We start from the raw sequence: 57671 nt of genomic DNA, 5'->3' as shown, positions 1-57671 counted from the left end.
GCCGACAATTTTCCAGTGCACCTTCCTGCCGTCGTCGCCTTCGATCGTGACGCCCATGCCGAAGCGCACCACGTCGCTGCCCGGCTCCGGTGCGGAGAGTTCGGCGCTTTCACGCCGGGCGGTCCAATAGCGCAGGTCGCGCGACACGACCGCGATGCGCTCGCGGTCGGCTTTGCGCTCGGCCTTCGCCAGTATGTCGCGCAGATCGGCAAGATTCTCGTCGATCATCGCCAGGCCGCGTTCCGTCACCAGATTGCGATGGTGGCTGACTGGCCGTTCACCTACACCGGCAATGGCATTTTCGCTGTCTTCCTCGCGGGTGAAAGCTCTGCTCATTTCCTGAACTTAGGCCCGCAGAGGCTGCTCGACAAGCCATTGTCGCGCGCTCGGCAGGAGAGACAGAACGGCTGGCACGATTCCTGCGATAAGCAGGCTTGAACGCTGGGATTCTGTGCCGATGTTGAACAGACGAACGCTGCTGACCGGGACCGCCGGCTTTGCCGTCATGGGGCTTGCGCTTGGCAAGGCGGTGGCCGCAAACCTGACTGGCATCGAGAAAGCCTCGATCCGCGGCTCGATCAATGCCACCGACCTCGGCGTGCAGCCCGGCACATCAGACGATCAGAGCAAGGCCTTCGCCAAACTCCTGCGTGACGCAAACAGCCGCGACATGCCGATATTCCTGCCGCCCGGCACCTATGTCGTCTCCAATCTTTCGCTGCCCGGCCGCGTGCGTCTTTCCGGCGTGCCGGGCGCGACGCGCATCGTTTACGGCGGTGACGGCCACCTGTTCATGGCCGAACAGGCCGACCATATCGAACTTAGCGGTCTGGTCTTCGATGGTTCGAACCGCACGATGGGCGATTACACGCAAGGGCTGCTCGATCTGCGCCGTATCGCGCACCTCGCCATCGACAATTGCCAGATCACCGGCAGCGGCAAGAACGGACTGGCGCTGGAACATGCGGCGGGCGGGGTCGAGCGCAGCGAGATATCGGGTGCCGCCGATGCCGGCATTTACTCGGTCGAGGCTGGCGGGCTGTCTATCACGGGCAACACCGTCTCCGATTGCGCCAATGGCGGCATCCTCGTGCACCGCTGGCAGGCGGCGGAAGACGGCACCATGGTCACCGGCAACCGCGTCCAACGGATCCAGGCACGCGGCGGCGGAACCGGGCAGAACGGCAACGGCATCAATGCCTTTCGCGCCGGCAATGTCGTCATCTCGGGCAACATCGTCTCGGACTGCGCCTTCTCGGCGATCCGGGCCAACAGCGCCAGCAACCTGCAGATATCGGGCAACACCTGCTCGCGCTCGGGCGAAACGGCGGTCTATTCCGAATTCTCGTTCGAAGGCGCCATCATCAGCAACAACATCGTCGACGGTGCCGCCAACGGCATCTCGATCGTCAATTTCAACGAAGGCGGCCGCATGGGCGTCTGCTCGGGCAACATTGTGCGCAATCTGTCGACCAGCGGCCCCTACCCCGCCGACTCGCCAGGGTTTGGCGTTGGCATCGGCGTCGAAGCCGACACAACCGTTTCCAACAACGTCATCGAGAACACGCCGCTCTATGGCATGCAGATCGGCTGGGGCCCGTACCTGCGCAATATCGTCGCCACCGGCAACATCATTCGCAAGGCCGGAACCGGGATCGTCGTATCCGTGGTCGAGGGCGCCGGTACGGCCATCATTTCAGACAATGTCATCGACGGTGCGCTGAACGGCGCCATTGTCGGCCAGCGCTGGGCCGAACCGGCGACTGGCGATCTCACGTCATCGGACAATACCGGCTATGCGCATCTGACCGTCGAGCGCAATCACGTCAGTTGAGGGCTGCTGTCGGCCTCAGCGCCCCGACCTTGGCACCGTTGCGGTTTTCGATGGGCGTGTTTGCCAATTCGCTCAGCTTGAACGCCAAGGCCTCGTCGGCGCGCAACAGTTTGGCAAGGACGGCGGCAGCCATGGCTTCACCGGCGCGGCCGGCGCCATCGTCGCATTTGAGCGCGATGCCGAGACCGAGCTCCGGAATTGCGGCACAATGGACGCCCTCGGCGCCGCCTTTGGTGAAAATCCGCCCTGGTGCGGCCTGCATCAGCGCGACGTCTTCGCGGCCGCTGCCGGCAACCAAGAAGGGCTCGGCCATGCAGGCGGAAAGCAGCCGCTTTGCAGCCTTGGCTCGCTCTGGGCCAAAACCTGATGTCGTGGCCATGCGGGCAAAGCCGAGCGCGAAGCTCCTGAGCGGCACCGCATAGGTTGGGATCGAACAGCCATCGATGGCCCGCTGGTCCTCACCATGGACAGCGCCCGTGACCGACTGCATGGCATCGCGCACCATCTCCTGCAGGCCGTGTCCCGGCTTGACATAGCCGCGATGTGCAATGCCGGCGTGGACGCAGGTGCAGAGGAAGCCGGAATGCTTGCCGGAACAATTGTTGTGCAATGCGTTCGGCGAGCCGCCGCCGCGGGCGAGTGCAATCTCAGCATCATGATTGGACGGCCAATGCGTGCCGCATTCGAGAGCCGAACCGTCCAGCCCGGCCTTGGCCAGCATGGATCGCGCCAGTTCGACATGGGCCGGCTCGCCCGAATGGGACGCACAGGCAAGCGCCAGTTCGCGGTTGCCGAAACCATAGGCATCGGCCGCCCCGCTTTCGACCAGCGGCAATGCCTGGATCGCCTTGACCGCCGAGCGCGGAAACACCGGCTTGGCCGTGTCGCCGATCTCCCAGACAGGCTTGCCGTCGCCATCGAAGACCGCGACTGAGCCGCGATGCGCGCTCTCGACGACCGCGCCGCGCAACACTTCGATCAGAACCGGATTTGTCATGAACCCTCCCGTAAATGCGGGCGGTTTATCTGATCCGGTCGAGAATGGAAACGTAGTTGGCCACCGCCGCACCCCCCATGTTGAAGATGCCGCCAAGTTTTGCGCCCGGCACCTGGATGCCGCCGGCCTCGCCGACAAGCTGCATGGCGGTCAAGACATGCATGGACACGCCCGTGGCGCCGATCGGATGGCCCTTGGCCTTCAGCCCGCCGGATGGATTGACCGGCAGGCGACCATCCCTAGCCGTTGTGCCGTCCAGCGCCAGCTTGGCCCCCTCTCCCGGCTTGGCAAGGCCCATCGCCTCATATTCAATCAGTTCGGCAATGGTGAAGCAGTCATGCGTTTCGACGAAGGAGAGATCGTCGAGCGTCACGCCGGCGTTCTTGAGCGCCCGGGTCCAGGCCTGTTCGCAGCCTTCGAAGGTCAGGATGTCGCGCTTCGACATCGGCAGGAAATCCTGCACATGCTCGTTGGCGCGGAAGGCAACGGCACGGCGCATCTTCAGTGCCGTCGCGGTGTCGGCGAGGATAAGGGCGGCAGCGCCATCGGAGACCAGCGAGCAATCGGTGCGCTTCAGCGGGCCGGCAACGAACGGGTTCTTCTCGCTCTCCTGGCGGCAGAACTCATAGCCGAAATCCTTGCGCATCTGCGCATAGGGATTATCGACGCCGTTCTTGTGGTTCTTGGCGGCAATCATGGCCAGCGCATCCGACTGGTCGCCGTAGCGCTGAAAATAGGCCTGCGCGATCTTGCCGAAGACGCCAGCGAAACCCGCCGGTGTCTCGCCGTCCTCGGGCAGATAGGACGCCTTGAGCAGGTTTTTGCCGATCTCCGGCCCCGGCGTTGTCGTCATCTGCTCCGCGCCGACCACCAGCACGATGCGAGCGGCATTCGCGTCGATGGCACGGATGCCCTGGCGGACCGCCGCCGATCCGGTGGCGCAAGCGTTCTCGACGCGCGTCGCCGGCTTGAAGCGCAGCCGGTCGTCGGCCTGCAGCACCAGGCTGGCGGTAAAATCCTGTGCCGAAAAGCCGGCATTGAAGTGGCCGAGCACGATCTCGTCGACCTCGTCGGGACCGATGCCGGCATGGTCGAGCGCGTCCGTAGCGACCTTGACGATGAGGTTCTCGAGCGTTTCGCCCTCGAGCTTGCCGAAGCGCGAATGCGCCCAGCCAGCGATGCATGCGGTCATGGCGGTCTCCATCCTTGGCGCCAGCCTAGCATGTGGGCCACGGCGCATTTCGCCTCTATTGTTCAAATATAAACAATCCTGCTCGCCTCGTGAAGGGCTGGGAGCAGACAATCGCTTGGTACAGGCGACGCCAGTGCTGATTTTTTTGTTGATTGACCCGTCAATAAAAAATAATCCTACTCGAAAGGGATCATTGCAAGATGCCGAAAATCGGAATGGAACCGCTGCGCCGCAAGGCGCTTATCGACGCGACGATCTCGGCGATCGGCGAGCGCGGCTCGCTCGACGTGACCATGTCCGAAATCGCCGGGCGCGCAGGGGTTTCGTCGGCCCTTGCCCATCACTATTTCGGCGCCAAGGACGAGCTGCTGCTGGCAACGATGCGCCACATCCTGGCCGAACTGACCGCCGACACGTTGCGCGCCCTTGGTTCGGCCAATACCGCGCGCGAGCGCGTCTCGGCGGTGGTCGCCGTCAACTTCTCCGACATCCAGTTCCAGCCGGAAACCATCGCCGCCTGGCTCGCCTTCTATGTCGAGGCGCAGAAATCATCGGCGTTGCGCCGACTGCTCAGGGTCTATGCGCGGCGACTGCATTCGAACCTGATGAGCGGGCTTGTCGGCATCTTGCCCAGAGCCGAAGCCGACCGCGCCGCCGAAGCGACAGCGGCGATGATCGACGGGCTCTACATCAGGCGGGCGCTGAAAGACGGCGTGCCCGATGCCGCGACCGCGATCGCGCTGGTCGAGGACTATCTCGAAACAAAACTCGGCGAGCGGCGCAAAAGTGACAATTAAGCGAAATTTTCTGATCGTCATGGTCGACCAGCTCAACGGAACCCTGTTTCCGGACGGCCCGGCGGAGTTTCTGCACACACCGCATCTGAAAGCGTTGGCCGCGCGTTCGGCGCGCTTTGCCAACAACTACACGGCCTCGCCGCTCTGCGCGCCAGGGCGTGCTTCGTTCATGAGCGGACAGTTGCCGTCGCGCACCGGCGTCTATGACAATGCGGCCGAATTCGCCTCATCGATCCCCACCTTTGCCCATCATCTGCGCGCCGCCGGCTACTACACCTGCCTGTCGGGCAAAATGCATTTCGTCGGGCCGGACCAGTTGCACGGTTTCGAGGAGCGGCTGACGACCGACATCTACCCTGCCGATTTCGGCTGGACGCCGGACTACCGCAAGCCCGGCGAGCGTATCGACTGGTGGTATCACAATCTGGGCTCGGTGACCGGCGCCGGCGTTGCCGAGATCACCAACCAGATGGAGTATGACGACGAGGTCGTGTTCCTGGCCACACAGAAGCTCTATCAGCTTTCGCGCGAACAGGACGATGCGAGCCATCGGCCCTGGTGCCTCACCGTCTCGCTGTCGCACCCGCACGATCCCTATGTCGCGCGCAAGCAATATTGGGATCTCTATGAGTATTGCCAGGCGCTGGATCCGGAAACCGGGTTCATCGCGCATGACGAGCAGGATGCGCATTCGCAGCGGCTGTACCACGCCAGCGACTATCCTTCTTTCGAGATCACGCCGGAACAGGTGCGTCGTTCGCGGCAGGGCTATTTCGCCAACATCTCCTATGTCGACGACAAGCTGGGCGAGATCCTGGATGTTCTCGAGCGCACCCGCATGGCCGACGACACAATCATCCTGTTCTGCTCGGACCACGGCGACATGCTCGGCGAGCGCGGCCTGTGGTTCAAGATGAGCTTCTTCGAGGGCTCGGCGCGGGTGCCGCTGATGATTGCGGGCAAGGGTGTGCCGGCCGGGCTGATCGAAACGCCGGTTTCCAATCTCGACGTGGCACCGACGCTTTGCGACCTCGCCGGCATCGACATCGCCGCGATCGCGCCGTGGACCGACGGCCAGTCGCTGCTGCCGCTCACCGAGGGCATTGAGCGCACCGCGCCGGTGTTGATGGAGTATGCCGCCGAAGGGTCCAACGCGCCTTTGGTGGCGATCCGCGACGGCAGATACAAATTCGTCCATTGCGAACTCGATCCGCCGCAACTGTTCGATCTCGAAGCCGATCCGCTCGAACGGGACAATCTGGCCGACGACGCGGCCAATGCGGACCTAGTGGCGGTATTCATGGACAAGGTCCAGGCGCGCTGGGACATGGCCGGCTTCGACGCCGCTGTCCGCGAAAGCCAGGCGCGCCGCTGGGTCGTCTATCCGGCGCTGCGCAACGGCGCCTATTACCCCTGGGATTTCCAGCCGCTGCAAAAAGCGTCCGAGCGTTACATGCGCAATCACATGAACCTAGACAATCTCGAAGAGAGCAAAAGGTATCCGCGAGGCGAATGATGTCAGACCTTCTCGTCCCCTCCCTCGACCATCTCAAGCAGGCCTATGCCGTCACATCCCGGGCGACGCAGATCACGCCGCTGCTGGAATCGACGGCACTGGCCCGCGAGACGGGTGCGGCCCGCGTCTTCATCAAGCCGGAATCGCTGCAATGGGCCGGCTCGTTCAAGGTGCGCGGTGCCTATTGGCGGCTGAAGCAGCTTTCAGCTGACGAAGCGAAGAAGGGCGTCGTCGCCTACTCCTCCGGCAATTTCGCGCAAGGGCTGGCGGCCGCCGGCCAAGCGCTTGCCATTCCGGTCACCATCGTCATGCCGATCGACGCACCGGCCGCCAAGCGCGACGCCACGGCAGGCTATGGCGCTCGTGTCGTGCTGACCGACCACGGCGAGCGCGCACGTGAGGAAGTCGCGGCCGCCAAGGCACGCGAGATCGCCGAGACCGAGGGGCTGGCGCTGCTGCATCCATTCGACGATCCGGAGATCGTCGCCGGCCAGGCGGGCGCCGGCCTCGAAGCGCTCGACCAACTCGAAGCCAAAGGTGCCAGCGCTGATCTTTTGTTCTGCTCGGTCGGCGGCGGCGGACTGATCGGCGGCGTTTCGCTTGCCTTCCACTATCTGTCGCCCGCCACTGAGATCATCGGCGTCGAACCGGAAGGTTTCAACGGCATGGGCTCGTCGCTGGCGCATGGCGCCATCGAGACGATGCCAATCGGGCCGAAATCGATCTGCGACGGACTGATGTCGCGACGGCCAGGCGACGCGCCGTTTGCCGCGGTCAAGACCGCGGGTGTTCGCGGCATCACCGTCGACGACGCGTCTGTCCGCCGGGCGATGCGGATCGCGTTCGAGCGCATGAAGCTGGTGCTCGAACCGTCCGGCGCCGCCTCGCTGGCGGCACTGCTCGGCGGCGAGGTGGATGTGGCGGGCAAAACCGTCCTGGTTGTGGCTACCGGCGGCAATGTCTCGCTCGCCGATTTTATGGCGCATATGAACCATGCTTGAAGCGGATTTCGTCATCATCGGCTCCGGCTCGGCCGGCTCGGCCATGGCCTACCGCCTGTCGGAGGACGGCAAGCATTCGGTCATCGTCATCGAATTCGGCGGGACCGATATCGGGCCGCTGATCCAGATGCCGTCGGCACTGTCGATCCCGCTCAACATGAGCCTCTACGACTGGGGCTTTGCCAGCGAGCCGGAGCCGCATCTCGGCGGCCGCGTGCTGGCGACGCCGCGCGGCAAGGTCATCGGCGGCTCGTCTTCGATCAACGGCATGGTCTATGTGCGCGGCCATGCCCGCGACTTCGACCATTGGGCCGAAGAGGGTGCGGCCGGCTGGAGCTTCGCCGACGTGCTCCCCTATTTCAAGCGCATGGAGGACTCGGATGGCGGCGAGGATGGCTGGCGGGGTCACGGCGGTCCGCTGCATGTGCAGCGCGGCTCGCGCCGCAATCCGCTCTACGGCGCCTTCGTCGAGGCCGGACGCCAGGCCGGGTTCGAGCTGACCGACGACTACAATGGTTCCAAGCAGGAAGGGTTTGGGCCGATGGAGCAGACCATCAGCGGCGGCCGCCGCTGGTCGGCGGCATCAGCCTATCTGAAGCCGGCGCTGAAGCGCAAAAATGTGAGTCTGGTCAAGGGCTTTGCGCGGCGGGTGATCATCGAGAATCAACGCGCCATCGGCGTCGAGATCGAAGCTCACAAAAAGATTCAGGTCGTTAAGGCGCGACGTGAGGTGATCGTCGCCGCCTCGTCGATCAATTCGCCCAAGATCCTGATGCTGTCCGGCATCGGCCCGGCCGAGCATTTGCGCGAAAACGGCATTGCCGTGGTGGCCGACAGACCCGGCGTCGGCCGCAACCTGCAGGACCATATGGAGCTCTACATCCAGCAGGAATCATTGCTGCCGATCACGCTCAATTCGGTGCTGAATCCGTTCTCGAAAGCGCTCATCGGCGCGCAGTGGCTGTTCCTCAAGACCGGGCTTGGCGCCACCAACCATTTCGAAGCGGCGGCCTTCGTGCGCTCGCGCGCCGGCGTCGACTACCCCGATATCCAGTACCATTTCATCCCTGCGGCTGTCCGTTATGACGGCAAGGCGGCGGCCAAGTCGCACGGCTTCCAGGCGCATGTCGGGCCGATGCGCTCGAAGTCGCGCGGCTCTGTGACGCTGCGCTCGCCGGACCCGAAATCGAAGCCGGTGATCCACTTCAACTACATGTCGCATCCCGACGACTGGGCGGAGTTCCGCCACTGCATCCGGCTGACGCGCGAGATCTTCGGCCAGTCGGCGTTCGACCCCTATCGGGGCAAGGAAATATCGCCTGGCAGCCACGTGCAGTCGGACGACGATCTCGACATCTTCATCAGGGATCACGCAGAGAGCGCCTACCATCCTTGCGGCACCTGCAAGATGGGCCGCGCCGACGACATGATGAGTGTCGTCGATCCGGAGTGCCGGGTCATCGGCGTCGAAGGATTGCGGGTCGCCGATTCCTCGATCTTCCCGCGCGTCACCAACGGCAATCTCAATGCACCCTCGATCATGACCGGCGAAAAGGCTTCCGACCACATCCTTGGCCGCACGCCGCTGGCGCCGTCCAACCAGGAACCATGGATCAATCCGCGCTGGCAGGTCGCGGATCGATAGGGCATTGTCGAACGGACTTGGTAGCGAATACATCTGGAGAAAACCATGCGCGCCCAGCCCACGGCATCGCACTATGTCAATGGACGCTACATCGAGGACGAAGGCGGCGCGCCGCTGCCGGTCATCTATCCGGCAACCGGTGAGACCATCGCCATGCTACGTTCGGCGACGCCGAACGTGCTGGAGCTCGCCGTCGAGGCAGCGCGGGCGGCGCAGCCCGCTTGGGCGCGGCTGAAACCGGTCGAGCGCGGGCGCATCCTGCGCCGCGCCGCCGACATATTGCGCGCCCGAAATGCCGACCTCGCCCGCATCGAGACGTTGGACACCGGCAAGGCGGTCCAGGAAACGCTGGTGGCGGACGCGCCTTCCGCCGCGGACTGCCTTGAATATTTCGGCGGCGCCGTCGCCGCCTACAATGGCGAGTCGGTCGATCTCGGCGGACCCTTCGCCTACACAAGGCGCGAAGCGCTCGGCGTCTGTGTCGGCATCGGCGCCTGGAACTATCCGATCCAGATCGCCGGCTGGAAATCGGCACCGGCACTCGCCATGGGCAATGCCATGGTGTTCAAGCCATCGGAAAACACGCCGCTTTCAGCACTCGCACTGGCGGAGATCTACAGCGAGGCCGGGCTGCCCGACGGCTTGTTCAACGTCGTGCAGGGCTATGGCGATGTCGGCGCCGGGCTTGTCGGCCACGATGTCGTCGCCAAGGTGTCGGTGACCGGTTCGGTGCTGACCGGCCGCAAGGTGCTGTCGCTGGCCGGCTCAAAAATGAAGCACGCGACGATGGAGCTCGGCGGCAAGTCGCCGCTGATCGTGTTCGACGATGCCGACATCGAGAACGCCATTGGCGGCGCCATGCTCGGCAATTTCTATTCGACCGGCCAGATCTGCTCCAACGGCACGCGGGTCTTCGTGCAAAACGGCATTCACGACCGCTTCGTCGAACGCCTTGTCGAGCGGACCAAAAAAATCCGCATCGGCGACCCGCTCGACCCCGAAACCCAGATGGGTCCGCTGGTCTCCAAGGCGCAGCATGACAAGGTGGTCGGCTATATCGAAATCGGCAAGCAGGACGGAGCAACGCTTGCCTGCGGCGGCAACGTGCCGTCGCTGCAGGGTTTCCAAGGCGGATTCTTTGTCGAGCCGACGGTGTTCACCGGCGTCGCCGACACAATGCGCATCGCCCGCGAAGAGATTTTCGGGCCTGTCATGAGCGTGCTGAAGTTCGACGATGAGGACGAGGTGATCGACCGCGCCAACGACACCGAATTCGGCCTTGCCGCCGGCGTCTTCACGCGCGACCTGCCGCGCGCCCACCGCGTCATCGCCGAGTTGCAGGCTGGCACCTGCTGGATCAACGCCTACAATCTGACGCCGGTGGAAATCCCGTTCGGCGGCTTCAAGCAGTCAGGCATCGGACGTGAGAATTCACTGGCGGCACTGGCACTCTATTCGCAGCTGAAGTCGGTGTATGTCGAGACTGGGGATGTAGCGAGCCCGTATTGAGAGGCCGGCCTCTCAATACGGGCTCATCCCTTCTCCACCGTCCCATCAAGATACTGCGTCAGCGCGCAGACCAGATGATAGAAGATGCTGGCAGGAACGTCCGATGCCAGCGAGCGGCCGCGCTCGTCGATGCGATCGATCCACAGGCCGAGCGGCGCCGGGTCGATGTGCCAGCGGAACAGCCGGCCGACGCGCGCTTCGATTTCCGGCTTGAGATCGGGGCCGCCAGAGCCATCCAGCGCGATCGCCGCCTTCACGGCTTCGGCCTGCGGCCAACTGCGGGATATCAGGTCGAGCGGCAGGCCTTGCCTGGAGACGGCGCCATAGGCAAGCCCGGTGGCGCGGTTGAGGCCATTGGCAGTGGCCGACGCGTAAAGTTTTCGGGCAAAGCCGCTCAACTCGGCCTGGCCGCTACGCCCGGCGAAATCTACCAGCAAAGAGGCCCATTCGAAATGGTGGCCGGGCTCGGTCCATGACCCTTTCTCGCCGGTGGAGGGTTTCCATTCGGCATCGAAATACTCGCCAAGCGTCCAGCTTTCCGGATCGAAGAAATGACTGCGGAAGAGGTCGATGATACGTGCCGCGCGCCGCAGATGGGCGCGCTCGCCGGTCGCCTGGTGCCAGGCGAGAAAGGCCTCGAGCAGGTGCATATGCGGGTTGGAGCGGCGCTCGCCTTTGCCGTCCGATGTCTCAAGAAAGCCGGTCATGCGGCTGTCTTCGAGATGCGCATCGAGAAAGGCGAAGGTTTCCTCGCCGAGGCGCAAGGCGTCGGGATTGCCTGACATATGCGCATGCGCCAGTGCCAGGAGCACGCAGGAATGATCGTAGGCATCCTCGGTGGCGTCGGCGACCGAACCGTCGACATTCAGCGTGCGAACCCAGCCGCCTTTGTCGGTGCGGCCCTTGCCGGCCATGAAGGCGATGCCGTGGCTGATCAACCGATCGGCCGGGCCGTCCCAGCCGCGCGCCCGGGCGACGGCGAAAGCATAGACCTGTCTTGCCATGGTGCGCATGCGCTTGGGCTTCATCAACGGCGAGGCGTCCAGGCCGAGCGCTTCGTGAAAGCCGCCATGGCGTTCGTCGACCCCCGATGTCGACCACAGCGGCAAGGTCTCCTGAAACAGCCAGTGATGCACGCGCCGGCGCCAGGCGCCGCTTTCGATGACGCGGTCATGCGCCGGCGTGAACCTGGTTTCCAGGCGACCCGATTTTTCGAGCTGCTCGACGATCTTCTTGGCGTGTTGGCTGTGGCTGACCGGGGCGACGAAGGTGGCATCCGATGTCGAAACGATGGCGATATCCTTCATGCCGATCGCCGACAGCAGGCGGCCGTCGCTGCGAATGTAGGAATTCTCGCAATCGATGGCGACGACATCGCCGATGATGACATTGCCCCGGTCGTCTGCGGGGCCGACATCGAGCAGCGACTGCCACGAGCCGAGATCGTTCCAGCGGAAGCCCGCCGGAACCATGGCGATGTCTTTTGCCCGCTCCATGATGGCGTAGTCGATCGAGTTCGACGGAATGGCGGCGTAGAGTTCCAGCGGCATGTAAAGGCCCGACAGATCCGATGTCGCCGCCTTGTAGGCTGCTTCGGTGGCCTGCCAGATATCCGGCTGGAACGCTATGAAGGCGTCACGCATGGTGCTGGCGCGAAACAGGAAGATGCCGGTGTTCCAGTAGAAATTTCCGGCCTTGAGATAGCTCTGCGCAGTCGCAATATCCGGCTTTTCGACGAAGCGCGACACGTCGAAGGTGCCGCCGCTTTCGGCCGCGACCTCGATATAGCCATAGCCGGTCTCTGGTTGCGTCGGCTTGATGCCGAACACCACCAGCCTGCCGACGCGCGCAGCCTCGGTGCCGGCTTCGACGCTCTGCCAAAACTGGCGCGGGGTCGATATCTCATGGTCAGACGGCACCACCAGCACCAGGCTGTCGCCGAACTCGGACAGTGTGCGCAGCGTCGCCAGTGCGACGGCGGCGGCTGTGTTGCGCCCGGTCGGCTCGAACAGCGGACCGCCGCCGGCGAGGTCGAGACCAGCAAGATCGGCGTGAACGCGATCAGCATGGCGCTCCGCGGCGATCAGGAAGATCGGCGTTCCGCCTTCCAGCCGGGCGGTCAGCCGACGCAAGGTCTTGGCCAGCATCGAGCCGTCGCCGGACAGATCGTGGAACTGCTTGGGGTTGTCCTCGCGCGACAGCGGCCACAGCCGCGAGCCGACGCCACCGCTCATGACAAAACTGACGATCCGCTCGGTCATTCAACTACCATTCAAAAGGTCTGGTTGTAGGCGCCCACCTCGGAGCTGCGGCGCAGCACGGCGTCGACAGCCTCGAACATCTCCCGTCGACGCTGCGACGACACCGGGCTTTCGACCACCACGACCAGTTCCGGTTTGTTCGACGAGGCGCGCACCAGCCCCCAGGTGCCGTCATCGGCGACGACGCGCACGCCGTTGACGGTGATGAGGTCTGCGATCTTCTGCCCAGCGAAAACCCTTCCATCCCGCTTCATGGCCTGAAAGTCGGCAACCACCCGTTCGACCACACCATACTTCACCTCGTCCGCGCAGTGCGGCGACATGGTCGGCGTGCCAAAGGTCAGCGGCAGCGCGCGATAAAGATCGGCCATCGAACTGCCCGGGCTGCGATCCAGCATCTGGCAGATGGCGATGGCGGTGACCAGGCCGTCGTCATATCCGCGCCCGATCGGCGGATTGAAAAAGAAATGACCCGACTTTTCGAAACCGGCGACAGCACCGAGTTCGGCGACGCGGCGCTTGATGTAGGAATGGCCGGTTTTCCAATAGTCAGTGACGGCGCCATTGGCGCGCAGCATTGCGTCGGTATGGAACAGGCCGGTCGATTTGACGTCGACGACGAAGGTCGAGTTGGGATGCTGGCTGGAAATATCCCTTGCCAGCATCACACCGACCTTGTCGGCAAAAATTTCATTGCCTTCATTGTCGACGACACCGCAGCGGTCGCCATCGCCGTCGAAGCCAAGGCCCATGTCGGCGCCTGATGCCAGCACCTTGTCCCGGATGGCATGCAGCATCCGCATGTCCTCGGGATTGGGATTGTAGCGCGGAAATGTATGGTCGAGCTCGACGTCGAGCGCGATGACCTCGCAGCCGATGCGCTGCAACGCTTGCGGCGCGAAGGCGCCGGCGGTGCCATTGCCGCAGGCTGCGACCACTTTCAGTTTTCGGGCGATGCGCTTGTCGCGGGTCAGATCGTCGAGATAGGTCGCGCGAAAGTCACGGATGAAATCGTAGGAGCCGCCGCCGATAAGGTCAAAATCGCCGGACAGCACGATTGCTTTCAGCGCGCTCATCTCACCCGGGCCGAAGGTCAGCGGCCGCGCCGCACCCATCTTGACGCCGGTCCAGCCATTTTCGTTGTGCGAAGCGGTGACCATGGCGACCGAGGGCGTATCCAAAGCGAACTGAGCGAAATACGCCATCGGCGACAACGCCAGTCCGATGTCCCTCACCCGTGCGCCTGCAGCCATCAAACCGGACACCAGGGCCAGTTTGATCGACAGCGAATAGGAGCGGAAATCATGCCCGGTAATGATATCGGGACCGGCGCCGAGACGGCGGATCAGCGTACCAAGCCCCATGCCGAGCGCCTGGACGCCGATCAGATTGAGTTCCGGTCGTTGCGCGGAGCCGGGATGGCCGAACCACCAGCGCGCATCATATTCGCGAAAGCCGGATGGCTTGATCAGCGCTGTGGTTTCGAATTCGAAACTGTTGGGCCGGGCGTCGCCAACGATGCTGAAGGACAAGACTGGAAACTCCGAATGGCCGAAATTACGAATTGTCGAGGGCTGCGGCTTAGCACACAAGGCTTTAAGCCATGTTTATTCCGGAAGGGAATCCGGGCCTTTCGGGCAATGCTCGACGAAAGCCGACGAAATGCGACAGAAGTGCCGCCGTGCCGCTTGCAGGAACCAAGTGTGGCGGCTATAAGCCCGCGGTCTGGTCACGGAGTGTAGCGCAGCCTGGTAGCGCACCTCGTTCGGGACGAGGGGGTCGCAGGTTCAAATCCTGCCACTCCGACCAGAGAAAACAAACAGTTAGCGCATCCCGACTTCGGCGCTCCGCCTGCCCCTCAAGCGAGATTACTCGCGTCCCCCGCCAGTCGGATGGGCGAATTTCTATTCGCCGTGCCTCTGTGACCCGGCCGACAGCGATGCCCGTTGCACTGGACAGTAACCAGTCAACCGGCCGCCTGATGCCTTCATGCGTGCGCTCGCGGACAGTTTCGGGTAAACATCCCGACTGGTACGCGCGTCCCCCTCAGCGGAGGCCAAAAAAGCTCAAGATCGCTATCACGATGACCACAGCTCCAACGAGCCAAATGATATTGTTCATTATCTCTCTCCTGTTGCCTGGGAAGCCCGCGCCTCTGGCAGAGAACGCGGGCCGACCAGCCTTTGCCGACTGATCCGCAGCAGACACCAAATCGTGATTCCGGCTGCGGGAAATAAACCATCAGGCACGCCTAATGTTCCGCCGTTTGACGAGATCCAGCGATGACCAGTGAACGTTCGGGTCGATGCCGGACGACCGGAACCAAAGCGATCAGGGGCAGTTTATCCAATGAAGGGCTAATTAAGAAAATGGAGAAACTGCAATGAAAACAATGATCATGTGCGCGTTGGCGCTTTCCCTTGGACTGCCCGTTGTGGCTTCGGCAGCCGAAGCCGATGTGGTTGTTAGAACCCATCATCGACATCACGAAAGCGTCAAGATCATCAACGAAGACGGTCAGCGCTTGCACCACCGCCGCCATGGTACCGTAGCGTTCTATGACCATGGGCGCCGGCATCATCACCGCGATACTGTTGTCGTGACAGGTTCCGTCTCCACCCATCGTCACCACCATCGGCACCATCCCGTTGTGATCGAAAACGACGGGTACTGATCGCAGATCTCCGGCCCGATTCTTGATGAGTCGGGCCACGAAAGGCCTTTTGGCACGCATTCCGGGGTCATGCTTTGGCGGCGCCGTCGGCAAGACCATTGCGGCCCACGACCAGACTTAGGTCCGACCCCTCCCCGACCGAAGTCCAGGGTTGGAAACGTTTGCCCTTGCCCCAAATTCGAGTGGCGGGCAAAAAATGATCAATGAACTATGAGCAGCAGCATGTCGAACCGTGAGACCAAGAAATCCTATGCCCTGAGCATGCGCATGACAGAGATCAAAGCCAGGATGCAGGAAGCCCAGATTACCGAAGACGAGATGAAGACCTTCCAGAAGGTCGCAGCCATCATGGAGGGCGGCGAGGGCCCAATCGAGGTTGACGATCTGATTGCCGCGTCATTCCTCACCGAGACGACGCTGAACAGCCAGAAGCGTTAAGCGACCATGCCGACGATTTGCAGACTTTTTGATTCCCCCGTCGATGCGGCGCGGGTCGCCAGCGACTTGGTGGCAGCCGGAATTCCTCGCGTACAGATCGCGATCATCGGGCCTTACAATGACGAGGCGGGATCTCTTCGGGTTTCCGCTTTGGGATCGTTATTTGGCGCTGCCGCCGGCGGGTTGGTCTGCCTGAGTGCCGTTGCGGCCTATGGCATCAATCCTGTTGCTGCGGGCGTATTGCCAACAGCGGTGGCTGGCGCGGTCTGTGGCGGCGTTGCCGGTCTGTTTGGAACATTCGCCACGGCCGCCATAAAGGCGGATGATCAGGAGGTTGCCGAAGGGGTCGTTCTGGTGACGGCGCATGTCGATGAAAATGACGCCGACATCGCTCAGACAGTGCTCGGCGGTTGCCCCCCGTCGAGGTTCGTGGCCGAGGCAGCGTAGGAAAGGCCGCCCCGACGTCGCCGGAACCGGTACTCTCCGTTTGCCAGCGATTGAGCCCAACACTCGGCAGATAGCAATTCCAGTGACTGAGATGTTCCTGCGTCGGCCGCAAAGGCCGGGCCCAGTGGGAGGTTTCTTCGAGGCCGCATATTTTGACGAAAAGGTCTGTCGGTCTTAGGGTCGTGAACTTGATGGAGTCAGTGAACGGCGGGCCGAGTGCGACATGAATTTGAATTCAACCACAGCCTCGCCCTTGATTCTCGTGATGACGCTGGTTCTCGTCGCTGGCTGTTCATCGCTCGGCAGAACCGTCGATCCAGCGAAATACGATTCGATGACGTGCACCGACCTCAACAGGGCGATGGGAGACGTCGCCCGTGACATCTCGCAAACGGCAATCACGCGCGGCAAGGTCGCCAACACCAATGTTCCACGCTGGCTGCTCGGCGGCTCACGCGTGAAGACCGCGGTGGCCAACCGTGAAACAGCCAGGATCGACCGGCTCAAGCAGCAACAGGATGCCATTGCCGCTGTGCGAGCACGCAAGTGCCCGAGCTCCACAAATTGAGCGGACAGCCAGTGTATCGGTGCGAAGCCTGGTTCAGGCGCTCAGGCGAAATCGCGTCATGTCGATCGCGGCGGCCATCAGCGTCTGTGTGTAAGCGTGCCGCGGATCGCTGAAGATCGCCTCGGTCGGCCCCTCCTCGACGATCTTGCCCTGTTTCATGACGATGATGTAGTCGGCCATGGCGCGCACGACCGACAGATCGTGGCTGATGAAGAGATAGGACAATTCGTGGTCCGCCTGCAGCTTGCGCAACAGTTCGACGATCTGTTTCTGCACAGAGCGATCGAGCGCCGAGGTCGGCTCATCCAATACCACCAGCCTGGGCTTCAGGATCATGGCGCGAGCAATGGCGATGCGCTGCCGCTGGCCGCCGGAGAATTCGTGCGGGTAGCGATTGCGTGCGTTGGGGTCGAGGCCGACCTCGCGCAAGGCGTCGACCGCGCGTTGATCACGCTGCTTGCCCGAGAGATCAGGCTCATGCACCAGAAGTCCTTCGGTGATGACCTGGCCGACGGTCATGCGCGGCGACAGCGAGCCGAACGGGTCCTGGAAGACAAGCTGCATCTGGCGCCGCAGCGGCCGCATCGCCTGCCTGTCGGCTTGGGAAATGTCGCGATCGCCGAAACGGATAAGCCCGTCGCTCGGCAACAGCCGCAGCAAGGCGCGGCCGAGCGTCGACTTGCCCGAGCCGGATTCACCAACGATGCCGATGGTCTGGTTGCGCTGCAGCCGGATCGAGATGTGATCGACGGCACGCAGCATCAGCGGTTCACCAGCAAGAAACCCGCCGCCAATCCTGAACGTCACTTCGACATTTCTGCCTTCAAGCAGCACCGGAGCATTGGCGGGCGGCGGCGCCTTGCTGCCGGTCGGCTCGGACGCCAGCAGCATTTTCGTGTAGGCATGCTGGGGATTGACGAAGATGGCCTCCGCCTCCCCCTCCTCGACAACCTCGCCCTGGCGCATGACATAGACCCGGTCGGCAAAGCGGCGGACGATGCCAAGATCGTGGGTGATGAAGACGATCGCCATGCCGAGCTTGCGCTGCAATTCGGCCAGAAGCATCAGGATCTGCGCCTGGATGGTCACGTCGAGCGCCGTCGTCGGCTCGTCGGCGATCAATATGTCAGGGTCGTTGGCGAGCGCCATCGCGATCATCACACGCTGGCGCTGGCCACCGGACATTTCATGCGGATAGGATTTCATCCGCCGCTCGGGATCGGGAATATGCACCAGCCGCAGCAGCTTGAGCGCCTCTTCCCGCGCGTCGGGGGCATTCAGGCCCCGGTGCCGGCGGATCGGCTCGATCAACTGATTGCCAATCGAATAGAGCGGATCGAGCGAAGTCATCGGCTCCTGAAAGATCATGCTGATCTTGCGGCCACGAACCTGGTTGAGCTCGGATTTGCTAAGCGTCAGAAGATTGCGGCCGCGATAATCGACGCTGCCTGTCGCTTCCCCATTCGATGCCAGCAGGCTCATCGCCGCCATCATCGTCTGGCTTTTGCCGGACCCGGATTCGCCAACCACGGCAACGGTCTCGCCAGATTTGACATGGATGTTGATGCCCTTGACTGCTTCGACGGCGCCGTCAAGCGTGCGGAAGCGGACACGCAGATCCTTGACGCTGAGGATCGTTTCGGAAGCAGCCATCTCGGCGATCCCCATCTTAGCGATCCCTTGGGTCAAGTGCGTCGCGCAGGCCGTCGCCGACGAAATTCAGCGCGAACAGCGTCGAGACGAGGAAGAAGGCGGGGAACAGGAGCAGCCAGTTGGCGGTGCCGATGTTCTTGGCGCCGACCGAGATCAGCACGCCCCAGCTGGTCATCGGCTCCTGCACGCCGAGCCCCAGGAATGACAGGAAACTCTCCAGGATGATGACCTGCGGCACCAGCAGCGTCATGTAGATGACCACCGGGCCGAGCAGATTGGGAATGACGTGGCGCAGCAGGATACCGCGCTGGCCGACACCCATGGCTTCCGCCGCCTGGACATACTCCTGCCGGCGGATCGACAGCGCCTGGCCGCGCACGATCCGCGCCATGTCGAGCCACAGCACGGCGCCGACCGCCAGGAACATCAGCACGAAGTTGCGGCCGAAGAACACCACCAGCATGATGACGAAGAAGATGAAGGGCAAGGAATAGAGCACGTCGACGATGCGCATCATCACCTCGTCGATTTTGCCGCCGGCAAAGCCGGCAGCGGCCCCGTAGACCACGCCGATGACCACCGCCACGACACCCGCGAGCAGGCCGATGGCCAGCGATATGCGCCCGGCCATCAGCGTGCGCGACAATAGGTCCCGGCCGGTGTTGTCGGTGCCGAACAGGAAATATTGCTGCTTGATCGAGGCGCTCATCGTCGCTTCAAGACCGTCGGGCGACTTGCTCTCGATCTTGGTGCCGTCAAAGGCATCGGAACGGTCGAGATAACGGATGTTGCGATCGTCGATCGGCCTGGTCGACTTGACGGTGACGAAGACCTGGTTGCCTTCCTGCCGCCACTCCTTGATCTCGACCCGCATGCGCTTGATCGCTTCGGTAAGCGCCGTCTCGACCATGTCGGCCTTCGGATAGGCTGACAGGCTTGGCGGCATGCGCACATAGTCGGCATAGATGGTAGTGTATTGATGTGGCACGAACCACGGCCCGAATACGCTGACGACACCGATCAGGGCAAGGTAGTACAGGCTGAACATGGCGGCGCGATTGGCCTTGAGACGCGCCCAGGCATCCCCCCAGAGTGAACGGCCGATGACGGCGGGGGCGGCTGTGGCTGCGATGTCAGTCATAGCGCACCCTCGGATCGACGACCGCGTACATGACGTCGACGATCAGGTTGAAGACAATGGTAAAGATGGCGATCACCACCACCGTTCCCATCACCAGCGTGTAGTCACGATTGAGCGCGGCATCGACGAAATAGCGGCCAACGCCTGGAATGGAGAAGATCGTCTCGACAATGACCGAGCCGGTCAGCAATGCCGCCGCCGCCGGACCGGTGAAGGAGACGATCGGCAGGATGGCGCCGCGCAGCGCGTGCTTGACCACCACCGACCAATCGGACAGGCCGAGCGCGCGCGCCGTGCGGATGTGATGGGACCGCAAGGATTCGATCATCGAGCCACGCATCAGCCGGGCGACGATGGCGATCTGCGGCAGAGCGAGCGTCAACACCGGACCGACCTTGTTGATGAAAGCGCCATCGCCCCACCCACCGATCGGCAGCAGCCTCCAGGTCAGCCCGAACAGGAGTTGGATCACCGGCGCGATGACGAAGGTTGGGATGGTGCTGCCGGCCGTCGCCAGCGCGATCACCGTATAGTCGCCAAGCTTGTTCTGGTTAAGCGCCGCAATGGTGCCGAGCACACAACCGAGCAGCAGCGCCAGGACGAGCGCCGAGGCGCCGAGCTGAACCGATATAGGCAGGCCCTTGGCGAAGAGTTCGGTGACGGTGAAGTCCGGCATGTTGTAGCTCGGGCCGAAATTGCCGCGCAGCAGATTGCCGAGATAATGGACGAATTGCAGCCAGAGCGGGTCGTTGAGGCCGAACTGGGCTTCGAGATTGGCCTTGATCTCGGGGCTCAGCCCCCGCTCTTGGTTGAATGGGCCGCCCGGCGCGACGCGCATCAGGAAAAACGCCATGGTCACGATGACGAACAGCGTCGGGATGGCGGTCAGAAGCCGCCGTAATACGTATCGCAGCATCGGTGCCCCGCTTGATCCAGAGCAACGCGCGTCCAGCCGGACGGTTGCGCTCTAGCCTTCAAATCTTCGCACCGACATACCGAAAATCGATTCCGGTTTCCGGACCGATGCGATGGCCAACCAGCACCGCCGCGCATTGAGTTGCGCGGCGGCCCGGCTAAGGATCAGTCCTTACTGATGAAGCGGGACGGATGGATATCCATCACATTGTCGTCGAAGCCATGCAGCTTCGAGGAAACGATGTCGTGGAAGCTGTAGTAGAGAAGCGGAATGTTACCGACGTCATCGACAAGGATGCGCTCGGCCTCAGCGAGGTCCTTCATGCGCTCTTCCGGCTTACCGCCGGCAGCCGCCGCCTTGTCCATGGCCGCTTCATATGCCGGGCTGACATAGCTCGAATAGTTGTTACCGCTGGCCTTGCGGGTGATGCCGAGGAAGGTCTCCGGATCCTTGTAGTCGGCGATCCAGGCGGCACGCGCCACGTCGTAGTCGCCCTTCTGCTCGAGGAAGGAGTAGTGGGTCTTGGTGTCGGTGTTGACGAGCGAGACGTCGACGCCGAGCGGCTTCAACTGTTCCTGGATGGCGACGGCCGTGTTCTTGTGGTTTTCCGACGTGTTGTAGCGGATCTCCATCTTCAAGGGATGCTCGGGCGTATAGCCGAGTTTCTCGAGGGTCTTCTTGGCAGCGTCCTCGCGGTCGATCTGCGACATGTCGGCGTATTTGGCCGTTGCCGGCGAGTAGCCCGCGATGCCCGGAGGCACCATCGAATAGCCAGGCAGCATCGAGTTCTGCCAGACCTTCTCGGCGAGGAAGTCGCGGTCGATCGCCATCGAGATGGCGTTGCGCAGTTCGACATTGTCCCACGGCGCCTTGTCGGTCTTGATCGCATAATAATAGGTGCCGAGATAAGGTCCGACGCGGACCTGGTCGCCGAACTTGGTCTTGAGGTCAGCGAGCTGTTCGGTCGGCAGGTCGCCGTAGCTGTCGAGTTCGCCGGCCTCGAAGCGCTTCATCGCCGATGAGCGGTCTTCGGTCGGGATATAGTTGACGACGTCCATCTTGACGGTCGCGGCGTCCCAGAATTTCGGATTCTTGACCAGCTTCATGTGGTCGTTGGGAATCCACTCGGCCAGCGTATAGGCGCCGTTCGAAACGAGATTACCCGCCTTGATCCAGTCGGCGCCGAGCTTGTCGATCGAAGCCTTGTTGACCGGATAGGTGGCCTGATGGGTCAGCATCTCCAGGAAGTAAGGCGTCGGCGCCTTCAGCGTGACTTCGAGGGTATTTGCATCAATCGCTTTGACACCCATATCCTCCGGCTTGCCCTTCTTGGTGTTGACGTCCTCCGCACCCTTCACCGGGTACAGCATCGAGGCGTATTCGGCAGCGGTGGCCGGGTCTTCCAGCCGACGAAACGAATAGACGAAGTCGTCCGCCGTCACCGGGCTGCCATCCGACCAGAGGCCATCCTTGCGCAGCTTGAAGGTGTAGACAGTGCCGTCGTCGGACACTGTCCAGCTTTCGGCCGCGCCCGGAATGAGGTTCGTCTTCTGGTCATGCATGACCAGGCCCTGGAACAGGTCGCGTATGATATCGGCTTCGTAGACTGTCGAGGTCTTGTGCGGATCGACCGTCTCCGCTTCGGCGGCGCTGCCTCTGTTATAGACGGTCTCGGCGAAAGCCGGCGTGTAGAACGTGCCGGCGGCCAGCGCCATGGTCGTGGCGAGCACCGTCGCCTTCAGCATGTTTTTCAGCATGAAGTTCTCCCTGTCGGCGCTGCCGTTGGCGCGCCTATTAAGTGTTGACGCCCTGGAGCCGATATCTGACCCCTTTGAGCGCGCCGCTGGTTCCCATCCTGCGGCTCGTGCCCAGACACTAACGCGGAGAATTTTTATTTCAACAGACTCTCTGGGTCACCCAAAGTAAGGCGGACGAAAGCTATGGCGTGGCCGCTGAAACACCAGCCGAAACCAGAAGCTTGACTTGGTTTCTTCACCTCGACGTCATTTTTCACCGCGAATCGGAGCCACGCCAGTTTGCCGGAATGTCTTAATGCGTTCTTAAGCAACCACAGGTTACATTATGATTGCCTTCTATACAGTTCGATCTCAGACGCGTGGCGGCTATGAGCAACGGAGCAAGTAAATTGCCCAAGGTCTTTCAATTGGTGCGAAAATTTCAAGAGGAACGTGGAACTTCTGCGGTCGAATTTGCCTTACTTTCACCGATTTTCATTCTTCTTCTACTCGGAATGGTTGCATATGGTATATACTTCGGCGCCGCCAACTCGATCCAGCAGATCGCAGCGGATGCCGCCCGCACGGCAATTGCCGGGCTGAACCAGACCGAGCGCCAGACGCTCGTGGCCAGCTTCGTCACCAACAATGCCGGCGGATATCCCTTCGTGGATGTCAGCAAGTTGACCTACCAGGCCAACGACAGCGCGGCCGATGGAAGCCAGTTCGTGGTGGCCATCCAGTACGATGCCCGCAACCTGCCGATCTGGAACCTTTTCCCGGGCATAGCCATGCCCGGGACCACCATCAAGCGCCAGTCAACGATCAGGGTCGGGGGCATTTAAATGCTGCTGCATGCGTGCAATGGGATCGGTCGGCTTGCCCGGTTGATGCTGGGTGACAGGAAAGCGAACTTCACCGTCATGGCGGCATTGAGCGCGCCGGTGGCGCTGGCCCTGGCCGCGGTGGCCATCGACGAAGCCTCGATCTACACCGAGCGCCGCGAAGCACAGGCAATGGTGGATCTGGCGGCGATCACCGCCGCCTCGAACATGACCAAAGTCAACACAGCGGTTGTCACCACGCTGACCGACAACGGCATGCCAGGGGTTGTCGTTCAAAGCTCGGGACAGACGATCGAGCCGGCGGCCGGCAAAACCGTCGTGACGGTCACGCCCGGGAGATATGTGGCATCCGGGGCCAATGTGGGCCAGCGTTTCCAGGCCAGCATAACACCCTACAATGCCGTCCGCGTCACCCTGAAGAAGATCCCTGCCCGCTATTTCGCGAGTTCGCTGATCCCCACTCCCGTCATCGGCACCCAAGCCACCGCCAGCATGACGCCGCAGGCGACGTTCTCGGTCGGATCGAGGCTCGCCAGCCTCAATGGCGGCATCCTCAACGCGCTTCTCGGCGGACTTCTCGGCAGCAACATCTCGCTCAGCGTCATGGACTACAACGCGCTGATCTCGGCGGATGTGAGCGTGCTCTCCTTCGTCGACGGCGTTGCCACACAGCTGAACCTGACCGGCGTGTCGTATTCGGATGTGCTGGCATCGAAGGCGACCGTCGGCCAGATCGCCACGGCCATGGCCAATGTGCCCGGGCTTGGCAACACGGCCAAGGTCGCCCTGCAGACGATCGCGTCCAAGTCGACCAGCACGGTAAAGATCCCGCTCAGTCATCTGGTCGATCTCGGCTCCGTCGGCAAATTGGGCCTCGGGCAAAGGCCCGCCGGCCTCGGCGTCGATGCCAGCGCCTTGGGAATGCTGACGGCCGCTGCCGGACTGGCAAACGGTTCGAAGCAGGTCGACGTCGCCCTCGGCGCCACCATTCCCGGGGTGCTGTCGACCACGCTCGCCATCGCCATCGGCGAACCGCCGCAATCCTCGCCATGGCTGGCGGTTGGAGAAGCCGGCACCGTGGTGCGCACCGCGCAAACGCGCATCAAGCTGCTGGTCACGGTCGGCGTCGGCAATCCAAACCTGGGCGGCGGCATCAGCCTGCTGTCGGTCAAGCTGCCGCTGAATGTCGAAGTGGCCTACGCCGAGGCCAAGCTGACCGACATCAGCTGCCCGACCGGCCCCGACAGCCTGAAGGTTACCATTGCCGCGAAGCCCGGCGTCGCCGCGGTGAACCTTGCCGCCAGCGACGCCGATAACAGCCCCACCGCTTTCGCCGATTTCAGCAACCCGCAGTCGTTCTCCGACGCCAACATAGCGGATGTCAGCCTCAATCTGTTGCTGCTAAAAATCCCGCTAATACTGGTGAAGGGGTCGGCGGGTGCCGATATCACCAACGTCAGCCCGACCAACCTGGTCTTCAACAAAACCGAGATCGCCGCCAAAACCATCAAGACGACGCCGACACGGGACCTGACTCAGACGCTGACAACATCACTGGTCGACAAGTTGTCACTCTCCGTCAACGCGCTGGGTATCCTCGGGCTTGACGTAACCGCCCTGCTCGGCGCAGTGAAACCTGCGGTGACGACGCTCTTGAAAACCGTGACCGCACCAGTCGACACATTGCTTTACAATCTGCTCGATACGCTCGGCGTGCATCTCGGCGAAGCCGATGTCCGGGTCACCGGCGCGACATGCGGACGTGCGGTGCTGGTGCAGTAACGGTCCGGGTATCAGTCGAGCCTGCCAACAAAGGCTCCGAGCGCTGGCAGCAAAAGCTCGGTCTCGACGACCGCGGCATTGCCATCCAGCTGTACAACCGCTCCGATGTCCCCCCGCAACTGCCAATTGGCCGATCCCTCGGCGAAATTAAAGACACAGAGCAGTCTTTCGCCGCCGCCCTCGCGAATGAAAGCGAGCACGTCACCCTCGGCGTCGAGAAAGCGGATCGAGCCTGATACCAGCGCCTCATGCTCTCCGCGCAAGGCCAGCGTGGTCCGATAGGACTTCAGCACCGAGGCCGTGTCGGCATTCTGGACGTCGACCGCGTGGGTGCGATGGCTGGCCGGTATCGGCAGCCACGGCTTGGCCGTGGAGAAGCCTGCATTGTCGGCGCCGGCCTCCCAGACCATCGGCGTGCGACACCCATCCCTGCCCTTGACGCCTGGCCAGAAGCGGATGCCGACGGGATCGCGCAGATCCTCATAGGCCAGTTCCGCCTCCTCCAGGCCCAGTTCCTCGCCCTCATAGAGGCAGATCGAGCCGCGCAGGCAGGCGAGCAGCATGATCGAGAATCTTGCGACCGCGTCGGGATCGCTATCCGGCCTTGTCCAGCGGCTGACATGGCGCACGACGTCATGGTTGGAGAATGCCCAGCAGACCCAGCCGTCGGAGACGGCCGCCTCGAAGGCTGCGACGCAGCCACGCACATGCGCGGCCGAGAACTGCGGACCGAGCAGGTCGAAGGTGTAACACATATGCAGCTTGTCGCCGCCGGAGGTGTAGGCGGCGAGCGTCTGCAGCGAACGGCCTTCATCGCCGATTTCGCCGACCGCGGCGCGGTTGTCGTATTCGTTGAGCAGCGCCCTCAAGCGGCGCAGGAACGCCAGGTTTTCCGGCTGCGTCTTGTCGAACAGATGCTCCTGGTAGAGGTAGGTGTTGGTCTCGCCGTTGGTGCCGGCGACGCTCGACGCCAGCGGCGGATTGCTGCGCAGCCAGCGGTCGTGGACATAGTAATTGACCGTATCGAGCCGGAAGCCGTCGACGCCGCGCTCCAGCCAGAACCGCACCGTGTCGAGAAGCGCGTCCTGGACCTCCGGGTTGTGGAAATTCAGGTCGGGCTGCGAGGCAAGGAAATTGTGCATGTAATACTGCCGGCGGGTCGAATCCCATTCCCAGGCCGGGCCACCGAACACGGAGAGCCAGTTGTTGGGCGCCCCGCCATCGGGCTTGGTATCGGCCCAGACATACCAGTCCGACTTGGGGTTATCGCGGCTGGCGCGGCTTTCGGCAAACCAGTCGTGCTTGTCGGACGAATGCGACAGCACCTGGTCGATGACGATCTTCAGGCCGAGGCGATGCGCCTCGGCGACCAGCGCATCGAAGTCCTCAAGCGTGCCGAACATCGGATCGACATCGCAGTAATCCGACACGTCGTAGCCCATATCGGCCATGGGCGACTTGAAGAAAGGCGACAGCCAGACTGCGTCGACACCAAGCGAAGCGACATGAGCGAGCCTCGACGTAATGCCGGCGAGATCGCCGCTGCCGTTGCCGGTCGTGTCCTGGAAGGAGCGCGGATATATCTGGTAGATGACGCAACCGCGCCACCATCCGGTCTTGTCACCTGCCGCCATTGCGCTTCTCCCCTGTGCCGGCTTGCGCTCGTTCGATCATGAAGATCACCGCCCGTCCCGATATCGGTCGCGAGCTGTCCGCTGGCTCGGCGGTTTCGAGGGTTGGCACCCAGCAAAATCCTTCACGCTCAGGCAAGGTGAACATGCAGGCCCGACGATCGCCGTTGACGAGCACCGCAAGACGGCGCTCGTCGTCGCTGGCGCCACCCAGGATCATGACAAGACGGTGCTGCTGCGGATCTTGCCAGCCTTGTCCATCGAGCGGCGTGCCCGTTTCGGTCAGCCATGCGACGTCCGGCGTCCCCGAACCTGCCTGCGGCTGGCCAGTTAGGAAGCTTGTATCGAAGAGCGCCGGCATCGACCGGCGCAGCCTCGAGAGTTCCACCGTGTAGCGCTCCAGCGCCTGGTCACGGCCGGCCCAGACGAGCCAGGTGATCTCGTTGTCCTGCGCATAGGCGTTGTTGTTGCCTTGCTGGGTGCGGCCGAATTCGTCGCCCGCGGTCAGCATGATGGTGCCGCGTGAGGCAAACAGCGTGGCGAGCAGCGCGCGCTGATCGTTCAGGCGAGCAGTTGGTACGGCCGGATCGTCCGCATCCCCTTCGACGCCGTTGTTCCAGGACAGGTTTTCATTGTGGCCGTCGCGGTTCTGCTCGCCATTGGCTTCGTTGTGCTTGCGCTCGTAGCGCACGATATCGGCGAGCGTCATGCCGTCATGGGCGGCGATGAAATTGACGGTCCGACTGGCGTTTTGCCTGTTCGTTGCGAACACATCGGACGAGCCGGCAAGCCGGGTCGCCAGCGCACCGACCATGCCGGCGTCGCCGCGCCAGAAGCGTCTGACATCGTCGCGATACTTGTCGTTCCATTCGAGGAAGGGCGGCGGGAAATTACCGAGCTGATAGCCGTCGGAACCGATGTCCCACGGCTCGGCGATCAACACCCGATCGGCCAGCAGCGGGTCGTCGCGCATCGCTCTCAGCAACGACGCCTCGGCATCGAATGTTCCTTCGACCCTGCCCAAAATGGGCGCCAGGTCGAAGCGGAAGCCGTCGACGCCGGCATCCCTGACGAAATGGCGAAGCGTGTCGAGGACCATCTCCTGGACGACAGGATGGTCGCAAGCGACCGTGTTGCCGGTGCCGGTATCGTTGGCCAGCCCGCCGTCTGATGAGTGCCGGTAGTAGGCCTGGTTGTCCAGACCGCGCAGCGACAACGTCGGGCCAAGCCAGTCGCTCTCGCCGGTGTGGTTGAAGACGAGGTCGAGGATGACGCCGATGCCAGCCTCGCGCAGCACGGCGACCGTGTTTCGCAACTCCATGACGCCGCCCGGCGCCAAACGCGGATCGAGGGCCATGAAAGTCACGGGATTGTAGCCCCAGGCATTGCGCAGCCCGAGCGGCGGCAAATGTCGCTCATCCATCGACGCGGTCACCGGCATCAGTTCGACCGCGCCAACCCCCAGTTTTTTCAGATGCTCGATAACCGCCGGGTGAGCAAGTGCGGCGACTGTTCCGCGCAATTTTTCGGGAATGTCCGGATGCAGCATGGTGAAGGCGCGCACCGGCACTTCGTAAATAAGGCCGCCCGGCTGGAATAGCGGCGGGGCAGCCTGCACCGGCTTCGGCAGCGCAGCGGCAATCGCCTTCGGCATCAGCGGTGCGGTATCGGCGCCCTCGCCCCGGCGCTGGGCCAGCCGCCAGTCATAGACATAGGACCTGTCGATCTCGACGGCGTAAGGATCGGTCAGGAGCTTGGCAGGGTCGAACCACAGCCCGCGCTCCGGCGCGTAGTCGCCATCGGCGCGAAAGCCGTAGCGGATGCCCTGGCCAAGGCCCGCAACGAACAGCGCATGGACGCCCTCACCTTCCGGCTGCAGTTCGAGCCGTTCGATCTCCCGGCCGCCCCGCTCGTCGAAAATCGAGACCCAAAGCCGACGGGCGGCCTGCGACCAAGCGGCAAAGCGGATGCCTTCGCGGGTGACGGTGGCGCCGAGCTGGGTCACTGGAAAATACCGCCAAGGTTAGCGCGAGGCACCCCCCTCTGCCCTGCCGGGCATCTCCCCCTCAAGGGGGGAGATCGGACCGTCGCATCGCTTTCGCCAACGGCCAACGCAGCATGAGGAACGAGGCGCTGAAACTGCCGATCTCCCCCCTTGAGGGGGAGATGGCCGGCAGGCCAGAGGGGGGTGCAGCGCCATACGCCCGTCATTATCTAACCTGGCGCTCTGCGAGAGCTATGGGCGCGTGCAGCGCCATCCTCAAGTAATCACACTTGGCTCGGCGCGGCCGGTATGGCTGTGAATCCCGGCAATATCATCGGCCGCGGCTATCAGATCGGCAAGGGCGGCCTGGGTGTCGAGGTCGTGCCTCGACTTGTCCGACTCGTAGCGCTCGATATAGACGCGCAGCGTGGCACCTGACGTGCCGGTGCCGGACAGCCGAAAGACCACCCGCGAACCACCTTCAAACAGCACCCTGATGCCCTGATGCTCGCTGATCGAACCGTCGACGGGATCGTGATAGGCAAAGTCGTCGGCGCTGGCGATTGTCATGCCGCGCACGCTGGCACCCGGCAGCGCGCCGAGCTTGGCGCGCAGTTCGTCGACCAATGCGGTGGCGCGGTCGCTCTCAACCTCTTCATAATCGTGCCGCGAATAGTAGTTGCGACCGTAGGTCGCCCAGTGCTCGGCGACGATCTGCTTGCAGCTTTCGCCCCGCGCGGCAAGGATGTTGAGCCACAAAAGCACCGCCCAAAGGCCGTCCTTTTCGCGGACGTGGTTGGAACCGGTGCCGGCACTTTCCTCGCCGCAGATCGTCGCCATGTCGGCGTCGAGCAGATTGCCGAAGAACTTCCAGCCTGTCGGCGTCTCATAGAGGGCGATGCCGAGTTTTTCGGCGACGCGGTCGGCAGCGCCACTGGTCGGCATCGAGCGGGCGATGCCCTTCAGCCCGCCCTTGTAGCCGGGCGCCAGGCGGGCGTTGGCGGCAAGCATGGCAACCGAGTCCGACGGGGTGACGAAAATGCCCTTGCCGATGATCAGATTGCGGTCGCCGTCGCCATCCGAGGCAGCGCCGAAATCCGGCGCGTCTGGTCCCATCATCTCGTCATAGAGGTGCTTGGCATGGACGAGGTTCGGGTCCGGGTGATGGCCGCCGAAATCCGGCAGCGGCTTGAAATTGCGGCAGGTGCCGATGGGCGCGCCGAGCCGGTTTTCCAGGATCTCCTTGGCGTAGGGGCCGGTCACCGCGTGCATGGCGTCGAAGCGCATGCGGAAGCCGGATTTGAACAGTTTGCGCAAGGCATCGAAATCGAACAGGCTTTCCATCAGTTCGGCATAGTCGGCGACCGGGTCGATGATCTCGACCGTCATGCCGGCGGCCTTGACCGTGCCTGTTGTGTCGATGTCGATCGGATCGATGTCCGCGATCTTGAAGCTCGAAATCGCCCTGGTCTTTTCGAACATCGCGTCGGTCAGCTTTTCCGGCGCCGGGCCGCCATTGCCGGCATTGTACTTGATGCCGAAATCCTCATGCGGGCCGCCAGGATTGTGGCTGGCCGACAGGATGATGCCGCCAAAGGTCTTGTATTTGCGGATGACATGCGAGGCGGCCGGCGTCGACAGGATACCGCCCTGCCCGACCATCACCTTGCCGAAGCCGTTGGCGGCTGCCATGGCGATGGCCTTCTGGATGACCTCGCGGTTGTAGAAGCGGCCATCGCCGCCGATCACCAGGGTCTTGCCCTTGAAACCGTCGAGCGCGTCGAAGATCGACTGGATGAAATTCTCGGCATAGTGCTCCTGCTGAAAGACAGGCACCTTCTTGCGCAGGCCCGACGTGCCGGGCTTCTGGTCGGAATAAGGCTTGGTGGGGACGGTGCGTATCATGCTTCAGGCAACCCTTTTCGAAAGCAGAGAGCGATAGAGTTCGACATATTTTTCCGCGCTCTTGTCCCATGACACATCGGCCTTCATGCCCTGGCGCTGCAACGATTCCCAGACCGCCGGACTGGCATGTGCGTCGACGAGGCGGCGGATGGCGTGCAGCAAGGCACCGCCATTGTTGGGCGCGAACTGGAAGCCGGTGGCGACGCCGGCCGAAACGGCAGCCTCATTGGCGTCGATTACCGTGTCGGCAAGGCCGCCAGTGCGGGCAACCACGGGTACGCAGCCATAGCGCAGGCCGTAAAGCTGCGTCAGCCCGCACGGTTCGAAGCGCGAGGGAATGACGATGGCGTCGCAGCCGCCTTGCATGATGTGCGACAGCCCCTCGTCGTAGCCGACGACGACCCCAATGCGGCCGCGATGCCGGGCGGCGGCGGCGAGCAGCGCGCCTTCGAGGCCGGCATCGCCCGAGCCGAGGATGGCCAGGCGCGCGCCGGTCGCAACAATGCCGTCGACCGCTGTCGCCAAGGTATCCATGCCCTTTTGCCAGGTTAGGCGGCTGACGACGCAGACGATCGGGCTGTCGTCGCGCTCAAGGCTGAAGCGGTCTTCCACGGCAACCCTGTTGGGCGCGCGCGCCTTCAGCGTGCTAGCCGTATAGGTGGACACCAGGTGCTTGTCGGTTTCCGGATCCCAGATGTCGGTGTCGATGCCGTTGACTATGCCATAGAGATCGCTGGAGCGCATGTTGATGAGGCCGTCGAGGCCCATGCCGAATTCCGCCGAGCGGATCTCCTGCGCGTAGGTCGGACTGACCGTGGTGATCGCCCAGGCGGCCTGCAGGCCGGCCTTGAGGAAGCCGACACCGCCATAATATTCGACGCCGTCGAGCGCCATCGCCGCTGCCGGCAGGCCGAGTTCGCCAAAGATGGCGGCGCCGAACTGGCCTTGGAAAGCGAGGTTGTGGACAGTCATCATCGATGGCACGCCGACCGCCTTGCCGTAGCGCATATAGGCCAGGGTCATCGCCGACTGCCAGTCATGGGCATGGACGATGTCGGGTTGGTAGCCAGAGATGGCGCCACCGGCGATGTCGCCGCCGACCTGGCTCAACGCCGCGAAACGCCGCCAATTGTCTGGCCAGTCCACGCCGGTGGCGTTGCCGTAGGGACCGCCGGGACGGTCGAACAGATGCGGCGCATCGAGCACGAACAGTTCGAGCCCGGCGAGTTGGACTGAATGGACGGAGGCCTTGCCGCCCTGCAGCAAGGGATATTGCAGAACCGCCCGCTTCTTCTTGAAGGCGGCCATGACGGTCGGAAACCCTGGGATGAGCGTGCGCACGGTCACGCCCTTGCCCGCCAAGGCAATGGGCAGCGCGCCGGTCACGTCGGCAAGCCCTCCGGTCTTGATCAGCGGAAAGATCTCGGGCGTGACCGACAGAACCTGCATGCGTTAGAGCCCTAACTTGTCGATCATGTCCTGGGTGACCAGGCAGATGCCTTTCTCCGAGACCCGAAAGCGCTTGGCGTCGAGGACGGGATCTTCGCCGACCACCAGGCCTTCCGGTATCCTAACACCATGGTCGATGACCACGCGCTTCAACTTTGCGTTCCGGCCGACATGAACGTCGGGCAGCATGACGACTTCTTCCAGCGTCGAAAAGGAATTGATGCGCGCGCCGGTGAAGATCAGGCTTCTTTTGAGCGACGCACCGGAGACGATGCAGTCGCCCGAGACAAGCGAGGACACGGCCGAACCGCGGCGGCCATCCTCGTCATGCACGAACTTTGCCGGCGGCTTCAATTCGGCATAGGTCCAGATCGGCCAGTCGCGGTCGTAGAGGTCGAGTTCAGGCGTGATGTCGGTCAGGTCGATATTGGCTTCCCAATAGGCGTCGACCGTTCCGACGTCGCGCCAGTAGGCCTCGTTCTCGGCGGTCGAGCGGACGCAGGATTTGGCGAAGCGATGCGCGATCGCCTTACCGTGCTGGACGATATAGGGGATGATGTCCTTGCCGAAGTCGCGGCTTGAGCCCGGCTCGGCCGCATCGCGGCGCAATTGCTCCATCAGGAATTTGGTCTTGAACACGTAGATGCCCATCGAAGCCAGCGCGAATTCCGGCTTATCGGGAATGCCGGGCGGATCGGCGGGTTTTTCGACGAAGGCGATGATGTTGTCCTTGGCATCGACATGCATGACGCCGAAGCCGGTGGCTTCCATGCGCGGCACTTCGAGGCAGCCGACGGTGACATCGGCATTGGCGTCGACGTGCTGGCGAAGCATCATCTCGTAGTCCATCTTGTAGATGTGGTCGCCGGCCAAGATCACCATGTATTCGGGCCCGTAGGCCTCGATGATGTCGATGTTCTGATAAACGGCGTCGGCGGTGCCTTCATACCACTGCGTTTCCGAGACGCGCTGGCTGGCCGGCAGGATGTCGAAACTCTCGTTTCGCTCGGGCCGCAGGAAGTTCCAGCCGCGCTGCAGATGACGGATCAGCGAATGCGCCTTGTACTGGGTGGCAACGCCAAGGCGGCGAATGCCGGAATTCAGAGCATTGGAGAGCGCGAAGTCGATAATGCGCGTCTTGCCGCCGAAATATACGGCCGGCTTGGCACGCCGGTCGGTCAGTTCCCTGAGGCGGCTCCCACGGCCGCCGGCCAATACATAGGCCATGGCATCGCGCGCCAGCGGCTGGGTCCGTTTCAAGTCTGCCATTTCTACCCTCCCAAGTTACTCGATATCGACATGGCTCAGTCGGCAACGAGTTCAAGCATGATCGTCGACAGCGGCGGCAAAAGCATCGTCGCGGAGATGCTTCCTCCCTCCGCCCGTGCCTCGACCATGCCGCCATTGCCCTTGCCGGACCCGCCATATTCGGAAGCGTCGGTGTTGATGATTTCGCGCCATTTGCCTGATATCGGCAACGGCACGCGATAATTGTCACGCGGCACCGGCGTGAAATTGGAAATGACGGCCACCGGGCTGCCGCCCGGTGCACTGCGCAGCCAGGCAAAAACCGAATTCTGGCTGTCATCGACGATCAGCCAGGAAAACCCTTCCGGCTCACAATCACGGCCATGCAGTGCCGGGCGCGAACGGTAGAGATAGTTGAGATCGCGCACCGTCTGCCAGACGCCGCGATGCGGCCGGAATTCAAGCAGGTTCCAGTCGAGCGCGCGCGCCTCGCTCCATTCGCGGCGCTGCGCGAACTCCTGCCCCATGAAAAGCAGCTTCTTGCCGGGATAGCCCCACATGAAAGCGTAGTAGGCGCGCAGCGTCGCAAACTTCTGCCAATCGTCGCCGGCCATCTTGCCAAGCAACGTGCCTTTGCCGTGCACGACCTCGTCATGCGAGAGCGGCAGCACGAAATTCTCGGAGAAGGCGTAGGTCAGGCCGAAGGTGAGGTCGTTGTGGTGGTGCTTTCGGAAGATCGGTTCCTTGGAGAAATACTCCAGCGTGTCGTGCATGAAGCCCATATTCCACTTGAAGCCGAAGCCCAGCCCGCCTTCATGCACCGGTGCCGAGACCTTCGGCCAAGAGGTCGATTCCTCGGCGATGGTCATCACGCCCGGATGGTGGCCGTAGACCTCCTTGTTCATCTTCTGCAGGAAGCTGACCGCCTCAAGGTTCTCGCGGCCGCCTTTCTCGTTGGGGATCCATTCGCCGGCCTTGCGCGAATAGTCGAGGTACAGCATCGAGGCGACCGCATCGACGCGAAGTCCGTCGACATGGTATTTCTCGGCCCAGAACAACGCATTGTTGACCAGGAACGACACCACCTCGCGGCGGCCGAAATTGTAGATCGCGGTGTTCCAGTCGGGATGAAACCCCTTGCGCGGATCGGCATGTTCATAGAGCGCGGTGCCATCGAAATTGGCCAGGCCGTGCTCATCGACCGGGAAATGCGCCGGCACCCAGTCGAGAATAACGCCGACGCCGGCACGGTGGGCGCCGTCGACGAAGCGGGCAAAGCCGTCCGGATCGCCAAAGCGGGCCGATGGCGCGTAGAGCCCGGTCGTCTGGTAGCCCCAGGACGGGTCATAGGGATGTTCAGAGATCGGCATGAATTCGATATGGGTGAAGCCGGTCTCGACCACATAGGGGATGAGCCGGTCGGCCAGTTCGTCCCATGACAGGAACGTACCGTCGTCGCGAAGCTGCCAGGAGCCGGCATGAACCTCGTAGATCGAAATGGCTTCGCGCCGGTGATCGGCATTGCGCCAGAAATTGCGATGCGCCTCATCGCCCCACTCATGCGCCGGCGGCACAGCAACGACCGAAGCGGTGGCCGGACGCAGTTCGGATTTGAAGGCGAACGGATCGGCCTTCAGCGGCAGCCTGACGCCGTCGGGGCCGATGATCTCGTATTTGTAGGGCCGGCCAGCACCGATATCGGGAATGAACACCTCCCAGATGCCGGTGTCGCGGCGGTCGCGCATCGAGTGCCGGCGGCCGTCCCATTCGTTGAAATCGCCGACCACAGAGACACGCCGCGCATTGGGAGCCCAGACGGCGAAATGCACGCCCGTGGCGCCTTCGTGCTCGATGACATGGGCGCCGAGCTTGTCGAACAGCCTGAGATGCGATCCCTCGGCGATGTAGTAGTCGTCCATCGGCCCGAGCACCGGACCGAACGAATAGGGATCGGTCAGCCACCAGTCGCCGCCGGCGTTGCGCGCGTGATAGCGAAGCGGTTGCCGCTTCTTGATCGAGAGCTTGCCTTCGAAAAAGCCGCCATCGTCGCGCCTGGACAATTCACCCGCGATGGTGCCGGTCAGCGTATAAGCGGTGACGAATTCGGCATTCGGAACAAAGCAGCGGGCCACAAAACCCTTCCCAGCCTCCTGAACACCGAGAACGGCAAACGGATCGCCATGCGTGCCGGCAACAATCGCCGCAACATCGCTGGCTGCCGCCAGTCCGTCCGGCCCGCTTGTCGCAGCGGTCGCGCGCAGCTTCTTCATCAGGCAGTGTCCCTCCCCGGCACCGAGTGTTTGTTTCTAGTGGTGTGATCCGACTTTCAAGTTCACACCACCGGGACCACATTGTTTGCGGCCTCATGCAATCACATCAGGCAGGCACGTTCCAGATTTCTTTCGCATATTGGCGGATCGTGCGATCGGAGGAGAACCAGCCGACACGCGCCACATTGCGGATTGCCCTGGCGTACCAGTCGGGACTGTTGCGCCAGACCGCATCGACCTCGCGCTGGGCGGTGGCATAGGCATCGAAATCGGCGGCGACCATGAACCAGTCGCTGTTGTAGAGACCGTTGACGAGGTCGCGGTAACGCTCCGGATCGTCCGGCGAGAAGACGCCTGACGAAACAGCCGCGACCGCTTGCGCCAGCTCGGGCGATCCTTCGATGACGGCGCGCGGATCGTAGCCGTTGTTGCGCCGCTCGGCGACCTCGGCGGTGGTCAGGCCGAAGATGAAGATGTTGTCGTCGCCGACGCATTCCTTGATCTCGACATTGGCGCCGTCGAGCGTGCCGATGGTCAGCGCGCCGTTCAGTGCGAACTTCATGTTGCCGGTGCCCGACGCTTCCATGCCGGCGGTCGAGATCTGCTCGGACAAGTCAGCGGCCGGCATCATGATCTCGGCAAGGCTGACATTGTAATTCGGCACGAACACTACCTTCAGCAGACCGCGCACGGCCGGATCGCGGTTGATGACTTTTGCGACATCGTTGGCGAGTTTGATGATCAGCTTGGCATTGTGGTAGCTGGGCGCCGCTTTGCCGCCGAAGAATTTCACGCGCGGCATCCAGTCGCGCTCGGGGTGCGAGCGGATCTGGTCATAGAGGGCGATCGCCTCGAGGATGTTCAGAAGCTGGCGCTTGTATTCGTGGATGCGTTTGATCTGGATGTCGAAAAGCGCCGAAGGATCGACCTTGATGCCGAGCCGGTCGGCGACGAGGTTGGCCAATCGCGCCTTGTTGGCGCGCTTGACGGCGGCGAACTTGTCGCGAAAGACGGCATCGCCGGCGAAACCGTCGAGATCCTTAATGGCGTCGATGTCATCGAGAAAACGGTCGCCGATCGCCTCGCGGGCGAGCGACGTCAGTCCGGGATTGCATTGGATCAGCCAGCGCCGCGGCGTGATGCCGTTGGTCTTGTTGTTGATACGATTGGGGTAGAGCTTGTGCAGGTCGGCGAACACCGTCTCCTTCATCAGGTCGGTGTGAAGAGCCGAAACGCCGTTGATGGAATGCGAGCCGACAAAGGCCAGATTGCCCATGCGCACCCGGCGGTCGCCATTTTCCTGGATCAGCGAGATGCGGCCAATCTGCTCGTCCGAGAACTGGTTGGAAGCACGCGCCTCCAGAAGCACTTCAGCGTTGATGGCATAGACGATCTGCATGTGGCGCGGCAAAAGCCGCTCGAACAGCGGCACCGGCCAGCTTTCCAGCGCCTCGGGCAGCAGTGTGTGGTTGGTGTAGCCGAAGGTGCGCTGGGTGATATCCCAGGCCTGGTCGAAGTCCATGCCGTGGACGTCCATCAACAGGCGCATCAACTCCGGCACGGCGATGGCGGGATGGGTGTCGTTCAAGTGGATCGCAGCCTTGTCGGGCAGCGACTTCAGGTCGCCATATTGGCTCAGATGGCGCTGCACGATGTCCTGCAGCGAGGCGGTGGAGAAGAAATACTCCTGCCGAAGCCGCAGTTCCTGCCCGGCCTTGTGGGAATCGGCGGGATAGAGCACGCGCGACAAGGCATCGGCCTTGTTGCTTTCGGCTAGCGCGCCGATGTGGTCACCGGCATTGAATTTGTCTAGCAGGATCGGATCGACCGGCATCCCCGACCAGAGCCGCAGCGTGTTGACGCGGTTGGCCCGCCAGCCGACGACGGGCGTGTCATAGGCGACGGCCAGCACATGCTCGGTCGGTTTCCAGACATGGCGTTCGAGGCGCCCGTCCTTGGAGGTGATCGATTCCACCGAACCGCCGAAACCAACCTCGAAGGAGCGTTCGCGACGTTCGAATTCCCACGGGTTACCGTGATCAAGCCAGGTCTCTGGCAGTTCGACCTGCCAGCCGTCGTGAATCTCCTGCCGGAACATGCCATTGGCATAGCGGATGCCGTAGCCATGCGCCGGAATGTCGACGGTCGCCATGCTTTCCATGAAGCAGGCCGCGAGCCGGCCGAGGCCGCCATTGCCGAGCGCCGCATCGGGCTCGAGTGCTGCAATCAAGTCGAGGTCGACACCCAGCGACGACAGCGCCTCGCGCATGTTGTCCATCAGGCCCAGATTGGAGAAGGCATCACGCATCAGGCGGCCGATGAGGAATTCCAGCGACAGATAATAGACGCGCTTTTCCTTCTGGTCGTAAGCCTCTCTCGTCGCCTGCATCCAGTGATCGACGATCCGGTCGCGCACGACCTTGATCGAGGCGGTCAGCCAGTCGTACTGGGTCGCAACGGTGGTGTCCTTGCCGACCCTGTATTTGAGGGCCACCAAGACTTCACGTGCGAGTGTCTTTGGATCAGGATTTTCGAGCAGTGGCGGAAGGGGTTCGGATGTCATCGCGCTCGTCATGATGCCTCTCGTGCGGTTGCCATGATCATACCGGCTTTCATCGCTCCTCCCAGCCCATGCTAGCTGATACCGCCATATATTCAATCGATTTAAACAGGTTCGATCCGGCTTGCCCCCTGCGGCAATTTGGCAATTCTGAAGTGTGACGCGTCAAGACGGCCCGCGCGACGCGCTTCAAATTCCTGTTCCGTGCTTGCCGCTGTTGCCAAGCACCAGCCACTTTGGGCGACATGTATCAAGCCGCCAGCGCCGCCTCCGGCGGGGCCTTGGCTCCTGTCATGAAGGCGACGGCATCGGACATCGTATATTGCTTGGGGTCGATGACGGCGAGGCGACGGCCCAGCCGATGGATGTGAATGCGATCGGCCACTTCGAAGACATGCGGCATGTTGTGCGAGATCAGCACGATCGGGAGGCCGCGCTTCTTGACGTCGAGGATCAATTCGAGCACGCGGCGGCTTTCCTTGACGCCAAGCGCGGCCGTCGGTTCGTCCATGATCACCACCCGACTGCCGAAGGCGGCCGCACGTGCCACGGCAACGCCCTGTCTTTGGCCGCCCGAGAGCGTCTCCACAGCCTGGCTGATGTTCTGGATGGTCATCAGGCCAAGTTCGGTAAGTTTGTCGCGGGCGCGCTTTTCCATCGCCGGGCGATCGAGCATGCGAAGCCAATCGCCCAGAAAACCCGGTTTACGGATTTCGCGGCCAAGGAACATGTTGTCGGCGATCGACAGCGCGGGCGACAGCGCCAGGTTCTGGTAGACGGTCTCGATGCCGGCTTCGCGGGCCTCCATCGGCGATTTGAAGGAGACGGGTTTTCCTTCAAGCCGGATCTCGCCTTCATCGGGCACGGCAGCGCCGGAAATCGCCTTGATGAGCGACGATTTGCCGGCGCCATTGTCACCGATGACCGCAAGGATTTCGCCGGGGTAAAGGTCGAAGTCGGCGTTGTCGAGGGCGGTGACGCGGCCGTAGCGCTTGACCAGGCCACGCGCGGTGAGAATGGGTTCCTGGGTCGTGGTCATGCCGAAACCTTTCTGATCCATTGGTCGACTGCCACGGCGCCGATGATCAGCACACCGGTGAGCAGCACCTTCCATTGCGGATCGGCGCCCAGCATGTTGAGGCCCATGGAGACGACGCCGACGATCATCGCGCCGAACAGCGTGCCCAGGATCGAGCCACGTCCGCCGAACAGGGAAATACCGCCGATCACCGTCGCGGTGATCGCCTGGAGATTGTAGTCGGTGACGGCGGCCGACGGCGAGATCGAGCCGTTGCGGCCGATGGAGACCCAGGCAGCGAAAGCGGCGATCAGCCCGGCAAGGGTGTAGACCGTCATCAGCACCTTCTTGGTCTGGATGCCCGACAACTTCGCCGCCTCCTGATCATCGCCAACGGCGTAGACATGGCGGCCCCATGCCGTGTGATTGAGCACGTACCAGAGGATCATCACGAGCACGACCGTGGCAATGACGCCGAGCGTCAGCACCGCCGTGCCGACCTTGAAGCTGATGGCAAAGAGATGCAGCAGCGGCGCCTGGGTGTCGACATCGGTGTCGCGGATCGTCTCGTTGGCCGAATAGATGAAGTTAGTGGCCATGACGATGTTCCAGGTGCCAAGCGTCACGATGAAGGGCGGCAGCTTCATGTAGGCGACAAGCACCCCGTTGAGCAGCCCGCAGGCCGCGCCGGCGGCAAGCCCGATCGCCACGGCGAGCGCGCTCGGCATGCCATAGCTGACCGCGCAATTGCCCATGATCACCGCTGAAATCACCATGATCACGCCAATCGACAGGTCGATGCCGGCGGTCAGGATGACCAATGTCTGCGCAGCACCCAGAATGCCGATGATGGCGATCTGCTGCAGGATCAGCGTCAGTGTGTAGGACGAAAAGAACCGCCCTCCGATGGTGATGCCGAAGACGATGATCGCCAGAACCAGCACGATCAGCGGCACCGCGGCCGGCGTCGAATGCAGGAAATGCTGGATGCGCTTGACGGCCGATTTGCGCTCGTCAAAAGCGGCAACGCTTGTATCGCTGCTCGAGAGAACCTTCTCGAATTCCTGAGCTTGAGCCATGTTTACTCCCCGTAGGCTTCAGCCAAACGCCGACGCCAGTCCACGCCTTTCCGGTCTGCTGCCGGGATTGTTCGCGGTCACGCGAGCCATCGTCCACCCGAAGCGGCCGGGGATCAAGCCCCGGCCGCTCAGGTTCCCTGGATGCCTGTCAGACCGGGATCAGCCCCAGCACTTGGCGAGGCCTTCCTTGGTGTCGATGGACTTCACGCCGGTGGCCGGCTTGTCGGTCACCAGGTTGACGCCGGTGTCGAAGAAGTTCTTGCCTTCGGTCGGCTTCGGCTTGGTTCCGTCCTTGGCGAAGGCGGCGATCGCCTCGATGCCGAGCGCTGCCATCTGCAGCGGATATTGCTGCGACGTGGCGCCGATGACACCTTCGGCCACCGACTTCACGCCGGGGCAGCCGCCGTCGACGGAGACGATCAGCACCTGGCTTTCGAGGCCGACAGCCTTGAGCGCCTGGTAGGCGCCGACAGCGGCGGGCTCGTTGATGGTGTGGATGACGTTGATGGTGTTGTCCTTCTGCAGGAGGTTCTCCATCGCCTTGCGGCCGCCCTCTTCGTTGCCGTTGGTGACATCGTGGCCGACGATGCGCGCATCGTCCTCATCGCCGATCTTGTTGGGATCCTTCACATCGATGCCGTAGCCCATCATGAAGCCCTGGTCGCGCAGCACGTCGACGGTCGGCTGCGACGGGGTCAGGTCGAGGAAGCCGATCTTGGCGTCCTTGGCCTTGTCGCCTAGCGTGGCGGCTGCCCAGGCGCCGATCAGCTTGCCGGCTTCGAGATTGTCAGTCGCAAAGGTTGCGTCGGCCGCATCGATGGGATCGAGCGGCGTGTCGAGCGCGATCACCAGCAGGCCGGCGTCACGCGCCTTCTTCACGGTCGGTACGATGCCCTTGGTGTCGGATGCGGTGATCAGGATACCCTTGGCGCCGTCGGCGATGCAGCTTTCGATCGCCGCGACCTGGCTCTCGCTGTCGCCGTCGATCTTGCCGGCGTAGGTCTTGAGGTCGACGCCGAGTTCCTTGGCCTTCGCCGTGGCGCCTTCCTTCATCTTGACGAAGAAGGGATTGGTGTCGGTCTTGGTGATCAGACAGGCACCGACACCGGCCGCGGATGCGGACGACGCAAACGCCACCAACCCCAGAGCCGCGGCGGCAAACACGGTCGATTTCAACAGTTTTGTATTGGTCACGATTTTCCTCCCAGTGGAACATTCCGATGCCGGCCAACCGGCACCTGCAGCGCATCCAACGAAATTCTCCCAGCGTGGACGCTGCCTCAACAGACACCAGGCCGAAGCCTCTGTCAATAATTAAATCACTCTTATTTATTATTGACAGCCTTGCTTCATTCACCCATTCTGGCCCAAAAGCATTGAGGGGAAACGACGGGAGGAACAGGGTGGAAACCGCCATTGCGAGGCACGGTTCGCCCGAGGTGAGTGACAGCCTCATTCACCGCGGCACCAACCAGAGCGGCATGCGCGACCACAACGAGCGGTTGGTGCTGTCGCTGGTGCGCCAGCACGGCAGTCTGGCGAAATCCGACATCGCCCGCATGACCGGGCTTTCGGCGCAGACGGTTTCGGTCATCATGCGCGAGCTGGAGGAAGAAAGCCTTCTGCTGCGCCAGGCGCCGTTGCGCGGCAAGATCGGCCAGCCCTCCATCCCGATGGCGCTCAATCCCGAAGGCGCTTTCTTCATTGGCCTGAAGATCGGCCGCCGCAGCGCTGAACTGGTATTGATAGATTTCCTTGGCCATGTCCGTTCGATGCTGCAGCATTCCTATCGCTACCCGGCGCCGCGCGAGACGGTGGACTTCGTCGCCAACGGCATGCGGCAGATGCGCGGCGAGCTGACGCCCGCGCAAGACAAGCGCATCGCCGGGCTCGGCATCGCCATGCCGTTCGAATTGTGGAACTGGGCCGATACCGCCGGCGCCCCGCGCGATGTCATGGACGAATGGCGTCACCGCGACATCAGGGCCGACATCCAGGCGCAATGCGATTTTCCGGTCTATTTGCAGAACGATGCCACGTCGGCCTGCGGCGCCGAACTCGTCTTCGGCCAGGCTGGCGCCGCGCGCGACTTCGTCTATTTTTATATCGGTGCCTTTGCCGGTGGCGGCATTGTGCTGAACGGCCGGCTTTTTGGCGGCCCGACCGGCAATGCCGGAGCGCTCGGCTCCATGCCGGTGCCCGGGCCGGACGGCAAGCCGACCCAACTGATCGATGTCGCTTCCATCGCCATGCTCGAAAAGGCGCTCAATGCGCGCGGCATCGAGGCTTCGCATCTGTGGACCTCGCCGGAAGACTGGGGCGAGATCGGACCCGAGCTCGACGACTGGATCGCCAGCGCCTCGCAAGCGCTCGCCTACGCCATCGTCGCCGCATCCTCGATCATCGATTTCGAAGCGGCGGTGATCGACGGCTGGATGCCGAAGGCGGTGCGTCGCCGGCTGGTCGACGCCATCATCGCGGCAATCGCCACGATCGATGGCGAAGGCTTGAAGCTGCCCGCCATTCGCGAGGGAACCGTCGGCATCCATGCCCGGGCGCTCGGCGGCGCCAGCCTGCCACTTTCCGAACGCTTCCTGATCGGCTCGACGACGATTTCCAGGAGCGCCTGATGCTGATCGGAATTCCGGCGCTGCTCGGTCCGGAGCTTCTGGCGATCCTGCGCGGCATGGGGCATGGCGACGAAATCGCCCTTGTCGACGGAAACTATCCGGCGGAACAGCAGGCAACCCGGCTGGTGCGCGCCGATGGCCACCCTCTTATCCCCGTACTCGACGCGATATTGAGTGTCCTGCCTGTCGATGACGCCGTGCCGGAGGCGCTGTTTCGCGCCTCGGTCAAGGGCGATCCCTCGCTTGCCGATCCCGTCCATCATGAGATCGAGGCGATCTGCGCCAAACGGGCGCCAGGCCGCAAGGTGGTTGCGCTGGCCGGCGCCGACTTCTATGCACGGGTCAAATCGGCGCACGCCATCGTCGCGACAAGCGAGCCGCGGCTCTACGCCAACATCATCATCCGCAAGGGTGTGATCCATCCGCCGGAGACCAGGAAGCCATGATCCTCTGCTGCGGCGAAGCCCTGATCGACATGCTGCCGCGCACGACGACAGCGGGTGAGCCGGCCTTCGCGCCTTATGTCGGCGGCGCGGTGTTCAACACGGCGATCGCGCTTGGCCGGCTCGGCGCGCCGGCAGGCTTCTTTTCGGGCCTATCGTCGGATCTGTTCGGCGGCCAATTCCGGGATGCGCTGGGGGCAAGCAAGGTCAGCTCCACCTATGCGCACACCTCACCACGGCCAACGACGCTGGCCTTCGTCAAGCTCACCAACGGCCAGGCGACCTACACTTTCTATGACGAGAACACCGCCGGCCGCATGCTGACCGTCGACGACCTACCGCAGCTTGGCAGCGAGATCGAAGCCATGCTGTTCGGTGCCATCAGCCTGATTTCGGAGCCCGCCGGCAGTGCCTATGAGGAATTCATGCGGCGCGAGCATGAAAGTCGAGTCATGATGCTCGATCCCAACATCCGGCCGAACTTCATCCCGGACAAGGCCAAGCACCTCAGGCGCATCCGCGCCATGATGGCGATGGCCGACATCGTGAAACTGTCGGACGAAGATCTGAACTGGTTCGGCGAAGCCGGCTCGCACGAGGATGTCATCCGCAACTGGCTGGATCGAGGCCCGAAGCTGATCGTCGTCACCCATGGCAGCGAAGGCGCCGTCGGCTATACCAGGGAACATGCCGTCACCGTCATGCCGGAAAAGGTCGAGGTGGTCGACACGGTCGGTGCCGGCGATACCTTCAACGCCGGCATCCTCGCCTCCTTGCATGAGCAGGGCCTGCTGACCAAGGCGGCGATTTCCGGCTTGTCGAAAGACGCCATCCACAAGGCGCTGGCGCTCGGCGCGAAGGCGGCGGCAGTGACCGTGTCGCGGGCCGGCGCCAATCCACCCTGGCGACATGAAATCGCCTGAGCAACGCTCAACATCAGCTGAGCCCAATCGATCACTTTATGTTTCGCAGGGGCTCTTTCCAGGGCTATGAGGGCGGGATGGCGCCCGACGAAGCCCGGATTTCCGGCATCTGGCTGACATTCGCCGGGAAATACTGGTAACGGACTGCGACACTTGGGCAATTTAGCGCTCCGCCTGCCCGGCTTTCTCGGCAAGCGCAACTCTGGTACCAGCGGCCGATTATCTGGCTAACCCGTTTTGAGGCCGACATGCAGTTCATCGATCTTGGCGCGCAGCGCGAACGAATCCGCGACCGGCTGAAGGCCGCGATCGACCGTGTCGTCGACGAAGGCCGTTATATTCTTGGCCCGCAAGTCACCGAATTCGAGAATAAGCTTGCCGCCTATATCGGCACCAAGCATGTCGTGGCCTGCGCCAACGGCACCGACGCGCTGCTGTTGCCGCTGTTTGCGGCCGGCATCGGCCCGGGTGACGCGGTGTTCGTGCCGAGCTTCACTTTCGCCGCCACCGCCGAAGTGGTGGCGCTGGCCAAGGCCGAGCCGGTGTTCGTCGATGTCGACCCGCATAGCTACAACATCGACATTGCCAGCCTCGAAGCGGCCATCGCCATGATCAAGAAGCAAGGCCGGCTGAAGCCGAAGGCAATCATTCCCGTCGATCTGTTCGGCCTTGCCGCCGACTACGAGGCGATCATGGCGATCGCCAACCGCGAAGGGCTGATGGTGATCGAGGATGCCGCCCAGTCGATGGGCGGTTCGCTCGACGGCAAGATGTGCGGTGCTTTCGGCCATGTCGGATCGACCAGCTTCTATCCGGCCAAGCCGCTTGGCTGCTACGGCGATGGCGGCGCGATGTTCACCAATGATGATGCGCTGGCCGAGCAGCTCAGATCCTTCGCCTTCCACGGCAAGGGCGAAACGCAATATGACAATGTCCGCGTCGGCATCAATTCGCGGCTCGACACGATACAGGCGGCGATCCTGATCGAGAAGCTGGCCATCCTCGAAGACGAGATGGTTGCGCGCCAGGTGGTGGCAAAGCGCTATGCCGACGGGCTTGGCGACATCGTCACCGCGGCCCGCAATCTGGACGGCAGCCGTTCGGCCTGGGCGCAGTACGCCATCGAGACACCCAAGCGCGACGGGCTGAAGGCGCATCTCGGCGATAAGGGCATTCCGTCGGTCATCTACTATGTGAAGCCGCTGCATGCCCAGGTCGCCTATCGCGACTACCCGCGCACGCCGACCGGCCTGGCCGTTTCGGAAGACCTGCCGAAGCGTATCCTCTGCCTGCCGATGCACCCCTATCTCAGCGAAGCCGACCAGGACCAAATCATCGAGACGATCCGCAACTATATCGGCTCGAATTCAGCGCAGGCCGCAGCGGAGTAAGCTGCCGAGCCTTTCTTAGCCGGGGCCCGCAGCCCTGCCGCTGGCAATGAAATGCGGATTGGCAAAATCCTCGTCGTCGCTTTGCCTGCGCTTGCCATAAACCAGAGGCTGGCCATCGAGCGTGCGCGTCATGCCGCCAGCGGCGCGCAGGATGGCGTCGCCCGCCGCTGTGTCCCATTCCATGGTGCGGCCGAAGCGCGGATAGACATCGGCCTCGGCACTGGCGAGAAGGCAGAATTTCAAGGACGAACCGACCGAAACGATTTCGGCGGCACCCAGGTCGCGAATATAGGCCTCGGTTTCCGGTGTGTTGTGAGACCGACTGGCGACGACGGCCAGCGGCGTCGCGGCCGTTCTCGCCGCGATCGACCGGCGGCCGACGACCTGGTAATCGCCATCGATTTCGAGTGATTCCGCCCTGCCCGGCTGGCCGGAAAAGAAGCGCCCCGTACAGGGCGCAAAGACGACGCCGACTTCCGGCACGCCATCGCGAACCAGCGCTATGTTGACGGTGAAATCGGTGCGGCGGTTAACGAACTCCTTGGTCCCATCGAGCGGATCGATCAGAAAAAAAGCCCCGTCCAGGTCGGGCGGCACGATGCCGGCGGAAGCTTCTTCCTCGGCCACGCAGGGGATATCGGGAAATGCGGCACGCAGTCCGGCGAGAATGATCTTTTCGCTCTCGCGGTCCGCCTCGGTCACCGGCGAGGCGTCGGACTTGCGGTCAACCGCACAGCCGGCGTGGAATACGCGCATCACCTCGCGCCCGGCCGACAAGGCCAGGCGCTCGAAGATTTCGAGCATCAGCCTGTCGTCAGATGCCGCCGCCGCTATCGTATTGGTCTTCGGCAATGTCGCGCTCGTTCAGCCAGTGTTCCAGGGCGTCGACCATCTCTTCGGCCGACTTGCCGAGTGTCCGCAGATGGATCTCCGGGGTTTCCGGCGCTTCATAAGGGGAATCGACGCCGGTGAAGTTCTTGATCTCGCCATTCAGTGCGCGCGCATAGAGGCCCTTGGGATCACGCCTGGCGCATTCCTCGAACGGCGTATCGACAAACACCTCGATGAACTCGCCATCGGCCATCAATTCGCGCGCCATGCGCCGTTCGGCGCTGAACGGCGAAATGAACGACACGATGACGACCAACCCGGCATCGGCCATCAAACGCGCCACTTCGGCGACGCGGCGGATGTTTTCGACGCGATCAGCGTCGGTGAAACCAAGATCGCGGTTGAGACCGTGACGGACGTTGTCGCCGTCCAGGATATAGGTATGGCGGCCGGTAGCGAACAGCTTCTTTTCGAACAGGTTGGCGATGGTCGACTTGCCGGATCCCGACAGCCCAGTGAACCAGAACACGGCGGGCCGCTGGTTCTTCATGTCGGCGCGCACGCGCTTGCCGACATCGAGCGACTGCCAATGAATGTTTTCGGCACGGCGCAACGAGTGCAGGATCATGCCGGCGCCGACCGTGGCGTTGGAGATGCGGTCGATCAGGATGAAGGCGCCGGTGGTGCGGTTTTCGGCGAAGGGATCGAAGGCGATCGGCGTCCGCGTCGAGATGTTGCAGATGCCGACTTCGTTCATTTCGAGCGACTTGGCCGCTTCATGGGCAAAGTCATTGACGTTGATCCGATATTTTAGGTCGGTGACGGTGGCGCTGGTCTGGTCGGTCTCGGTGCGCAGGATGTAAGAGCGGCCTGGTAGCAACGCATGCTCGTCGAACCAGACGATGTTGGCGGCGAACTGGTCGGCGACTTGCGGCCGTGCGGCAGGCGAAACCAGCATGTTGCCGCGCGAGATTTCGACTTCGTCATCGAGGACGAGCGTGACGGCCTGGCCGGCGGCCGCCTGGGCGAGATCGCCGCCATACGAGACGATCCGCTTGACGCGCGAGGATTTGCCGGACTTGGCGACAACGACCTCGTCGCCGGGCGCAACCGAGCCGGAGGCGACCGTGCCGGCAAAGCCGCGAAAGTCGAGATTGGGACGATTGACATACTGGACCGGGAAACGGAACGGCAGTTCGACCATCGCTTCGTCGACCGACACGGTTTCGAGATGCTCGATCAGCGTCGGGCCGGAATACCATTCCATGCTTTCCGACCGGCGGCTGACATTGTCGCCATAACGGGCCGACATTGGGATCGGCACAATGGTCTGGAAGCCGAGATCGCGCGAGAATTGCCCGTAGTCTTCGACGATCCGGTCGAAAACCGCCTGATCGAAATCGACAAGATCGATCTTGTTGACGGCCAGCACGACGTGGCGGATGCCGAGCAGCGAGGCGATGATCGAATGCCGCCTTGTCTGGCGAAGCACCCCCTGCCGGGCATCGATCAGCACGATCGCCAGGTCGGCGGTCGAAGCGCCGGTGGCCATGTTGCGGGTGTATTGCTCGTGGCCAGGTGTGTCGGCAACGATGAATTTGCGTTTCGGTGTGGCGAAGAAGCGGTAAGCGACGTCGATGGTGATGCCTTGCTCGCGCTCGGCCTCCAGACCGTCGACCAGCAGCGCGAAATCGATGTCGTCGCCCGTCGTGCCATGCTTGCGCGAATCGCGTTCGAGCGCGGCGAGTTGATCCTCGAAAATCTGCTTGGTGTCGGACAGCAGGCGCCCGATCAGCGTCGACTTGCCGTCATCGACCGAGCCGCAGGTCAGGAAGCGCAGCAGCGATTTCTTCTCCTGCGCAGCCAGATAGTCGCGAACGCCGTCGGTGGGAGCGAGGCTCTTTGCCATGATGTGGCGCATGGTCAAAAGTACCCCTCGCGCTTCTTCTTTTCCATCGAGCCGGCTTCATCGCGGTCGATCAGGCGGCCCTGCCGTTCGGACGTGCGTGCCGTCAGCATTTCACCGACGATGGCTTCCAGCGTGTCGGCGTCCGATTCGATGGCGCCGGTCAGCGGATAGCAACCCAGCGTGCGGAACCGCACCAGCCTGTTCTCCACTGTCTCGCCGGGGCGCAGTTTCATGCGCTCGTCGTCCCGCAGGATCAGCATGCCGTCGCGTTCCACCACCGGCCGTTCCTTGGCGAAATAGAGCGGCACGATCGGGATACTTTCCTGCAGGATGTACTGCCAGATATCGAGTTCGGTCCAGTTCGACAGCGGAAAGACGCGGATCGATTCACCCGATGCGATGCGGGTGTTGAATATCTTCCACATTTCGGGGCGCTGGTTCTTCGGATCCCACACATGCTGGGCGTTGCGGAAGGAAAAGATGCGCTCCTTGGCGCGCGATTTCTCCTCGTCGCGACGAGCGCCGCCAAAGGCCGCATCGAAACCGTATTTGTCGAGCGCCTGGCGCAGCGCCACGGTCTTCATGACATGGGTGTGGGTGTTCGAACCATGGTCGAACGGATTGATGTTGTCGCGCACGCCGTCTTCGTTGACATGAACCAGGAGATCGAAGCCGAGTTTCTGCGCCATCTGATCGCGAAAGGCGATCATCTCGCGGAACTTCCACGTCGTGTCGACGTGAAGAAAGGGGAACGGCGGCTTGGCGGGATAAAACGCCTTCATCGCCAGATGCATCAACACGGATGAATCCTTGCCGACCGAATAGAGCATGACCGGCTTGGCAAAAGCGGCCGCAACCTCACGGAATATATGGATGGACTCGGCTTCAAGCCGCTGAAGATGCGTAAGCGCTGTTGTCATGGGCCGTGGGCGTTCTTTCGTATCTTCCAACAGAAGACCTTGCCTCAAATCACCGAGCTCTTCGCGCCCGGTTCGAGCCTTGTTTCCGGACAATCTTTCTCGTGCCGGCGTTCTAGCAGATCGCCATTGTCAAGAACAATGCAAGACTGGCCCGACCGCACATGGTTCGAGAATGAATTTTCCACAGATGCCGGCAAACCCGGAAATTCCTGCCCGCAAGCTCAACGGCCCAGAAAACGCGGGGAAAATATTGCTTGAATGGACCAGTTGCGGCTTTCAAGGGACTTCCTCTGGCCGGCCCGCGCCTGCCGCCGATTTTCGGTGGCAATCTGCCCTATACACTATCGAAAATGGGGGGCAGCCGCTATACCAGCCTCGGGAAGCGGGCAAGTGCATCATGAGGCATGGGCAATTTCGAGGCGAGCGCATTCAACTTCGCTAAACAGATCCGCCGCATGAAACTTGCCGAAGACAGCGAGCCCGAAAATTGACCCGGCTTTCATCCCTGAGACAGCAATTCACGCCTTCGCGGATCAACAACTACTTCTCCATCCTTTGCTTCTTTTTTCCACCGGTTCTGGGATCGGTGGTCAGCTTTGTATTCAATGGCGGAGGCCTTTCGTCAGTCCTGCTGATTGCTTTACGGAAAAGGCGCTTCAACGCCGACCGGCCCATGATCTGGATGACGGTCGCGATCTATGCCTACTGCGCCTCCAATCTCCTGGCTTCCATCGTCAACAATTCGTTCGCCCGGGATGCGCCGCATCTTATCCCGCTGGTGACCTTCCTGTTTTTCCCCGTGTCCTATTCGACCTGGAGCATCACGCAGAAAACCACGCTTGCCCGCATCATCGTGCTTTCCAGCATGGCCGCCTGCTTTGTCGCGCTGCTCATAGCCGTCATCCAGCAATATTGGATTGGCGTCAGGGCCGAGGGAGGAGCTGGAAATCCGATCGTCTTCGCAACCGTCGTCTGCCTTGCCGTGGTCATGTGTGTGGCTGGCGCCTTGTCCGGTATTGAGCAAGCCCGGACACCCCTCTTCTACGCGGCACTGGCCGGGACGATCGCCGTCATCTATTCCGGCTCGCGTATCGTCTGGCTGGCACTGCTGATCACCGGTATCGCCGTCGTGCTGATCAACCGGCACAGGCTCAGAGGCAGGAATGCCGTTCGCCTGCTGCTGCTGCTGGCGGCGGTCGGCGTCGTGATCGCCGCTTCCAGCTTCCAGGCGATATCCGGGCGGGTCGACTTTTTGCGCTCCGATTGGGGTGCGCTTGGAGCCAGCGGCAACTACGACACCTCGCTGGGAATACGTGTTGCGCTTTGGGAGATCGGACTCAAAGCATTCCATGACATGCCACTGTTCGGGCACGGTGTGGGTGCAACCCAGCTTCTGATCAAGCAGGGCTTTCATGAGCAGTTCGCGATGGACACAGGCTTCAACCATTTTCACAACGGCTTCCTGACCGCCTTGGTGCAAGCGGGAATTCTGGGCGCCGTGACGCTGGCGGCGATCTTTATCGTTGCCGCTGGAAATGCCGTCCGGGTCTTGCGAAACAGCAGCGATCCGAGCGAGCGGTTCGGCGCGACCATGATTGTCGTCGTGGTGATCACCTATCTGACGGCCGGAATGACAGGCATCCTGATCGGCCATGACATTCTGGACTCGGTGCTGATGGTCTTCCTGGTGAGTGGAACATATCTCGCCTCCGGCCGTCAGGTTCCGTTGTTGGAAGAGCAGGCACCTGCGCCAGTGATGGAAGAGCGAGTAGTCAGCAAAGAGTTTCGGGCAAGACCATGAAGGTTCTGGTCACGGGAGCGACAGGTTTCATCGGGCGTCTTGTCGTGCGCCACCTTCGCGAAGCCGGTGCCGAGCTTCGCCTCGCCTCCCGCCATCCCGAGAGGCTGGGTTCGGAAAACGAGACTGTGCCGATGCCCGGTTTCGACGCGCCGGCCGCCGCCTTCCTGGAACTGACCCGGGATATGACTGACGTCGTCCATTGCGCCGGCCTCAACAATGATCAGGGAAATGCAACCGAAGCCGATTACAGGGCAGTCAATGTGGAATTGAGCGCGCGGCTGGCGCATGCAGCGGCGGCACAGGCCAGCGGACGCTTCATCCATCTCTCCTCGATCCGAGCGGTGATCGGCGCGCACGTCAGCGCAACGATCGACGAGGACACGCTTCCTGCCCCACAATGCGCCTATGGACGCTCGAAGCGCGAAGGCGAGATCAAGGTTTTGGACGCCTACGCGTTACACGGCCGCTCGGACGCCGCCGTGTTGCGCCTGCCTCCGGTTTATGGAAGCGGCATGAGGGGAAATCTGGCAACGCTGATGCGCCTTGCCGATACGCCGCTGCCGCTGCCGACGGGTGCCTTGACCGGAATCCGCTCGCTGATGTCTTCCGAGGCCGCGGTGCGAGCAGTGTCGCACCTGCTCAGCCATTCCGGACCGCTTCGCCCGATCTACGTCGGCGCCGATGTGCCGCCGGTCACCGTCGAGACCGTTATCGTCGCCTTTCGCAGAGGTTTGGGGCGGCCTGTGCGTCTGATGGCTGTGCCGGCCGGCCTGATACGGCCGGTCGTGGCCGCGCTCGGCAGGCGGGCGTTCTGGGACAGCCTGACTGCGACACAGATATGCGACCCCGCCCTGCTGGTATCGCAGGGGTGGACGCCTGAAGCTCGCACGGTCGAGCGGCTGGCCGAGCTGGCGCGGCTCGGTAGATCCTGACTCCCTGGTGACCTATCCGCTTCGGTAGAGCGTTCCAAACAGGATCCGAAAATCGAGCCAGAACGACGCAGTGCGGAGGTAGGCAGCATCCGTTTCGGCCAAAAGCTCCGGGTTCGACATGTCGATGCCCCTGATCTGGGCCAGGCCGGTTATGCCCGGCAGCGCCGCCAAAACCCCCAGCCGCCTGCGACACTCGATCAACTCCGTTTGGGTCGGCAGGCAGGGGCGCGGCCCGACCAGGCTCATTTCGCCCTTCAGGACGTTCCAGAATTGTGGCAGCTCGTCGAGCTTGAACTTCCGTAAGACCTTCCCGACCGATGTCACGGAATCCACCGGCGCCTCATGCGAGGGCAGTGACGGCGTCCCGACATACATCGTGCGCAACTTGTGGCAGCGAAAAAGCCGACCGTCACGGCCGACCCGCACCTGTGAAAAAATAGCCGGGCCCGGCGACGATGCCCGAACGGCAAGGACGGTGAGCGCCAAGACAGGAGATGTGGCCACCAGCAGCAGAGCCGCACCGGCAATATCGAAGATTTGCTTGGCTGCCTTCATGAACGGCCGATAGTGCTCCCTGCCGAAGTCCCGAGGCAACGCCGCAGGCAAATGCCGTCAATCCGGTCGAAGTAGCATGAGCCGATCTTTTGACCAAGCGTGCCACGCACTCGTGCCAATGTTCAGATGCGCCCCAGGACGAAAGCGAGATAGAGCCCCAGGTTTCCGGAAACGGTCTGCCGATAGACGCCGCTTTGGCGCAAGCCCGCCAAGCGCCGGAAAAGACCGCCGTTGCGCCCGCGGGTGAAAAGGTCGAGGCATGCCGTCGCGTCCTCGGTCAGGAGGTCGCGATTGAGGGCGAGACCGTCGAGGTTGAGGTCTGTCCAGCCGGCGAATTCCCCCTTGAACAGGCGGCCAAGCCGGGACACCCTTGCCTTCCAGGACACGTTGGCGCCGACCAGGTTCGCCGCGTGCTGCCGGTAGCGCACCAGCGGCCGCGGATCGTAGCGGACGATGCCGCCGGCGGCGGTCACGATGAGATAGGCCCACCAGTCATGGCTGACGAACCCGGTCCGCGTGGAGGCCCTGGCCAGCAGGTCGCGTGCCGCAGCGTTGAGCAGGATTGTGTTGCCGCCGGCGATGCTTTGCACAAGCGCGTTGCGAAAGGTTGGCGGCCGGGCAAACAGCGGCGAATGGCCGACAAGACTTCCTGTTTCCGTCATGGTGGCGGTTCGCGAACAAAACATCAGCGGGGTTTTCGCATCCTGGGTCCGCATCCAGCTGATGGCGCTCTCCAGCCTGTCGGTCTCCCAGATATCGTCCTGGTCGCAGAAGGCATAGCAGTCCGCCTCGATGCGTCGGTCGACGATCATGGAGCGGAAATTGGCGGCGAAGCCCTGCCGCGGCCCCTCTACCAGCGTCATCCGACCTTTGGGCCGCCAGCGGGATTTCCATGTCTCGATGATGGCGGTCGTGCCGTCGACGGAGCCATCGTCTGAAATCCACAGGTCGACCAGAGGGTGCGACTGCGCGAGCAGGGACTGCAGCTGTTCATCGATGAAGGCCGCGCCATCCTTCGTGCCCATCAGGACCGCGACGCGCAGATCTGCTTTGCTCACGACCAAGATCGCTTTCTGAATTCTGAACCGGGCCTAGCTCGCCTGCCCGGCCGTTTTCGGGATCGCGCCCTGATGAGGGCTTTCCCGGGCCTTCTTGGCGCGGTCGAGACCTGCCAATGCGGCGAGCGCGGCAGCCTTGTCCTGGTTTTTCGCCGACTGCTGCAGCGCCGTGAGCGCGACCTGGACATCCGACCATTCCACGACGTCCGTGCTGAGGCCGAAAACCTTCGAGATGCCGAGTTCGACGAGTTCCTCGTCTTCGCCATGCAGCGTTTCGTGAAGTTTTTCGCCCGGCCTGATGCCGGTGAACCGGATCGCGATGTCCTTGTATGGGCTCTTTCCGGACAAGCGGATCATCGTTTCGGCCACTTCAAGGATCGGCACCGGCTTGCCCATGTCGAGCATATAGACGGCATAATCGTGTCCGCTCTGCCGCGACGCGGCATCGGCCGCCGACATGATGACGAGATCGACGGCTTCGGCCACGGTCATGAAATAGCGCGTCATGCGCCGGTCGGTGATGGTGACGGGCCCCCCAGCCTCGATTTGCGCCTGGAATATGGTCGCCACCGAACCATTGCTGCCGAAGACATTGCCGAACCGCACTGCAATGAACTTGGTGGCCGGGTCACGCCCGCCCGTCTGGCCATGCAAGGCGCTGATGATCTGTTCGGCGGCCCGCTTCGTCATGCCGAGCACTGATGAGGGATCCACCGCCTTGTCGCTCGATATCAGGACAAATTGCGCAACCCCGCACTTGGCGGCAACCTCGGCGCAGACGAGCGTTCCGAAAATGTTGGTTTGAATGGCTGAATCCCAGTTCTCCTCGAGCAGCGGAACATGTTTGAGCGCCGCGGCGTGAAAGATGATGTCCGGCCGGAATTCCGTGACGACACGCGTTATTTGGCGCCGGTCCGAGACATCGACGATGCGGACCTTGAGCCGGTCATGGTCCTTCTCGTCAACATACTGGCTCAACTGGAAAATGCCGAACTCGGAGTTGTCGGCGACCAGCACCGCCTCGGCTCCCAGTTCCAGCGACCGCTTGACCAGCGTCTGGCCGATAGAACCGGCGCCGCCGGTCACCAGAACGCGTTTGCCGCTGACAAAGGCGCCGATGCGCTGGATGTCGGACGCGACCGCCGGACGGCGCAGGATCGTTTCCATCTCAACGGTGTCGAGAACCAGCTTTCCGTGCTGTTCCAACTCCGAAAGGCCTGAGAACTGCACCACATTTATGTCGCCGTGCCGGGCAATGCGCACGAGTTCCGAATAGTCCTCGATCTCGTGCTCGGCGCCGCTGCCGAAAATCAGCAGGTCCAGACTTTTGGTGCCGGTCGCATAGTCTTCCAGGACATCGATCAGGCGCGGCATGGTCGCCACCACGGGAACACCTTGAATCCGTGTGCCCAACGGTGCGCCGCGCTCGGTCGCCATGATGCCTGCGATGGAATAGTCCGCCGGTTGCGCCGTGCGCGTGAAGCGAATGATCAGGTCGGCCTCGCCGAGCCGGCCGACGAACAGGGCGCGCTTGGCCTGCCTGATGTCGGTCTTGCGGCTCAGAATCCCCCAGCTCGCGCCGTCACGCAGGAAGCGGTAGAACAGCCGGGGTGCCGAGATGATGGTGAAGGAGACAAGGAAGAAGACGATGAACTGACGCTCGTTGAGCCCCGCGACCGGCCGGTAAAACCGCAGCAGCAGCGACGCCACATAAAGAGTGAACGTCAAGATCGCGCAGCTCTTCAGGATGTTGAAAAAGTCCGGCGTCGAAGCGAAGCGCCAGACGGTGGTGTAGAGGCCACTGTAGCGGAACAGCAAATGGCTGATGACGACGATGCCCGCCCATGTCGCCAGACCCTCCTTGGAGAGCGCGTCGAACGAAAGATTAGACCGCGAAAGCACGAGGCTGAGTGCCACGGCGACCAGGACCATGACCACGTCCTGGACCATGATGAAGGCGCGCCGCATCTGTGGCCTGAGCCCGAACACAGCTTCGAGGTGGGAATTCATTGGACGGCACTAGACTCCAGGCTCAGGGGCATCAACACCAGCGAGGTGCGACACGAAGACACTTCGCGACCGATCACCTTACTCAAGTGCCATCCCCGGCCCCCGCCGTGCTGTATCGCATACTGCGGGGGCGAGGGCATAGCCAGAGTTTTTTTCGGACAAGAGGCGTCAGTGGAGAACATGGATCATGCTCGGGCGATTGCCGCAAAGTCAACATTACCAAACGCTAATAGATAGGCCATACAGCATCAGCATGCGTTCAGTTTTGCCGCAGTTGACTCTGTTCCCCGCCGCGTTACGACGCAATGCGTTGCCATATGCCCATCGAAATGGCTATTAGAGACGGGCTTGGTGGTTCGCTATGGCCAGCGAAGAATAATGCGCCAGAACAACGGATTGCGATACTCCCAGTTATGATTGCGGCACTAAACGGCGCTTTTGACGACATCTCAAAGGCCATGAGATTACACCGGGTCTGGATTGCGCTTGCCCATGAGGACATCGGCGACCAGCACAGACGCACGACGCTCGGCCCGCTTTGGATGCTGGTCAATTATCTGGCATTCATCGGCACTTTCATCTTCGTTTTCAAGACCAAAGACACGGATTCGGCCGGATACACGGCCTATGCCTCGATCGGCCTGGTTGTCTGGTTCTACCTCATGGAGATGATCAGCCTGAGCGTGCCCCTGTTCTCGCGCGAAGCCAGTTTCATTCAAGGTACGAGGCTGCCACTCTTCGTGTATGTGATGCGGCTGACGGTGCAATGTATCATCCGAGCGAGCTATTCGGTGGCGGGTTGCATCGTCATCCTGCTGCTGAGCGGTTTGGGAATCAGCGCTGAGTGGCTTTTGTCGATCCCGGGGTTGTTGCTGATTGTGCTCGCGACCCCTGCAATCGTAACGGTTTTCGCATTCTTGGGCGCATTCTTTCCCGATGCTCAGTTCATCGTCGGCAACATCATGCGAGTCGGCACGTTTCTTACGCCAGTCTTCTGGGCCTATCATGGGCAAGGCGGTATACAGAACTATGCCTATCATTGGAATCCGTTCACATATTTCCTGGAAGTGGTGCGTGCGCCAATCGCGAGCGGCGAATTCCCAACGCATCCCTTTATTGTGACAGCCTACATCTCCTTGGCTTTCTGGGCGGTTGCGTTGCTGCTGCTGGGCGGATATCGCAAGCGCGTCGTTTTCCTGATCTGAGCTCAAAATGATTTCCATCAAGCTGGACAATGTCAGCCTCGCCTACCGCCTCTACGAAAAGTTGACGCTTACGGCGCCTGACCGGCGCCTGGGTGGTCTTGGAGGCAAAATCGGACGCTCCGGCGGCAAACAGGTCGTGCAGGCGCTGGAAGATGTCAGCTTTGAACTCAAAGCAGGCGACCGGTTAGGCTTGGTCGGCCCAAACGGGGCGGGCAAGACGACACTGCTCAAGGTGTTGTACGGCATCTATCAGCCATCGGCCGGCATAGTAGCCATTGAAGGCAAAGTCGACGCTTTGTTCAACATCAACATAGGATTTCGTCCCGAAGCGACGGGGCGGCGAAACATTGTTCTGAGGGGTTTGATCAGCGGGTGGACCGAGGCCGAGATCCAAGAAAAAATGCCGGAGATCATCGCCTTCAGCGAACTTGGCGACTTTATCGATGTCCCCTTCAAAACCTATAGCCAGGGTATGGCCGCTCGCCTTGCTTTCTCAGCGGCTACAGCCCTTGACCCCGAAATTCTGCTGATGGACGAGTGGATCGGCGCCGGCGACGCCCAATTTCAAGAAAAAGCCAAACGACGCATGGATGAACTGGCAGAGAAGGCAGGCATCATCGTCCTGGCGACCCACAATGAGAGCCTGCTCGAAAGCGTATGTACGAAGAGAATGACGCTTAAGAACGGAAGGGTCGAAGCCTTCACGACGAAACCTGCAAAGAGGGCTGGAACGCGAGCTAAGTCTTAAAGGTACTCTTCCCGGATACTATATGCTCGCAGTTCAGATTCCCAATTCGTCGCACCTGCTGCGGTTGAGTATGCCAACGTTGCGCCCTGTGGACGTTACTAAAATGAATTGCGCGCGCGATTGGTCAACTGCCTGCTAGAGCGATTCCTATTTTGAGAGAATCGTAGGATTCCCAAAGCCGGATGTTTGTGATTCAAGATGCTGGCTGGATTGGAGGCC

The 57671-nt window shown here is 62.2% G+C and carries 45 protein-coding genes and 1 tRNA gene (1 of these 46 running past the window's edge); 20 read left to right on the top strand and 26 right to left on the bottom strand.

Features of this window, described 5'->3' with window-relative positions; translation table 11 throughout:
• Positions 1-336, bottom strand: the 5' portion of a protein-coding gene (gene greA, locus NKJ37_RS18875; protein WP_352441314.1) for a transcription elongation factor GreA. It extends 138 nt beyond the left edge of the window; 336 of the gene's 474 nt are visible here — the first part of the coding sequence; its start codon is at positions 334-336; its stop codon lies off the left edge, out of view.
• Between the two features lie 121 nt (positions 337-457).
• Between greA and NKJ37_RS18870 the strand changes: the two genes are divergently transcribed.
• Positions 458-1834, top strand: a complete 1377-nt coding sequence (locus NKJ37_RS18870) for a TIGR03808 family TAT-translocated repetitive protein (RefSeq protein WP_352774656.1) — start codon at positions 458-460, stop codon at positions 1832-1834.
• On the opposite strand, the gene NKJ37_RS18865 is transcribed toward NKJ37_RS18870, so the two are convergent.
• Entirely contained in the window at positions 1827-2831 is a 1005-nt protein-coding gene (locus tag NKJ37_RS18865; RefSeq protein ID WP_352441316.1) for an asparaginase, read from the bottom strand. The two genes, NKJ37_RS18870 and NKJ37_RS18865, sit on opposite strands and share 8 nt — an antisense overlap.
• Before the next feature lie 25 nt (positions 2832-2856).
• Positions 2857-4023, bottom strand: a complete 1167-nt coding sequence (locus NKJ37_RS18860; RefSeq protein WP_352774654.1) for an acetyl-CoA acetyltransferase — start codon at positions 4021-4023, stop codon at positions 2857-2859.
• Between the two features lie 200 nt (positions 4024-4223).
• On the opposite strand from NKJ37_RS18860, the gene betI reads away from it, so the two are divergent.
• The 5 genes from betI to betB are packed head-to-tail and all read left to right on the top strand — an operon-like array spanning position 4224 to position 10491.
• On the top strand, positions 4224-4820 hold the full coding sequence (gene betI, locus NKJ37_RS18855; protein ID WP_352441317.1) for a choline-binding transcriptional repressor BetI: 597 nt from the start codon (positions 4224-4226) through the stop codon (positions 4818-4820).
• Positions 4810-6336 (top strand): choline-sulfatase, encoded by a 1527-nt coding sequence (gene betC / locus NKJ37_RS18850; RefSeq protein WP_352441318.1) that lies wholly within the window; start codon positions 4810-4812, stop codon positions 6334-6336. The genes betI and betC overlap by 11 nt, the downstream gene beginning before the upstream one ends.
• Positions 6336-7337, top strand: a complete 1002-nt coding sequence (locus tag NKJ37_RS18845; RefSeq protein ID WP_352441319.1) for a threonine/serine dehydratase family protein — start codon at positions 6336-6338, stop codon at positions 7335-7337. Before betC ends, NKJ37_RS18845 begins: the two co-directional genes overlap by 1 nt.
• Complete coding sequence (betA, locus tag NKJ37_RS18840; RefSeq protein WP_352441320.1) at positions 7330-8982, top strand: choline dehydrogenase; 1653 nt, start codon at positions 7330-7332, stop codon at positions 8980-8982. The genes NKJ37_RS18845 and betA overlap by 8 nt, the downstream gene beginning before the upstream one ends.
• Positions 8983-9027: 45 nt before the next feature.
• Entirely contained in the window at positions 9028-10491 is a 1464-nt protein-coding gene (gene betB, locus NKJ37_RS18835) for a betaine-aldehyde dehydrogenase (protein WP_352774652.1), read from the top strand.
• Between the two features lie 23 nt (positions 10492-10514).
• On the opposite strand, the gene NKJ37_RS18830 is transcribed toward betB, so the two are convergent.
• Together NKJ37_RS18830 and NKJ37_RS18825 are read right to left on the bottom strand one after the other, a co-directional pair.
• Entirely contained in the window at positions 10515-12752 is a 2238-nt protein-coding gene (locus NKJ37_RS18830; protein ID WP_352774650.1) for a mannose-1-phosphate guanylyltransferase/mannose-6-phosphate isomerase, read from the bottom strand.
• A gap of 11 nt (positions 12753-12763) precedes the next feature.
• On the bottom strand, positions 12764-14284 hold the full coding sequence (locus NKJ37_RS18825) for a phosphomannomutase/phosphoglucomutase (RefSeq protein WP_352441323.1): 1521 nt from the start codon (positions 14282-14284) through the stop codon (positions 12764-12766).
• Positions 14285-14484: 200 nt separating this feature from the next.
• Between NKJ37_RS18825 and NKJ37_RS18820 the strand changes: the two genes are divergently transcribed.
• Positions 14485-14561, top strand: a tRNA-Pro gene (locus NKJ37_RS18820).
• 442 nt (positions 14562-15003) lie between these two features.
• Here NKJ37_RS18820 and NKJ37_RS18815 read toward each other — a convergent pair.
• The gene (locus NKJ37_RS18815; protein WP_352441324.1) at positions 15004-15465 is read right to left on the bottom strand and encodes a hypothetical protein; all 462 of its coding nucleotides are present in this window, start codon (positions 15463-15465) and stop codon (positions 15004-15006) included.
• 183 nt (positions 15466-15648) lie between these two features.
• On the opposite strand from NKJ37_RS18815, the gene NKJ37_RS18810 reads away from it, so the two are divergent.
• From NKJ37_RS18810 to NKJ37_RS18800, 3 genes are all read left to right on the top strand, one after another.
• Positions 15649-15864, top strand: coding sequence for a hypothetical protein (locus NKJ37_RS18810; RefSeq protein WP_127295641.1), 216 nt, complete (start codon positions 15649-15651; stop codon positions 15862-15864).
• A 6-nt stretch (positions 15865-15870) separates the two neighbouring features.
• Positions 15871-16311: a hypothetical protein gene (locus tag NKJ37_RS18805; protein WP_023808494.1), complete on the top strand. Its 441-nt coding sequence runs from the start codon at positions 15871-15873 to the stop codon at positions 16309-16311.
• A gap of 223 nt (positions 16312-16534) precedes the next feature.
• A complete protein-coding gene (locus tag NKJ37_RS18800) occupies positions 16535-16879 on the top strand; it encodes a hypothetical protein (RefSeq protein ID WP_023808495.1) in 345 nt (114 codons plus the stop codon).
• 33 nt (positions 16880-16912) lie between these two features.
• On the opposite strand, the gene NKJ37_RS18795 is transcribed toward NKJ37_RS18800, so the two are convergent.
• The 4 genes from NKJ37_RS18795 to NKJ37_RS18780 form a co-directional block, all read right to left on the bottom strand.
• Complete coding sequence (locus tag NKJ37_RS18795; protein ID WP_023808496.1) at positions 16913-18532, bottom strand: ABC transporter ATP-binding protein; 1620 nt, start codon at positions 18530-18532, stop codon at positions 16913-16915.
• Between the two features lie 16 nt (positions 18533-18548).
• A complete protein-coding gene (locus NKJ37_RS18790) occupies positions 18549-19673 on the bottom strand; it encodes an ABC transporter permease (protein ID WP_352441325.1) in 1125 nt (374 codons plus the stop codon).
• Entirely contained in the window at positions 19666-20589 is a 924-nt protein-coding gene (locus tag NKJ37_RS18785) for an ABC transporter permease subunit (RefSeq protein WP_027035849.1), read from the bottom strand. The genes NKJ37_RS18790 and NKJ37_RS18785 overlap by 8 nt, the downstream gene beginning before the upstream one ends.
• 164 nt (positions 20590-20753) lie before the next feature.
• Positions 20754-22346 carry a peptide ABC transporter substrate-binding protein gene (locus NKJ37_RS18780; protein ID WP_023808499.1) on the bottom strand — a complete coding sequence of 531 codons (1593 nt, stop codon included), beginning with the start codon at positions 22344-22346 and terminating at the stop codon, positions 20754-20756.
• A gap of 368 nt (positions 22347-22714) precedes the next feature.
• On the opposite strand from NKJ37_RS18780, the gene NKJ37_RS18775 reads away from it, so the two are divergent.
• Entirely contained in the window at positions 22715-23170 is a 456-nt protein-coding gene (locus tag NKJ37_RS18775) for a TadE/TadG family type IV pilus assembly protein (protein WP_164780233.1), read from the top strand.
• Entirely contained in the window at positions 23171-24952 is a 1782-nt protein-coding gene (locus NKJ37_RS18770; RefSeq protein WP_352752537.1) for a TadG family pilus assembly protein, read from the top strand. It begins immediately after the preceding gene.
• Positions 24953-24963: 11 nt separating this feature from the next.
• On the opposite strand, the gene bglA is transcribed toward NKJ37_RS18770, so the two are convergent.
• The 10 genes from bglA to NKJ37_RS18720 form a co-directional block, all read right to left on the bottom strand.
• The gene (gene bglA, locus NKJ37_RS18765) at positions 24964-26586 is read right to left on the bottom strand and encodes a beta-galactosidase BglA (protein WP_352774647.1); all 1623 of its coding nucleotides are present in this window, start codon (positions 26584-26586) and stop codon (positions 24964-24966) included.
• The gene (gene glgX / locus NKJ37_RS18760) at positions 26573-28588 is read right to left on the bottom strand and encodes a glycogen debranching protein GlgX (protein WP_352774645.1); all 2016 of its coding nucleotides are present in this window, start codon (positions 28586-28588) and stop codon (positions 26573-26575) included. The genes bglA and glgX overlap by 14 nt, the downstream gene beginning before the upstream one ends.
• Before the next feature lie 255 nt (positions 28589-28843).
• On the bottom strand, positions 28844-30472 hold the full coding sequence (locus NKJ37_RS18755; protein WP_352609892.1) for an alpha-D-glucose phosphate-specific phosphoglucomutase: 1629 nt from the start codon (positions 30470-30472) through the stop codon (positions 28844-28846).
• Between the two features lie 3 nt (positions 30473-30475).
• Positions 30476-31921 (bottom strand): glycogen synthase GlgA, encoded by a 1446-nt coding sequence (gene glgA, locus NKJ37_RS18750; protein ID WP_128302923.1) that lies wholly within the window; start codon positions 31919-31921, stop codon positions 30476-30478.
• Positions 31922-31924: 3 nt separating this feature from the next.
• A complete protein-coding gene (gene glgC / locus NKJ37_RS18745; RefSeq protein WP_023808506.1) occupies positions 31925-33190 on the bottom strand; it encodes a glucose-1-phosphate adenylyltransferase in 1266 nt (421 codons plus the stop codon).
• A gap of 35 nt (positions 33191-33225) precedes the next feature.
• Positions 33226-35439: a 1,4-alpha-glucan branching protein GlgB gene (glgB, locus tag NKJ37_RS18740; RefSeq protein ID WP_352441331.1), complete on the bottom strand. Its 2214-nt coding sequence runs from the start codon at positions 35437-35439 to the stop codon at positions 33226-33228.
• Positions 35440-35545: 106 nt separating this feature from the next.
• Positions 35546-38014 (bottom strand): glycogen/starch/alpha-glucan phosphorylase, encoded by a 2469-nt coding sequence (locus NKJ37_RS18735; protein ID WP_352609893.1) that lies wholly within the window; start codon positions 38012-38014, stop codon positions 35546-35548.
• A 235-nt stretch (positions 38015-38249) separates the two neighbouring features.
• Positions 38250-39059: an ATP-binding cassette domain-containing protein gene (locus NKJ37_RS18730; protein WP_352441333.1), complete on the bottom strand. Its 810-nt coding sequence runs from the start codon at positions 39057-39059 to the stop codon at positions 38250-38252.
• Positions 39035-40096 carry an ABC transporter permease gene (locus NKJ37_RS18725; RefSeq protein ID WP_352441334.1) on the bottom strand — a complete coding sequence of 354 codons (1062 nt, stop codon included), beginning with the start codon at positions 40094-40096 and terminating at the stop codon, positions 39035-39037. Before NKJ37_RS18725 ends, NKJ37_RS18730 begins: the two co-directional genes overlap by 25 nt.
• Before the next feature lie 159 nt (positions 40097-40255).
• Positions 40256-41290 (bottom strand): sugar ABC transporter substrate-binding protein, encoded by a 1035-nt coding sequence (locus tag NKJ37_RS18720; RefSeq protein ID WP_502895158.1) that lies wholly within the window; start codon positions 41288-41290, stop codon positions 40256-40258.
• Between the two features lie 209 nt (positions 41291-41499).
• Between NKJ37_RS18720 and NKJ37_RS18715 the strand changes: the two genes are divergently transcribed.
• The 4 genes from NKJ37_RS18715 to NKJ37_RS18700 all read left to right on the top strand — a co-directional run bounded on the left by NKJ37_RS18715 (position 41500) and on the right by NKJ37_RS18700 (position 45483).
• A complete protein-coding gene (locus NKJ37_RS18715) occupies positions 41500-42726 on the top strand; it encodes an ROK family transcriptional regulator (RefSeq protein ID WP_352441335.1) in 1227 nt (408 codons plus the stop codon).
• Entirely contained in the window at positions 42726-43172 is a 447-nt protein-coding gene (locus NKJ37_RS18710) for an RbsD/FucU family protein (RefSeq protein WP_023808513.1), read from the top strand. Before NKJ37_RS18715 ends, NKJ37_RS18710 begins: the two co-directional genes overlap by 1 nt.
• Positions 43169-44092, top strand: coding sequence for a carbohydrate kinase family protein (locus tag NKJ37_RS18705; protein WP_023808514.1), 924 nt, complete (start codon positions 43169-43171; stop codon positions 44090-44092). Before NKJ37_RS18710 ends, NKJ37_RS18705 begins: the two co-directional genes overlap by 4 nt.
• Positions 44093-44340: 248 nt before the next feature.
• Positions 44341-45483, top strand: coding sequence for a DegT/DnrJ/EryC1/StrS family aminotransferase (locus NKJ37_RS18700; RefSeq protein WP_023808516.1), 1143 nt, complete (start codon positions 44341-44343; stop codon positions 45481-45483).
• Between the two features lie 15 nt (positions 45484-45498).
• Here NKJ37_RS18700 and cysQ read toward each other — a convergent pair whose 3' ends face one another.
• Genes cysQ through cysD form a run of 3 tightly spaced genes read right to left on the bottom strand, consistent with a single transcriptional unit; the run spans position 45499 to position 49143 of the window.
• Positions 45499-46287, bottom strand: coding sequence for a 3'(2'),5'-bisphosphate nucleotidase CysQ (cysQ, locus tag NKJ37_RS18695; protein ID WP_023808517.1), 789 nt, complete (start codon positions 46285-46287; stop codon positions 45499-45501).
• 10 nt (positions 46288-46297) lie between these two features.
• Positions 46298-48235: a sulfate adenylyltransferase subunit CysN gene (gene cysN / locus NKJ37_RS18690; RefSeq protein WP_352758979.1), complete on the bottom strand. Its 1938-nt coding sequence runs from the start codon at positions 48233-48235 to the stop codon at positions 46298-46300.
• 2 nt (positions 48236-48237) lie between these two features.
• Entirely contained in the window at positions 48238-49143 is a 906-nt protein-coding gene (cysD, locus tag NKJ37_RS18685) for a sulfate adenylyltransferase subunit CysD (RefSeq protein ID WP_027035869.1), read from the bottom strand.
• A gap of 487 nt (positions 49144-49630) precedes the next feature.
• Between cysD and NKJ37_RS18680 the strand changes: the two genes are divergently transcribed.
• Complete coding sequence (locus NKJ37_RS18680) at positions 49631-50944, top strand: O-antigen ligase family protein (RefSeq protein ID WP_352774642.1); 1314 nt, start codon at positions 49631-49633, stop codon at positions 50942-50944.
• On the top strand, positions 50941-51876 hold the full coding sequence (locus tag NKJ37_RS18675; protein ID WP_352774640.1) for an NAD-dependent epimerase/dehydratase family protein: 936 nt from the start codon (positions 50941-50943) through the stop codon (positions 51874-51876). Before NKJ37_RS18680 ends, NKJ37_RS18675 begins: the two co-directional genes overlap by 4 nt.
• A 12-nt stretch (positions 51877-51888) precedes the next feature.
• Here the strand turns inward: NKJ37_RS18675 and NKJ37_RS18670 are convergent, their stop codons facing one another.
• The 3 genes from NKJ37_RS18670 to NKJ37_RS18660 all read right to left on the bottom strand — a co-directional run bounded on the left by NKJ37_RS18670 (position 51889) and on the right by NKJ37_RS18660 (position 55499).
• Positions 51889-52431, bottom strand: a complete 543-nt coding sequence (locus tag NKJ37_RS18670) for a sugar transferase (protein WP_023808522.1) — start codon at positions 52429-52431, stop codon at positions 51889-51891.
• Positions 52432-52553: 122 nt separating this feature from the next.
• Positions 52554-53489 carry a glycosyltransferase family 2 protein gene (locus tag NKJ37_RS18665; RefSeq protein ID WP_352441341.1) on the bottom strand — a complete coding sequence of 312 codons (936 nt, stop codon included), beginning with the start codon at positions 53487-53489 and terminating at the stop codon, positions 52554-52556.
• Between the two features lie 33 nt (positions 53490-53522).
• Entirely contained in the window at positions 53523-55499 is a 1977-nt protein-coding gene (locus NKJ37_RS18660; RefSeq protein ID WP_352774637.1) for an SDR family NAD(P)-dependent oxidoreductase, read from the bottom strand.
• Positions 55500-55816: 317 nt separating this feature from the next.
• Here NKJ37_RS18660 and NKJ37_RS18655 point away from each other — a divergent pair, with 317 nt between their 5' ends.
• Both NKJ37_RS18655 and NKJ37_RS18650 read left to right on the top strand, forming a co-directional pair.
• A complete protein-coding gene (locus NKJ37_RS18655; protein ID WP_352774635.1) occupies positions 55817-56704 on the top strand; it encodes an ABC transporter permease in 888 nt (295 codons plus the stop codon).
• Between the two features lie 7 nt (positions 56705-56711).
• Positions 56712-57452 carry an ABC transporter ATP-binding protein gene (locus tag NKJ37_RS18650; protein WP_352774633.1) on the top strand — a complete coding sequence of 247 codons (741 nt, stop codon included), beginning with the start codon at positions 56712-56714 and terminating at the stop codon, positions 57450-57452.
• Positions 57453-57671: the final 219 nt, after the last annotated feature.

It is taken from the genome of Mesorhizobium sp. M0140, from assembly GCF_040322475.1.
In the GTDB taxonomy this organism is placed as follows: Bacteria; Pseudomonadota; Alphaproteobacteria; order Rhizobiales; family Rhizobiaceae; genus Mesorhizobium.
The sequence above is the reverse complement of the archived record's forward strand: the minus strand, read 5'-3'. Positions and strand labels throughout refer to the sequence as shown.

Excerpts from the sequence above, each read along its gene's own strand:
- NKJ37_RS18870 (WP_352774656.1), top strand. The coding sequence starts at position 458 with ATGTTGAACAGACGAACGCTGCTGACCGGGACCGCCGGCTTTGCCGTC.
- NKJ37_RS18865 (WP_352441316.1), bottom strand. The coding sequence starts at position 2,831 with ATGACAAATCCGGTTCTGATCGAAGTGTTGCGCGGCGCGGTCGTCGAG.
- NKJ37_RS18860 (WP_352774654.1), bottom strand. The coding sequence starts at position 4,023 with ATGACCGCATGCATCGCTGGCTGGGCGCATTCGCGCTTCGGCAAGCTC.
- betI (WP_352441317.1), top strand. The coding sequence starts at position 4,224 with ATGCCGAAAATCGGAATGGAACCGCTGCGCCGCAAGGCGCTTATCGAC.
- NKJ37_RS18845 (WP_352441319.1), top strand. The coding sequence starts at position 6,336 with ATGTCAGACCTTCTCGTCCCCTCCCTCGACCATCTCAAGCAGGCCTAT.
- betA (WP_352441320.1), top strand. The coding sequence starts at position 7,330 with ATGCTTGAAGCGGATTTCGTCATCATCGGCTCCGGCTCGGCCGGCTCG.
- betB (WP_352774652.1), top strand. The coding sequence starts at position 9,028 with ATGCGCGCCCAGCCCACGGCATCGCACTATGTCAATGGACGCTACATC.
- NKJ37_RS18830 (WP_352774650.1), bottom strand. The coding sequence starts at position 12,752 with ATGACCGAGCGGATCGTCAGTTTTGTCATGAGCGGTGGCGTCGGCTCG.
- NKJ37_RS18810 (WP_127295641.1), top strand. The coding sequence starts at position 15,649 with ATGTCGAACCGTGAGACCAAGAAATCCTATGCCCTGAGCATGCGCATG.
- NKJ37_RS18805 (WP_023808494.1), top strand. The coding sequence starts at position 15,871 with ATGCCGACGATTTGCAGACTTTTTGATTCCCCCGTCGATGCGGCGCGG.
- NKJ37_RS18800 (WP_023808495.1), top strand. The coding sequence starts at position 16,535 with ATGAATTTGAATTCAACCACAGCCTCGCCCTTGATTCTCGTGATGACG.
- NKJ37_RS18795 (WP_023808496.1), bottom strand. The coding sequence starts at position 18,532 with ATGGCTGCTTCCGAAACGATCCTCAGCGTCAAGGATCTGCGTGTCCGC.
- NKJ37_RS18790 (WP_352441325.1), bottom strand. The coding sequence starts at position 19,673 with ATGACTGACATCGCAGCCACAGCCGCCCCCGCCGTCATCGGCCGTTCA.
- NKJ37_RS18785 (WP_027035849.1), bottom strand. The coding sequence starts at position 20,589 with ATGCTGCGATACGTATTACGGCGGCTTCTGACCGCCATCCCGACGCTG.
- NKJ37_RS18780 (WP_023808499.1), bottom strand. The coding sequence starts at position 22,346 with ATGCTGAAAAACATGCTGAAGGCGACGGTGCTCGCCACGACCATGGCG.
- NKJ37_RS18775 (WP_164780233.1), top strand. The coding sequence starts at position 22,715 with ATGAGCAACGGAGCAAGTAAATTGCCCAAGGTCTTTCAATTGGTGCGA.
- NKJ37_RS18770 (WP_352752537.1), top strand. The coding sequence starts at position 23,171 with ATGCTGCTGCATGCGTGCAATGGGATCGGTCGGCTTGCCCGGTTGATG.
- bglA (WP_352774647.1), bottom strand. The coding sequence starts at position 26,586 with ATGGCGGCAGGTGACAAGACCGGATGGTGGCGCGGTTGCGTCATCTAC.
- NKJ37_RS18755 (WP_352609892.1), bottom strand. The coding sequence starts at position 30,472 with ATGATACGCACCGTCCCCACCAAGCCTTATTCCGACCAGAAGCCCGGC.
- glgA (WP_128302923.1), bottom strand. The coding sequence starts at position 31,921 with ATGCAGGTTCTGTCGGTCACGCCCGAGATCTTTCCGCTGATCAAGACC.
- glgC (WP_023808506.1), bottom strand. The coding sequence starts at position 33,190 with ATGGCAGACTTGAAACGGACCCAGCCGCTGGCGCGCGATGCCATGGCC.
- glgB (WP_352441331.1), bottom strand. The coding sequence starts at position 35,439 with ATGAAGAAGCTGCGCGCGACCGCTGCGACAAGCGGGCCGGACGGACTG.
- NKJ37_RS18735 (WP_352609893.1), bottom strand. The coding sequence starts at position 38,014 with ATGACGAGCGCGATGACATCCGAACCCCTTCCGCCACTGCTCGAAAAT.
- NKJ37_RS18730 (WP_352441333.1), bottom strand. The coding sequence starts at position 39,059 with ATGGATCAGAAAGGTTTCGGCATGACCACGACCCAGGAACCCATTCTC.
- NKJ37_RS18725 (WP_352441334.1), bottom strand. The coding sequence starts at position 40,096 with ATGGCTCAAGCTCAGGAATTCGAGAAGGTTCTCTCGAGCAGCGATACA.
- NKJ37_RS18710 (WP_023808513.1), top strand. The coding sequence starts at position 42,726 with ATGCTGATCGGAATTCCGGCGCTGCTCGGTCCGGAGCTTCTGGCGATC.
- NKJ37_RS18705 (WP_023808514.1), top strand. The coding sequence starts at position 43,169 with ATGATCCTCTGCTGCGGCGAAGCCCTGATCGACATGCTGCCGCGCACG.
- NKJ37_RS18700 (WP_023808516.1), top strand. The coding sequence starts at position 44,341 with ATGCAGTTCATCGATCTTGGCGCGCAGCGCGAACGAATCCGCGACCGG.
- cysQ (WP_023808517.1), bottom strand. The coding sequence starts at position 46,287 with ATGCTCGAAATCTTCGAGCGCCTGGCCTTGTCGGCCGGGCGCGAGGTG.
- cysN (WP_352758979.1), bottom strand. The coding sequence starts at position 48,235 with ATGCGCCACATCATGGCAAAGAGCCTCGCTCCCACCGACGGCGTTCGC.
- cysD (WP_027035869.1), bottom strand. The coding sequence starts at position 49,143 with ATGACAACAGCGCTTACGCATCTTCAGCGGCTTGAAGCCGAGTCCATC.
- NKJ37_RS18675 (WP_352774640.1), top strand. The coding sequence starts at position 50,941 with ATGAAGGTTCTGGTCACGGGAGCGACAGGTTTCATCGGGCGTCTTGTC.
- NKJ37_RS18670 (WP_023808522.1), bottom strand. The coding sequence starts at position 52,431 with ATGAAGGCAGCCAAGCAAATCTTCGATATTGCCGGTGCGGCTCTGCTG.
- NKJ37_RS18660 (WP_352774637.1), bottom strand. The coding sequence starts at position 55,499 with ATGAATTCCCACCTCGAAGCTGTGTTCGGGCTCAGGCCACAGATGCGG.
- NKJ37_RS18655 (WP_352774635.1), top strand. The coding sequence starts at position 55,817 with ATGCCCATCGAAATGGCTATTAGAGACGGGCTTGGTGGTTCGCTATGG.
- NKJ37_RS18650 (WP_352774633.1), top strand. The coding sequence starts at position 56,712 with ATGATTTCCATCAAGCTGGACAATGTCAGCCTCGCCTACCGCCTCTAC.